At 54.4% G+C, this 56,913-nt stretch carries 54 protein-coding genes, 1 tRNA gene and 1 pseudogene (2 of these 56 running past the window's edge); 33 read left to right on the forward strand and 23 right to left on the reverse strand.

Features of this window, described 5'->3' with window-relative positions; genetic code table 11:
• Together WJU22_RS14260 and WJU22_RS14265 are read right to left on the reverse strand one after the other, a co-directional pair.
• Nucleotides 1-305, reverse strand: partial view of a FecR domain-containing protein gene (locus tag WJU22_RS14260; protein ID WP_341838856.1) — the 5' end (the start) only. It extends 859 nt beyond the left edge of the window; only the first 305 of its 1,164 coding nucleotides appear in the window; the start codon lies at nt 303-305; its stop codon lies off the left edge, out of view.
• On the reverse strand, nt 287-946 hold the full coding sequence (locus WJU22_RS14265; RefSeq protein ID WP_341838857.1) for an RNA polymerase sigma-70 factor: 660 nt from the start codon (nt 944-946) through the stop codon (nt 287-289). The genes WJU22_RS14260 and WJU22_RS14265 overlap by 19 nt, the downstream gene beginning before the upstream one ends.
• A 307-nt stretch (nt 947-1,253) precedes the next feature.
• Here WJU22_RS14265 and WJU22_RS14270 point away from each other — a divergent pair, with 307 nt between their 5' ends.
• Genes WJU22_RS14270 through WJU22_RS14285 form a run of 4 tightly spaced genes read left to right on the forward strand, consistent with a single transcriptional unit; the run spans nt 1,254 to nt 4,829 of the window.
• Complete coding sequence (locus WJU22_RS14270; protein ID WP_341838858.1) at nt 1,254-1,520, forward strand: DUF4369 domain-containing protein; 267 nt, start codon at nt 1,254-1,256, stop codon at nt 1,518-1,520.
• Between the two features lie 21 nt (nt 1,521-1,541).
• Nucleotides 1,542-2,360: a TlpA disulfide reductase family protein gene (locus tag WJU22_RS14275; RefSeq protein WP_341838859.1), complete on the forward strand. Its 819-nt coding sequence runs from the start codon at nt 1,542-1,544 to the stop codon at nt 2,358-2,360.
• 23 nt (nt 2,361-2,383) lie between these two features.
• On the forward strand, nt 2,384-4,084 hold the full coding sequence (locus tag WJU22_RS14280; protein ID WP_341838860.1) for a sensor histidine kinase: 1,701 nt from the start codon (nt 2,384-2,386) through the stop codon (nt 4,082-4,084).
• On the forward strand, nt 4,077-4,829 hold the full coding sequence (locus WJU22_RS14285; protein ID WP_341838861.1) for a LytTR family DNA-binding domain-containing protein: 753 nt from the start codon (nt 4,077-4,079) through the stop codon (nt 4,827-4,829). The genes WJU22_RS14280 and WJU22_RS14285 overlap by 8 nt, the downstream gene beginning before the upstream one ends.
• A gap of 98 nt (nt 4,830-4,927) precedes the next feature.
• Here WJU22_RS14285 and WJU22_RS14290 read toward each other — a convergent pair whose 3' ends face one another.
• On the reverse strand, nt 4,928-5,416 hold the full coding sequence (locus WJU22_RS14290; protein WP_341838862.1) for a hypothetical protein: 489 nt from the start codon (nt 5,414-5,416) through the stop codon (nt 4,928-4,930).
• Nucleotides 5,416-6,915 (reverse strand): hypothetical protein, encoded by a 1,500-nt coding sequence (locus WJU22_RS14295; protein ID WP_341838863.1) that lies wholly within the window; start codon nt 6,913-6,915, stop codon nt 5,416-5,418. The genes WJU22_RS14290 and WJU22_RS14295 overlap by 1 nt, the downstream gene beginning before the upstream one ends.
• A 230-nt stretch (nt 6,916-7,145) precedes the next feature.
• Between WJU22_RS14295 and WJU22_RS14300 the strand changes: the two genes are divergently transcribed.
• Nucleotides 7,146-7,346, forward strand: a complete 201-nt coding sequence (locus WJU22_RS14300; RefSeq protein ID WP_341838864.1) for a YqaE/Pmp3 family membrane protein — start codon at nt 7,146-7,148, stop codon at nt 7,344-7,346.
• A gap of 126 nt (nt 7,347-7,472) precedes the next feature.
• On the opposite strand, the gene WJU22_RS14305 is transcribed toward WJU22_RS14300, so the two are convergent.
• From WJU22_RS14305 to WJU22_RS14320, 4 genes are all read right to left on the reverse strand, one after another.
• The gene (locus tag WJU22_RS14305) at nt 7,473-7,988 is read right to left on the reverse strand and encodes a hypothetical protein (protein WP_341838865.1); all 516 of its coding nucleotides are present in this window, start codon (nt 7,986-7,988) and stop codon (nt 7,473-7,475) included.
• 104 nt (nt 7,989-8,092) lie between these two features.
• Nucleotides 8,093-8,698, reverse strand: coding sequence for a short chain dehydrogenase (locus tag WJU22_RS14310; RefSeq protein WP_341838866.1), 606 nt, complete (start codon nt 8,696-8,698; stop codon nt 8,093-8,095).
• 54 nt (nt 8,699-8,752) lie between these two features.
• A complete protein-coding gene (locus WJU22_RS14315) occupies nt 8,753-9,580 on the reverse strand; it encodes an AraC family transcriptional regulator (protein WP_341838867.1) in 828 nt (275 codons plus the stop codon).
• Between the two features lie 72 nt (nt 9,581-9,652).
• A complete protein-coding gene (locus tag WJU22_RS14320) occupies nt 9,653-10,264 on the reverse strand; it encodes a sterol desaturase family protein (RefSeq protein WP_341838868.1) in 612 nt (203 codons plus the stop codon).
• A 476-nt stretch (nt 10,265-10,740) separates the two neighbouring features.
• Here WJU22_RS14320 and WJU22_RS14325 point away from each other — a divergent pair, with 476 nt between their 5' ends.
• From WJU22_RS14325 to WJU22_RS14335, 3 genes are read left to right on the forward strand one after another with little or no spacing between them, the layout of a single operon-like run.
• The gene (locus WJU22_RS14325; RefSeq protein ID WP_341838869.1) at nt 10,741-11,898 is read left to right on the forward strand and encodes a hypothetical protein; all 1,158 of its coding nucleotides are present in this window, start codon (nt 10,741-10,743) and stop codon (nt 11,896-11,898) included.
• Nucleotides 11,899-11,913: 15 nt separating this feature from the next.
• Nucleotides 11,914-12,771, forward strand: coding sequence for a hypothetical protein (locus tag WJU22_RS14330; protein WP_341838870.1), 858 nt, complete (start codon nt 11,914-11,916; stop codon nt 12,769-12,771).
• The gene (locus WJU22_RS14335; protein ID WP_341838871.1) at nt 12,764-13,891 is read left to right on the forward strand and encodes a hypothetical protein; all 1,128 of its coding nucleotides are present in this window, start codon (nt 12,764-12,766) and stop codon (nt 13,889-13,891) included. The genes WJU22_RS14330 and WJU22_RS14335 overlap by 8 nt, the downstream gene beginning before the upstream one ends.
• Before the next feature lie 51 nt (nt 13,892-13,942).
• Here WJU22_RS14335 and WJU22_RS14340 read toward each other — a convergent pair whose 3' ends face one another.
• Genes WJU22_RS14340 through WJU22_RS14350 form a run of 3 tightly spaced genes read right to left on the reverse strand, consistent with a single transcriptional unit; the run spans nt 13,943 to nt 16,271 of the window.
• Nucleotides 13,943-14,404, reverse strand: a complete 462-nt coding sequence (locus tag WJU22_RS14340) for an NUDIX domain-containing protein (RefSeq protein ID WP_341838872.1) — start codon at nt 14,402-14,404, stop codon at nt 13,943-13,945.
• On the reverse strand, nt 14,401-15,372 hold the full coding sequence (locus tag WJU22_RS14345) for a hypothetical protein (RefSeq protein WP_341838873.1): 972 nt from the start codon (nt 15,370-15,372) through the stop codon (nt 14,401-14,403). Before WJU22_RS14345 ends, WJU22_RS14340 begins: the two co-directional genes overlap by 4 nt.
• A gap of 2 nt (nt 15,373-15,374) precedes the next feature.
• Nucleotides 15,375-16,271 carry a hypothetical protein gene (locus WJU22_RS14350; RefSeq protein ID WP_341838874.1) on the reverse strand — a complete coding sequence of 299 codons (897 nt, stop codon included), beginning with the start codon at nt 16,269-16,271 and terminating at the stop codon, nt 15,375-15,377.
• Nucleotides 16,272-16,465: 194 nt separating this feature from the next.
• On the opposite strand from WJU22_RS14350, the gene WJU22_RS14355 reads away from it, so the two are divergent.
• From WJU22_RS14355 to WJU22_RS14390, 8 genes are all read left to right on the forward strand, one after another.
• Nucleotides 16,466-17,551, forward strand: a complete 1,086-nt coding sequence (locus WJU22_RS14355; protein WP_341838875.1) for a hypothetical protein — start codon at nt 16,466-16,468, stop codon at nt 17,549-17,551.
• A gap of 200 nt (nt 17,552-17,751) precedes the next feature.
• Complete coding sequence (locus tag WJU22_RS14360; protein WP_341838876.1) at nt 17,752-18,069, forward strand: hypothetical protein; 318 nt, start codon at nt 17,752-17,754, stop codon at nt 18,067-18,069.
• Between the two features lie 150 nt (nt 18,070-18,219).
• Complete coding sequence (locus tag WJU22_RS14365; protein ID WP_341838877.1) at nt 18,220-18,582, forward strand: RNA polymerase sigma factor; 363 nt, start codon at nt 18,220-18,222, stop codon at nt 18,580-18,582.
• A gap of 47 nt (nt 18,583-18,629) precedes the next feature.
• Nucleotides 18,630-18,782: a sigma factor-like helix-turn-helix DNA-binding protein gene (locus WJU22_RS14370; protein WP_341838878.1), complete on the forward strand. Its 153-nt coding sequence runs from the start codon at nt 18,630-18,632 to the stop codon at nt 18,780-18,782.
• Between the two features lie 172 nt (nt 18,783-18,954).
• A complete protein-coding gene (locus WJU22_RS14375) occupies nt 18,955-20,094 on the forward strand; it encodes a FecR family protein (RefSeq protein ID WP_341838879.1) in 1,140 nt (379 codons plus the stop codon).
• A gap of 157 nt (nt 20,095-20,251) precedes the next feature.
• Nucleotides 20,252-22,789, forward strand: a complete 2,538-nt coding sequence (locus tag WJU22_RS14380; RefSeq protein ID WP_341838880.1) for a carboxypeptidase regulatory-like domain-containing protein — start codon at nt 20,252-20,254, stop codon at nt 22,787-22,789.
• The gene (locus WJU22_RS14385; RefSeq protein ID WP_341843780.1) at nt 22,701-23,588 is read left to right on the forward strand and encodes a TonB-dependent receptor domain-containing protein; all 888 of its coding nucleotides are present in this window, start codon (nt 22,701-22,703) and stop codon (nt 23,586-23,588) included. The genes WJU22_RS14380 and WJU22_RS14385 overlap by 89 nt, the downstream gene beginning before the upstream one ends.
• 156 nt (nt 23,589-23,744) lie before the next feature.
• Nucleotides 23,745-24,443 (forward strand): hypothetical protein, encoded by a 699-nt coding sequence (locus WJU22_RS14390; protein ID WP_341838881.1) that lies wholly within the window; start codon nt 23,745-23,747, stop codon nt 24,441-24,443.
• A 385-nt stretch (nt 24,444-24,828) separates the two neighbouring features.
• On the opposite strand, the gene WJU22_RS14395 is transcribed toward WJU22_RS14390, so the two are convergent.
• Nucleotides 24,829-24,912, reverse strand: a tRNA-Leu gene (locus tag WJU22_RS14395).
• Nucleotides 24,913-25,043: 131 nt separating this feature from the next.
• Nucleotides 25,044-25,856: a 2,3,4,5-tetrahydropyridine-2,6-dicarboxylate N-succinyltransferase gene (locus WJU22_RS14400; RefSeq protein WP_341838882.1), complete on the reverse strand. Its 813-nt coding sequence runs from the start codon at nt 25,854-25,856 to the stop codon at nt 25,044-25,046.
• A gap of 88 nt (nt 25,857-25,944) precedes the next feature.
• Between WJU22_RS14400 and WJU22_RS14405 the strand changes: the two genes are divergently transcribed.
• Nucleotides 25,945-26,508, forward strand: coding sequence for an RNA polymerase sigma factor (locus WJU22_RS14405; protein WP_341838883.1), 564 nt, complete (start codon nt 25,945-25,947; stop codon nt 26,506-26,508).
• Between the two features lie 60 nt (nt 26,509-26,568).
• Here WJU22_RS14405 and WJU22_RS14410 read toward each other — a convergent pair whose 3' ends face one another.
• Nucleotides 26,569-27,537, reverse strand: coding sequence for a dimethylarginine dimethylaminohydrolase family protein (locus tag WJU22_RS14410; RefSeq protein WP_341838884.1), 969 nt, complete (start codon nt 27,535-27,537; stop codon nt 26,569-26,571).
• Nucleotides 27,538-28,045: 508 nt separating this feature from the next.
• Here WJU22_RS14410 and WJU22_RS14415 point away from each other — a divergent pair.
• From WJU22_RS14415 to WJU22_RS14425, 3 genes are all read left to right on the forward strand, one after another.
• Nucleotides 28,046-29,008 (forward strand): FecR family protein, encoded by a 963-nt coding sequence (locus tag WJU22_RS14415; RefSeq protein ID WP_341838885.1) that lies wholly within the window; start codon nt 28,046-28,048, stop codon nt 29,006-29,008.
• 173 nt (nt 29,009-29,181) lie between these two features.
• Nucleotides 29,182-32,628 (forward strand): TonB-dependent receptor, encoded by a 3,447-nt coding sequence (locus WJU22_RS14420; RefSeq protein WP_341838886.1) that lies wholly within the window; start codon nt 29,182-29,184, stop codon nt 32,626-32,628.
• Between the two features lie 21 nt (nt 32,629-32,649).
• Complete coding sequence (locus WJU22_RS14425) at nt 32,650-34,032, forward strand: RagB/SusD family nutrient uptake outer membrane protein (protein WP_341838887.1); 1,383 nt, start codon at nt 32,650-32,652, stop codon at nt 34,030-34,032.
• Nucleotides 34,033-34,205: 173 nt separating this feature from the next.
• Here WJU22_RS14425 and WJU22_RS14430 read toward each other — a convergent pair whose 3' ends face one another.
• From WJU22_RS14430 to WJU22_RS14440, 3 genes are all read right to left on the reverse strand, one after another.
• Nucleotides 34,206-35,207: an MvdC/MvdD family ATP grasp protein gene (locus tag WJU22_RS14430; RefSeq protein WP_341838888.1), complete on the reverse strand. Its 1,002-nt coding sequence runs from the start codon at nt 35,205-35,207 to the stop codon at nt 34,206-34,208.
• Complete coding sequence (locus WJU22_RS14435) at nt 35,200-36,165, reverse strand: MvdC/MvdD family ATP grasp protein (protein WP_341838889.1); 966 nt, start codon at nt 36,163-36,165, stop codon at nt 35,200-35,202. Before WJU22_RS14435 ends, WJU22_RS14430 begins: the two co-directional genes overlap by 8 nt.
• Nucleotides 36,166-36,241: 76 nt before the next feature.
• Nucleotides 36,242-36,421, reverse strand: a complete 180-nt coding sequence (locus WJU22_RS14440; RefSeq protein ID WP_341838890.1) for a microviridin/marinostatin family tricyclic proteinase inhibitor — start codon at nt 36,419-36,421, stop codon at nt 36,242-36,244.
• 172 nt (nt 36,422-36,593) lie between these two features.
• Between WJU22_RS14440 and WJU22_RS14445 the strand changes: the two genes are divergently transcribed.
• The 6 genes from WJU22_RS14445 (at nt 36,594) to miaA (ending at nt 41,382) form a co-directional block, all read left to right on the forward strand.
• Nucleotides 36,594-36,755, forward strand: a complete 162-nt coding sequence (locus WJU22_RS14445; RefSeq protein WP_341838891.1) for a hypothetical protein — start codon at nt 36,594-36,596, stop codon at nt 36,753-36,755.
• Complete coding sequence (locus tag WJU22_RS14450; RefSeq protein WP_341843781.1) at nt 36,701-37,723, forward strand: glycosyltransferase family 1 protein; 1,023 nt, start codon at nt 36,701-36,703, stop codon at nt 37,721-37,723. The genes WJU22_RS14445 and WJU22_RS14450 overlap by 55 nt, the downstream gene beginning before the upstream one ends.
• Nucleotides 37,720-38,292, forward strand: coding sequence for an L-threonylcarbamoyladenylate synthase (locus WJU22_RS14455; protein WP_341838892.1), 573 nt, complete (start codon nt 37,720-37,722; stop codon nt 38,290-38,292). The genes WJU22_RS14450 and WJU22_RS14455 overlap by 4 nt, the downstream gene beginning before the upstream one ends.
• Nucleotides 38,293-38,400: 108 nt before the next feature.
• A complete protein-coding gene (locus WJU22_RS14460) occupies nt 38,401-39,822 on the forward strand; it encodes a CCA tRNA nucleotidyltransferase (protein ID WP_341838893.1) in 1,422 nt (473 codons plus the stop codon).
• A 35-nt stretch (nt 39,823-39,857) separates the two neighbouring features.
• Nucleotides 39,858-40,433, forward strand: coding sequence for an IS1096 element passenger TnpR family protein (locus WJU22_RS14465; protein ID WP_341838894.1), 576 nt, complete (start codon nt 39,858-39,860; stop codon nt 40,431-40,433).
• Nucleotides 40,434-40,473: 40 nt separating this feature from the next.
• A complete protein-coding gene (gene miaA / locus WJU22_RS14470) occupies nt 40,474-41,382 on the forward strand; it encodes a tRNA (adenosine(37)-N6)-dimethylallyltransferase MiaA (RefSeq protein ID WP_341838895.1) in 909 nt (302 codons plus the stop codon).
• 519 nt (nt 41,383-41,901) lie between these two features.
• Here the strand turns inward: miaA and WJU22_RS14475 are convergent.
• On the reverse strand, nt 41,902-43,491 hold the full coding sequence (locus WJU22_RS14475; protein WP_341838896.1) for a hypothetical protein: 1,590 nt from the start codon (nt 43,489-43,491) through the stop codon (nt 41,902-41,904).
• A gap of 104 nt (nt 43,492-43,595) precedes the next feature.
• Nucleotides 43,596-44,600 (reverse strand): hypothetical protein, encoded by a 1,005-nt coding sequence (locus WJU22_RS14480; RefSeq protein WP_341838897.1) that lies wholly within the window; start codon nt 44,598-44,600, stop codon nt 43,596-43,598.
• A 321-nt stretch (nt 44,601-44,921) separates the two neighbouring features.
• Here WJU22_RS14480 and proS point away from each other — a divergent pair.
• From proS to WJU22_RS14500, 3 genes and pseudogenes are all read left to right on the forward strand, one after another.
• Nucleotides 44,922-46,395: pseudogene (gene proS / locus WJU22_RS27270) on the forward strand (proline--tRNA ligase).
• 28 nt (nt 46,396-46,423) lie between these two features.
• Nucleotides 46,424-49,360 (forward strand): sensor histidine kinase, encoded by a 2,937-nt coding sequence (locus tag WJU22_RS14495; RefSeq protein ID WP_341838900.1) that lies wholly within the window; start codon nt 46,424-46,426, stop codon nt 49,358-49,360.
• Nucleotides 49,357-50,118 carry a LytR/AlgR family response regulator transcription factor gene (locus WJU22_RS14500; protein ID WP_074237512.1) on the forward strand — a complete coding sequence of 254 codons (762 nt, stop codon included), beginning with the start codon at nt 49,357-49,359 and terminating at the stop codon, nt 50,116-50,118. Before WJU22_RS14495 ends, WJU22_RS14500 begins: the two co-directional genes overlap by 4 nt.
• 377 nt (nt 50,119-50,495) lie before the next feature.
• Here the strand turns inward: WJU22_RS14500 and WJU22_RS14505 are convergent, their stop codons facing one another.
• On the reverse strand, nt 50,496-52,025 hold the full coding sequence (locus WJU22_RS14505) for a trypsin-like peptidase domain-containing protein (protein ID WP_341838901.1): 1,530 nt from the start codon (nt 52,023-52,025) through the stop codon (nt 50,496-50,498).
• 348 nt (nt 52,026-52,373) lie between these two features.
• On the reverse strand, nt 52,374-53,291 hold the full coding sequence (locus WJU22_RS14510; RefSeq protein WP_341838902.1) for an acyl-CoA reductase: 918 nt from the start codon (nt 53,289-53,291) through the stop codon (nt 52,374-52,376).
• Between the two features lie 91 nt (nt 53,292-53,382).
• Here WJU22_RS14510 and WJU22_RS14515 point away from each other — a divergent pair, with 91 nt between their 5' ends.
• The 4 genes from WJU22_RS14515 to WJU22_RS14530 all read left to right on the forward strand — a co-directional run bounded on the left by WJU22_RS14515 (nt 53,383) and on the right by WJU22_RS14530 (nt 56,001).
• Entirely contained in the window at nt 53,383-53,730 is a 348-nt protein-coding gene (locus WJU22_RS14515) for a 4Fe-4S dicluster domain-containing protein (RefSeq protein WP_341838903.1), read from the forward strand.
• 95 nt (nt 53,731-53,825) lie between these two features.
• Nucleotides 53,826-54,824 (forward strand): D-alanine--D-alanine ligase, encoded by a 999-nt coding sequence (locus WJU22_RS14520; RefSeq protein WP_341838904.1) that lies wholly within the window; start codon nt 53,826-53,828, stop codon nt 54,822-54,824.
• Nucleotides 54,825-54,839: 15 nt separating this feature from the next.
• Nucleotides 54,840-55,670 carry a PASTA domain-containing protein gene (locus WJU22_RS14525; protein ID WP_341838905.1) on the forward strand — a complete coding sequence of 277 codons (831 nt, stop codon included), beginning with the start codon at nt 54,840-54,842 and terminating at the stop codon, nt 55,668-55,670.
• Between the two features lie 22 nt (nt 55,671-55,692).
• Nucleotides 55,693-56,001, forward strand: coding sequence for a rhodanese-like domain-containing protein (locus WJU22_RS14530; protein WP_341838906.1), 309 nt, complete (start codon nt 55,693-55,695; stop codon nt 55,999-56,001).
• A 68-nt stretch (nt 56,002-56,069) separates the two neighbouring features.
• On the opposite strand, the gene WJU22_RS14535 is transcribed toward WJU22_RS14530, so the two are convergent.
• Complete coding sequence (locus tag WJU22_RS14535) at nt 56,070-56,459, reverse strand: RidA family protein (RefSeq protein ID WP_126246569.1); 390 nt, start codon at nt 56,457-56,459, stop codon at nt 56,070-56,072.
• Between the two features lie 10 nt (nt 56,460-56,469).
• Nucleotides 56,470-56,913 carry the 3' portion of a hypothetical protein gene (locus WJU22_RS14540; RefSeq protein WP_341838907.1) on the reverse strand. The gene runs 750 nt beyond the window's last position, so the window shows 444 of its 1,194 coding nt (coding positions 751-1,194); its start codon lies off the right edge, out of view — the gene reads right to left on this strand; its stop codon occupies nt 56,470-56,472.

The following is a 56,913-nucleotide window of genomic DNA, read 5'->3' on the forward strand; positions in this document are numbered from 1 at the left end:
GCCGCCGTTCCGATCACCAGCAGGAGCGAAGCGGCCGCCGCTATGCGGAACAGCGGGCGGATGCGGGATTTCGGTTTTTCATGTTCCTGCATCCGTTCCTGCAGCCAGGTGTGCAACGCGCGCCGTGCGGCGGGATGATCGTCGCCGAGGAACCTGTCGCTCATGAAATCTTCCTGCATGCGCATTTCCAACTCGCCGGCATGCGCTGTTTCCGCGAGCATATCCGCCAGTTGCGCTTTCCCTTCGGCGGAAATGGTGCCGGTCAGGTATTGGTCCAGTAAATCGCTCAGTGTAGGTTGATCCATTTTCGGCTGATTACAATTAAAGACGCGTGAAAAAGAAAGGGTGGGTGGTTCCTGTCAAAAAAAATGGAAAAAAGGATCATGAGGGCTACAAAATGCCCTTCGGCCTGGAGGTGTTGCCGTAAATAATTAAGGGATTTCACGATGTGCTCTTTCACCGTGTTCCGTGAAATATTCAGTTGCGCAGCGATCTCTTCATAGCTCAGCCCGTCTATCCGGCTCAGCTTGAAAACCTTTCTGCGTACGGGCGGCAGCTGTTCGATCACTTCCAGCACCTGTTGATACGCTTCCTTGTACCGCAAAGGATGGTCAGCCTGCATGACTTCTTCATACAGTTCCGATCCGTCTGGCGCAACGGTTACCTGCAGGTTCCGGCGCATGGCCGAAATGATCTGGTTTTTCCCGACGATGAAGAGGAAATTTTTGAAGCTGGCGACTTCGGCGAGATGGTCGCGCTTGTGCCAGATATGCAGAAAAATATCCTGGGTGATTTCCTGCGCCTGGGCCTGGCGTTTAGTGTAGGCCAGGGCATGACTGTAGACTTTATTCCAGTACATGTCTACCAGCCCGGCAAATGCCTGCTGATCGCCCGATGCCGTTTTGCTGAGCAAATCCTGTTCTGACTGTAAACCGTGAATAGCCAAGTACTGCTTTGGATATGTAGCTAAAATAGGGAAATAAAACCGGCTGCGGCAAGCGCAGGTGCAAATACTATCAGGATTTGCGATTCCAGGCTAAATGTGCGAATCCGCTATCGGTTCCGGCGAATATTTCGTCAGTCGAAACTTAATGGCATACTGTAAAGGCGGGCAGCCGGAAGCCGCCTGGCCGGGAAACTTTTTTCCTGAAATGCCCGTCCGATTCAGTATCAAACCCGCTGAATTCAGGAAACGGCTGCCGAAAGCTTTTCCGAATCCACATTTTTGTCGCATGAAATCAAATCCCTCCATTATGCGACGCATCATTTCCCTGATATCCCTCGCTGTTATCATGCAACTGCAGGCCTCCGCGCAGCAGTTTTCCCTGAAAGGCAAGGTAGATGAGTCTTTCAACGGACAGTACGTCCATTTTTACGGGATCGACTGGTCGGACATGAACCCCAAATTCTCGGACTCCGCACTGGTATCCAACGGGCGCTTCACCTTCAAAGGCAAGCTCGTAACGGAAGGCCTCCTGTTTTCGGTGTATGTCACGGGCGACAGGCGGTCTTTCACCTAACTCTTTTTCCAGAACGCCGACATGACGCTGACCCTCAGGGGCAAGGAGTGGTACAAGCCGGGAAATGCAATATTGACAGGCTCTCTGGCCAACGATCATTGGCTGGAGCTGCGGGCGCTCACCGGAAAGCTGGATGCGGAACGTTATCAGTTGCAGCACCGGGCAGACAGCATCGCCAGGGTTGATTCCACCCGCAACCTGGCATCCATGAAAGATTCCGCCGCGGCGCTGAAGCGGAAAGCGATAGCACTGACGCACGATTGGGTGCGCCAGCATCCCGATGCCTATATTTCACTCGTGACGATGGCCTATTCCATTTTTTACGACCTGGACACGAGGACGCTGAGCGCGGACTTCGAAGGGTTGTCGCGCCAATTGAAGCAATCCGCCGAAGGTCAGGCCCTCCGCTTCCGGATAGACCGCCGGAGCGCCATCCAACCCGGGAATCCCGCGCCGGAACTGGCTGCACGCGATACTTCCGGGAAAGCGGTGCGGTTATCGGATTTCAGAGGACGGTATGTGTTGCTGGATTTCTGGGCGTCGTGGTGCGGCCCCTGCATCGCACAGGTTCCTGAGCTGAAAAAATTCCATGAAGCCAACCAGGACAAGGCGTTAACGGTCATCGGTATTTCACTGGATGATAATGGTGAGAAATGGAAGGCGGCGATCCGGAAGTTCGGGCTGAACTGGGTACATGCGTCCGATCTGCGTGGCTGGAAAGGGGAGACGGGCAAAAACTATAATATCAGCGCCATTCCGCAGAATGTGCTGGTAGGGCCGGATGGCCGGATCGTGGCCGTCGATATCGATCTCAAAAAGTATACTTTGTCGCCTCAATAGGAATTTCCTTAATTTTCAAGCTGATGCAGTTATTTCGCCGTTTATATATTGCCGTGTTGCTGGTTTCGGTAACGGTTGTTGCCGCCTTCGGTCAAAAGACGCCGCGGGCCCATAATTTCGTGTACAACGATTCCACCGTTATCCAGATCGCCAATAACTATACCCTCAATCTCGACGTCAATTATCAGCCATACGATATCCGGCTGCCCTTCAACGACCAGCATTACCGGGTGTATGGGAAGCGACTGGCCATTTCGGTATTCCGGATGAAGGAATTGCTGGACAATGGCGGTTATTCCATCGGCGGCTCCTTCCGCGACACACTGCCCGAAGATGCTCATGTCTTCGAAACGGCCACTATGTACTATCAGGCCTCCCGGAACGGAAAAGACGAGACCGGATGGATGCCGGTGGCAAACGCCGGCTGGTACACGGATACATTCATTTCCAATCTCAACAGGAACATAGAATTCTGGCCCCAGCGCGGCCGGAAATTATTCGACAGCGAACTGGAAAACGGCGACAGCATATCGGTCCGCTTCCGCCAACGCGAAGACGCCCCGTTCCTGACGCTTCATTTCCGCAAGGAAGACGCGCTGGAAACGCCGCCTTTTCTCATGCTGGTGATAGATAATCAGCGATCCAACGCCACGCTGACCGAATTCATCCATGAAGTTTACCAGAAACAATTAGCGTTGGGCGGGAAGTTGAGTGAATTCAGCCGGTTTTATGAAGATTGGCCTGGTGGCAGGGATAAACTGATGACAGGCCAGAAAAAGATCCCTTCAGATGCAAAATTCGCTTTGGTTTTCCGTCCGCGGAATGACATTCCGCATGATTCCGCGTTCGAATATCGCCTCATGGAAAGCGGTGATAATAATACAGCCTGGCGGAAAACAGGGAACGTTGTTATTGTAGCCGGCCTGAAACCCGGAACAAACTACCAGTTGGAGGTGCGCTATGCCGACAGGCGGCAACATGTTTTCAGGAAACAGTTTGCCGTAGCCCGCAACTGGTACCAGGCGCCGTGGTTCATCATCAGCATGGCGGTGGTACTGACGTTGCTGGCGGTGATGACGTTCCTGTGGACGCGCAACCGCCGCCGCAAGCGCCTGCAGGAAGCGCAGCGCGTGAAAGTGAAGGCACTGTACACCCAGCTCAATCCGCACTTCCTGTTCAACGCGCTGGGCTCCATACAAGGCCTGCTCAACGAAGGCGAAGTGGAAAAAGCGAACCATTATTTGTCGGGTTTCGGGGGATTGCTGCGCAACACTCTGCAAAACGGGGAGCGCGACAGCATTTCGCTGGACCAGGAGTTGAAACACCTGCAAAGCTACATCCGCCTGGAGCAGCTCCGCCAGCCATTCGATTTTACGTTGGAAGTGGCGCCGGGCGTGAATCTGGCGGCCATAGACATGCTGCCCCTGCTGTTCCAGCCCATCGTGGAAAATGCGGTAAAGCATGGTTTCCGGGGGAAAGGGGAACCGCTGGCCCTGCGGATATCCGTGCGGGCAGAAGGTGCCGATCTGCTGGTGGAAATCGCCGACAACGGGAAAGGGTTCGACGCCAGCCGATCCGCGGAAGGCAAAGGCCTGCGGCTCACGGCCGACCGGATCGCGCTGTTCAACCAGGCGGAGCGGCGCAAGAAAGTCCGCTTGCAGCTGGAAAGCGGCCAATCCGGCACAACGGCGTATTTTACATTCAAAAACTGGCTGGATGATTAAAGCCCTGATCATAGAAGACGAACCGCACAACCGCAACAACCTTCGCGCGTTGCTGGAGAAGTATTGCGCACAGGTGGAAGTGGTGGGCCTGGCAGCGGATGCGTTCGAAGCGCGGGAATTGATCGGCCGGCTGCAACCGAAACTCGTGTTCCTGGACGTGCAATTGCCGGGAAAAGACGGGTTCGAAATGTTGCAGGAGCTCGGTACCTACGATTTCGAAGTGATCTTCGTGACCGCTTTCAGCGAATACGGCATCCGCGCGATCCGGTTTTCCGCCATCGATTACCTGATGAAACCGCTCGACATCCCGGAGCTCGTGGCCGCTGTGGCCCGCGCGGCAGAAAGGATCGCGCAGAAACAGGAAAACCATAATCTCCGGAACCTCCTCTTCAACCTGCAGAATACCCAAAACCGGAACGATCATCGCATCGCCATCTCATCCCTCAAGGAAATGCGGATGGTAGCCGTGCAGGATATTGTGCGTTGCCAGAGCGAGAACTCCTATACATTTTTCTACCTGTCCAACGGGGAAAAAATCCTTTCCACCACTCCTATCGCCGACTATGAAGAGCTGCTGGCAGGCTACGGGTTCATCCGGTGCCACCAGTCGCACCTCGTCAACCGCAAATACGTCCGCAGTTTGCTGCGCAGCGACGGCCTCGCGCTGCAAATGGAAGATAACAGCACCGTGCCCGTTTCCCGGCAGAAAAAAGACTGGGTGAAAACGGAACTGCTGCGGAATTGAAGGCCTGTCGCCGTAATAAACAAAGCCTGCCCCATTTCGGGCAGGCTTTGTTATGTTGATGAAATTTGAATACCGGGATTTACGTCCTGACGATATCGTCAAAAATTCAGTTCCACCACATGTTCATCCGGCGGCAGGCATTGTTTGATATCGCAACACTGGAAATACAGTCCCGCCTTGATCTTTCCGCCCGACGGCTCTTTCCTCGCGAACTTCCGGATGAAAACGGCGGTGTTATTGTAGATCAGCACGCCGGGATCGTGAACGGAAGCGGTTGGAGGCGTTTGCGACCATCCGCCCGCAGGTTGCAGGGAAGCCGGCGTTTCCAGGATCGGGTCTAACTGAATGTAGGGTTGGTTTTCCGGGACATACGCGTAGATGTGCCAACCCCGCAGAATCTCTGATTTTACGATCACGGCGAGGCTGTCTGCTGTGGCCACCACCGCCGCGTTCACGGTAACGGGCTTCGATCCGTCTGGCGGCGGGCATTGCAGGGCCGCGGCCTCTTTTTCGATCCTGTCGCTGAACTTGCTTTGGGAAAGCGCCTGCAACGGGAGCAGCAGGCCAATCAGTAATATGTGCTTCATCAGTTGTAAGTGTTGATGACGAAACGGTAACCGTTGGTTTCGCTGAAGAAGAGTTTTTTCCGGTGGGCCGACAGCCAGGCGCCCCATTCTTTGGCGGTGGTGAAATTCTCTGCGGTATAGCGTTTCAGCACTTTCAGCGCCAGGTCTTCCCGGTCTTTGCGGCGAAGCATGTCGATGCAGGTATCCAGTAATTTGATGCTGTGGTTGGAAACGCCGATCTGTGCCACGTCTTCGTCTACCGTCCAGGTAAAGAACGCGGTGGGGTCGCAGTACAGGTAATCGAAATTTTTGGAGATGTAAGCCTGGAAGGCGGATGCATCGCTCCCGAATTTTCCGTGGTATTTCCCGGTGAGCGATTTCAGGTAATCTTCCCAGCTCGGGATTTCTTCGTCATGGCCGTAGTAGGGGTACATGGTTTCTTCCTGCGAAGTGAAGGCCTGGCCGGCGGCTTTCTTGGCGTCCAGCCGCGCTTTTTCCTTTCTGTTCTGTTCGTTGAACTGCTGGATTTCCACTTTGGAAGATTCGTAAGCTTCGCGGGTAGCGGCGGCGGCGATTTCGCGGACATTGTCGGTGGTGGCCATCCGGTCGTTGTATTTCCGGGCGATGGGCGTTTTGCCGGCGAACTGCTGCATATAGGCGACGGTGTTGACGAACACTTTTTTGGCTTCGTCCGTCATTTTAGCGGGTGAGGAGCCGAATCCCCAGAGGAAGAAATTGCCATGCCGGCCGAGGGCCACGGCCTGCACGTCTTTGGTGCAAACGCCGCTGGAGATCATTTCCGCATCCGGCCCTTCATCGAAACGGTTGCCCCGCGCCACGAGGCCCACGCGGGCATCTTTGCTCGTCAGGTACCCTTCGTTCTGGACTTTCCACATAGGGATCTGCTTCGGTACGTTTTTGCCGGTGGTATAGTGGAAAATGCCTTCCGGCGTTTCTTTCAGCTGCAGCGTCGGTTTCACTTTGGCGACGGGGCCGTTGAAAATCGGGTGTTTTACATTGAGGTGGTGCGCGTCGGCATCGAGGCATAGGCAGAGCCAGTCGAGCTTCAGGCCGATGGCTTCGCCCATTTCAGGCGCGGTGTTGGCGATGAACACGACGGGCCGGGAGAAATCGTCGGGCAGGAAAGCAGGGCGCAGCCTGCGTTTCAGGCGCGCGGAATCCTGCTGGGGCAATGGATTGGGCCGGAAATCGAAGATGGTCACATCGTAGGGGTTGGAATCGGCCGGTTTCCAGTCGCGGCAATCCATCGTTGCCACTTCCGAAAAATACTGGCTCAGGAGGGCTTTGAAGGCGGGCATCCGCACGGGGTATTCCGCGATGAACCCCTCTTTCGACATACCGCCCGGGGCCGACCGGGTCATTTCCGGAAGGGGGCGGGCCGGGTCGTAGCCGACGAATAATACTTTTAATGGTCGTAACGGGGGCCTGGATTGCGCTGTGGCGGATGAGGCGAACAGGGCACCGGCAAGCATGAACAGGCATATGAGTCTGGAGATCATGACATTGGATTTGACTGGTTTTTGATAAAATGGTATCCTTCTATATAAGTAGAGACCTGCCGGAAAAATCTGTACGTGGAAAAATTGAAAATTCAGGACTGGAAAGGTTGACGGGGCACCGGGAGCGGCCATTTTTCAGTTTCTTATAGTATATTGCATTTGCATATGAACCGGGGATCTCCCGGGCATATATAACACGCAGCCATTCCAAAACACTGAATTAAACAGATATGATACTTATTGCAATCCTCCTCCCGGCATTATCCTTTCTCCTCAGGGGCATGATCCTTCATGCGATCCTGTGCCTGGTGCTGCAGATCACCCTGATCGGGTGGCTCCCCGCCGCTATCTGGGCCGTTGTGTCGCTGAACAACGCAAGGGCGGAAAGGCGGACAGACCGTATCGTAAGAGCGATGCGGAATTCCAGATAACAAAAGCCCGCTTCGATATCCGGATGGACCTGGTCGGTACCAGGTTGATATAAAACTTTGTAAAATAGAAAAGGCCTCCCGAAGGAGGCCTTTTCTTATGGCAAATAATCGAATATTGCACCCGGGTCACGGTGCCTGTTCCATCAATTTTTTCAGGCCGGCCTCATAATTGGCGATTTCCGCGACGAGGGTGTCTGTCAGGGCTTTCCTGGCGGATTTGTCGCCTTCCATGATGATGGACCAGCGAACGACCGAAGTATCCTTGCTGTCCGGCAGTGATTCTACGAGCGCGGTAACGATCGCTTTGGAAACGCCCGTCGGCAGCGGATCGGCAACATGGAACACGAAGAATTTGTAAGTATCGTGGATCTGTTCGATTTCATCCGTGCGCTTGCGGCCGTCTGCGAACACGAGGTCACGGAATTGCGTTCCGCCGACGGTACGGATATTTACTTCCGTGATCGCGCCGTTGGAGTAATCCTTAACTTTCGGCAGGTCGCGGATGGTTTGCCAGATGGCGGGAGGATCGCTTTTGATCCGGGTTTCGTGGAGATATTCCGGGACGATTTTTTGTGCGGCTCCCATCTGCGCCATGGCGGTTCCGCTCCAGCAAACCAGGAACATCAGCAGGTACTTTTTCATACTTCCAGTTGGTTTTCTGAAAAAATAGGGGATATGTCCGGAAACGCTGTGGTTTTCTGTGCAAACCGGTTAAATGCAGGTACGAACAGGGGGACGGCGATACTTTAACTATACACCTTCAGGATTTTGCCGTTCACCGCACCTTCCACGCTCAGGATATACGCATTGACCAATTTGCCCATGGGTACGAGATTGTAGCCGGGAAAAGCGGAGCCGTACCGCTCGAAGCTATTCTCCACCAGGCCGGGGCTCACTGCATTGATCCTTCTTTCTTCCGTCATTTCCTGCGCCGCTCCTAACACGAAGCTGTTAACGGCCCCATTGATCATGGATACACAGGTGCCGTTGCGGGCGGGGTGTTCGGCGGCAATGCCGGTGGTGAGGGTGAAGGAGCCGCCTTTGGCGAGATAGTCCTGGCCGATCAGCACCAGGTTGATCTGTCCCATTAGCTTGCCCTGGATACCGGGCATCATCATGTCGGTGGTCATCGTGCGGAACGGGCCGTAATATCCCGTGCCGGCGGTGCAAATTACGGCATTCACGGTGCCGGTCTGGCGATACATGCGCTCGATCATCGCGGGTTGGGAAATGTCTGCCTGAACATCCCCGCTGTTCCTGCCTGCGGTGATCACTTCCATGCCGCGGAGCCGGAATGCGGCGGCTACTGCCTTTCCGATGGTACCTTCACCACCGATCAATAAGATCTTCATACTTTTTTTAGCAAAGGTCCGCCGGAAATGGGGATGGCAGGTAACCGGGATGGCTCATCCGGTAACTCTTTTGGCTCTTCCTTCGCTGGGGGTATGGCCGTATTTTTCCTTGTACAGCCGGATGAACCAGGATGTGTTTTCGTACCCGCAATCCATGGCGATCGCGGCGACCTGTAAATCCGTGTTCTGCAGCAGGAGGTGCGCATGCGCCAACCTTTGATCGTTGATCCAGGTGCGGGGAGAACACTGGTAGCGTTGCCGGAAATCACGCTTGAATTTGGCAAGGCTGCAATTACAGAGACTCGCCAGTTCTTCGATGGTAACGGGCTGTAGGAGGTATTGCGACAGGATATGGTCCATGGTGGCCGGTTCGCTGTCGATCGCCGAACGGATGAACGACTGGACGATTCCCCGTTGGGGGCCCGAGAGGAGCAGCAGCAATGCCTCCTGCTGCTTCAAATGCATAAGCTGTTCGAGCTGTGCCGGCGGCTGACCGAAGTATTGCCGGAAGCTTTCCGTAAACCCCTTCAGCAGCGGCGTTGCAGGAAACACCAGGTAGGGCCGGGAATGGCGATGTTGCAAAGGGCTGCCGTGCATCGACATGGATTGCAGGAGCTTCAAGGGGAGAAACAACATGATCGCCTCGAATCCGGCGCTTTCCCCGATGTATTCAGCCATGACGTAAATGCCTTTGCGCAGCAGGAAAACTTCCCCCGGCGAAACCCTGACCGTTTCATCAGGAAAATGCAGGAGCTTGACGCCCCGCTGCACGAATATCAAAGTATGCTCGGTCATAAGCACAGTCCGCTTCCCCGGCTGCGATTCTATTTTCAGCTTTGCGAGCGTTTCTGCCGGATGCGCGAGGAACGAGGGATCCGGCATAGCCTGGGCCGGTGATGGAGGAAAACGGTGCAGCATATCCGGCAAAGATACGAACTGTGCTTTCTGAACGGCCTAGCCTTTGAAGAACGTCCCGAAAACGCGGTCCCACAGCGAAGTGCTGACCCCGAACCCTCTTTCCTCGCTCTTGTAGTGATGCAGGTGGTGGTTCCGCCACAGGGGCTTGGCCCAGGGGAACGGCGGGCGCCAGGCATGGATCGCATAATGGATGGTGCCGTACAGCAGGTAGCCGAGCATAAACCCGGGAAAGAAGGGGAACGCCGCCACGCCCAGCACCAGCCGCATCACGCCGAAAATGGCCGAGGCGATGATCAGGCTTGGAACGGGCGGCATGAAGAGGCGCTGCTTGTCGCGCGGGTATTCATGATGATTGCCGTGCAGGGTGTAAATGATGCGCCGCAGCCGGGGGCGCTCCGTCACGAAGTGAAAAACGAAACGGTGCATGATGTACTCGAAAAGCGTCCACCCCGAAACCCCCAGGAAGAAAATCCCCGCCGCCTGCGCTATGCCCCAGCCCGCCTGCGCCACGCTGTAATACAGCAAATACCCGATCACCGGCAGGTACATCCCCCAGATCACCAGCGGATGCGTTTTGGTAAGCATTTCAAGATACTGGTTCTCGAATAGCCGCGCCTGTCCCTTATTCTTGATTTTATCTGGTTGCATACCCGCAAAATGCCCCCGCCCGCCCGCGATCCCTGCGATTTTTCCATCAACCGCGGAATCGGGCCCACGAACCGCCGGATAAACCCCTCGATCCGGGTATGCGACCGGTCCGAAAATTGGCAGATCAAAATAAATATCTTACTTTGGTATTAGATGTATGTCCGGCCCCAATAAGCACTAAGCAGACAATTACAGCTATACCTGCCGGCATCTTCTCTTGTAGTTATCGCCAGGATGTACCCCAGATTCATCGCGTCGGTTGAACGGCCTTCCAGTCAAATCAATACTTATTTCGGATAACAGTGAAAGCGCATTGCGTTGCTGATAAACCCCGGTTCTTTCATATACCTGATGCAAATGCTTGAGCGAATGGATTCGCGCCCCATGATGTCAGGATACACATGCCATCCGTCCTGGCCGGAAATGTGCATGCCGTCCCCATCCATTCATGCCTTCGGTCGATAAATTCTTGTACCATGATCAAATATTACAGCCTGTTGCTATTGCTGCTCCCCATTTCCCTGTTTGCGCAATCCACCGGCAATACGGATTCGCTGCTGAAGGCTTTCCAGGAACGGATCGATAGCCTCGCCAAAGTGGTGAATGAAATCAATCATACCAACGCAAAATCTTACGCGGAACCTTATAATACCTCTTACCGGAATGCCCTGTTGACGATGGAATTGATGTCTACCCTCCAAATCACGGTGAAAGATATTATCGCAGACCGGAACGAGGCATTGGCCAACACGCTCATGAGCCAGGTGGGCAACCCCACGAACGACCAGCTGGGGTTCGTTTTCACGGAGCGGGTCATCACGGTGGCCGAGCAGGTCATCTCCACGGCCAACATCGCGCCGGAATATAAAAACAGGTTGAAAACGACGATCTCCGACATCGTCGGCGGCATCGCCAAATCGTTCCCCGCCGTGAATATCGTGACGTCCGTGATATCGACGCTCGCTTCCTTCAATATTCCGTTCATCGAAAAGCTGACCAAAAAACTGAAAGAAGGCGATACGTTGCCGGTCAAGATCGATGCGCCCATCCGGAAGGAAATGCTGGAACAGTTTTCGACTTCCATGATGCCGTATGTCAACTTCTATCAACAACTCAATAACCAGGCGCAGGAATTCTCGGGCGACCTGCGTTTCCACAAAGCGAAGTACGACGATTATTTCCCCGCGATCAACGCACTGGTGGAGCGGTTCCGGTCGGAATTGAGTATAGACGTGCATGGCATTACGCGGCCCGTCAAGGACCAGGCAGACGATCTGTTCGATATGAACAATACCAGCAGGAACAGCAATTTCTACAAGAACGGATTGCAGCGGCCCGAGATCCGGAAGGTGCGGGATTTTACCGCGCAGGCGGTGCAGCTGGCGCGGGATTTCAAGCCGTTTTACAACGATTATTACCGCATTCTCCTGAAAAATTTCGATGATAATGTGACGTTGCTGCAAGACGCGAAAAAACTGCCGGGAAGCGATGCCGGAAAGATAGATAACCTCGTTGCCCAGTTGCGGTACCTCCGGAAAGGGGATGATAAAAACGATTACGGGTTCGAGGGTAAGTTTAAGGGCGGATTGGAGAAAGTGCTTTCCCGGATCGTTCAGATCGGTGCATCAGACTAATTAAATCAATAGGATATGGTTAACATGAAACGTTTCGGGCACCTGCTGTGCCTGCTCGCGGTGTTGTTGGGGGCCGCGGCGCCGTTAAATGCCCAGGACAGAAAGTTCAACAGCTACCTGCTGCGGGCCGTAGACACGATAGAGAAAAACTACGCTTTGCGGGGGTACGATATCAAAGGGGTTTTTACCCACGATCTCCCTTTCGGGAAAAACAAGCTGAAAGCCTCCCGGCCGGCGGTGACCATGTGCGTGGCCGCGCAACTGGAGCTCATCGTGACCGCATTGAACATCTACGCGGCGGAAACCGGTGATTCCTCGGTGTTCGACTATCTCCCCATCCGGCATTGGGTGTCGACCCAATCCAAAACCTTCAAGGATTTTATGTGGGTGAATTCCGGTTCCTACGGTTCGGCCTATGCGCTGAACGCCTACGGAATGGGAGGCATGTGCACATACAGGGAACTGACGCCGGGCTCGTTCGTCAACCTGAACCGGACCACCCGCACGGGGCACGCCGTGCTGTTCATCTGTTACATCGACAGCCTGGGCCATGAACTGACCGGCTATTCGAAACGGGCGAAAGGTTTCAAGTACTATTCCTCACAGGGGAAAGGCCCGGGCGTGGGGGGATACTCTTACCGGTACGCTTTCTTCGGAACGGATTGCCCTTTTATCGGCAACATCGGGAAACGGGATTGCAACGTCATCTGGTCGGATAAGCAGAAGATGCTGAACTGCGGGTTCATGCTGCATCCCAAATACTGGAACAAAAAGGCGCGCGACCTCGCCATTGTGGCCATGAAAAAAGTGAGCTCGCTGGGCGAGAACGACGTGAATCCCGCTTACCTCAACCAGGAAATGACAGATGACTGACCTGCGAAACATCATACTACAGGTTGCCCTGCTGCTTTCGGTTTTCCTGCTGCCAGGCGTTGCATCCGCACAGCAATATTACGGCCGGGTGTGTTTCCTGGGCGATGATACGGCAGCTGTGGAGTATCCCTGCATGGCGCTGCCGCCCACGGTGCAGGACAGTTTGGCCGAAAATACCATGCAGCAGCTGCTGCGGCCGCTGGGTTTGCGCGGCAAGATTTTGCTCCGGGGCTGCGACGAAGTCCGCAATTTCGCCTCGCTCATTTCGGCGCGCGATAATACGCGGTATGTCCTCTACAGCAAAACCGCGTTCGATTCGGCGGTGGACGTCCGGCACAAGAACTGGGATAAAATGGCGGTATACCTCCATGAACTGGGTCATCACCTGAACGGCAATACCAGTGGGGCAGACGACGGTCAGAAGCTCCAGAACGAACTGGACGCCGATTACTTTTCCGGGTACAACATGGCGCGGCTAAAGGCCCCTTTGCCGGAGTCGCAAAAATACCTGACGATGGTGCCCAACCCGCCTTGTGAAGATGAGGAATTGTACTCGCATCCCTGTCTGGAAGCGCGGACGCTCGCCGTGACCAGGGGCTGGTACGGAGGGAAAGACCTGGCCGATTTTTATGTGGAATCGGGATATGGGGAGCTGTCGGGCACGGGCAGGATGGATGACCTGGAACGGGGTATACAAAAACCTTTTTTCACCTACAGCCATTGCGTCCGCTCCGGCGATCCATGTAAATGCATCGTGCTGTTGAATGGCGTGCGGATGCTGATCGACTATTCGCACCAACAATGTTTCCTGGATGCGGATTTCAGCGACAGCGGCTGCGGAACCTGTGGACATGGCGCTATGGATACCACGCTGACTGCCCGCGGGACTTTCCGGGGGCCATGGGAGCTGATGCCGGATGAGAAGTTATGGATCGATTTCGGGTTTTGGCCGTTGTCGGAGACATTGATTTTTACGGGTAAGATCGATCGTGGCGGTTCCATAACGGGTTACCTCGTAATCCCGGGGAATCAGCGGGGTTGGGGGCTTCCGCCGGAAGATGATACCAATGTGGCATCGTTTGTACTGAAGGGGAAGCCGGTGGTTATTGTGGTGAAATAGCATTCCGGATTTGAAACACGAAGGAAGCCAGGGATGGTCCCTGGCTTCCCTTCACCAATTGAAATCAATGGTTTTTTCGCCGAGGTATTCCTGGATCCTTTTCCGCGTTCCGGGAGACAGGCCCTCCGGCAGCGCCGACAGCGGGAAGAACGCGTACTGCGCTATTTCAACGCTTTTCGGATCGCTGGATAGGGTGGCGTGATGGATGACGAAGACCGCAATATAGTCGCTTTTGGATTCGAAGAAATTTGAATAGCACCCTAATAACGCCAACTTATCATACCGTTCGATCCCCACTTCTTCCGAAAGTTCCCTATGGATGGCCTTTGCAAAGCTTTCTCCTTTTTGTACGCCGCCACCGGGTAAGAACCAGTTTTTCGCGTAGCGATGTTTCACCAGTAATATTTCCCGGTCGGCGTTGACGATGATCGCGCGAACGCCCACCGTGGTAGGCCGGATAACCGCCCAGTAGCACCGCCGGAAGAATGATATGATTTTTATGATCGTGTTCATGGTTTTTGGTATGTTTTTCCCAGGAGTGAAAGTGTTTTTATTGAAAATCCGATGCGGCTGATCTCTTCGGTCCAGGAGCGGGGCGTGGCCAGCTGGAAGTGCCACCATTCCGTCAGGTAGTAATTTTTTGTCCAGCCTTCCTTTCTTCTTATCGGCGTCAGGCCTACCGATTTGAAAATAGCGGTGAGGTCGAGGAATCTGCCGGATATTTCGCACTCGTAATAGGTTTTACTGTCTGCCCGGAAGAACATGAACGTGTGCGTGGTTTCCGGTATTTCGGCGTCGGCGCACGGGATATGAACGTTCCAATGTTCATTGTCTTCGGATGAAGATATGAAAAACCGGTCGAGGTGCGGGTTTTGCATGCCGCGCCACTCGTCCAGGTCAATGGCAAGGGCGAGATGGTGCAACGAGTTTTTGATCATGCCGGAACTGATGGTCACGTTGGCCGGACTTCTGAAACATGCGAATGCATTTTCCGGGAAGTAGCCCTTATGCCGCCGCGTAATTTTTATCACCTCGCGCATGGCGGCTGCGATCGGTTGCTGTACCCAGGTGCGGCCGAACCGGGTGAGCGGCGAAGGGCAGCTGTTCGCGAAATTGTGGAGCAGCCAGATATTGAGCTCCCGGAAAGTGGCTTCGTCGAGAATGCCGTTGACGTGCCCGTTGTAGGTTGGCGTCAGCAGGAGGGTAGACGCTTCGCCGTCGAAGGTGTTGACAAATCTCCTGAATGCGCCGGTCGCCTGTTCCTGGAACGCGCAAACCGCGGAAGCCAGTTTGGAATTGTAGCAGCCGTTGATATTGCCCACCATGTATTCGAACCCCAATTCGCAGAATTTCTCCTGGATTTTGTGGATGCAGTTACTGTCCAGGTAATTCGCCTGGGCGCCACCAATGAAGTGGCGCTCAGGCGAGGTGGGATCAACGTCGCCGGGGTAGAACGTTTGTGTGAAAGGTAAGATGCTCATAACTACATTTTAAAGATGAGTTCCCATGAATTATCGACGTGTGTACGTTCGTTGAAGAACGATTGCAGGCGTTGCAGGTCGCCCGTCAGCATACCGTCCAGGAGGAGGGGGACGAGCGTATTGTCTTTATCCCAGAATTCCAGGAATCTCCGCGTGGGGGTGAGCACGGTTTGATGGAAATCCCTCGCCCGCTCGTAGTGATCGAAATTGACCGTGGCGCCGGTGATGTCGTGGAAAACCTCCTGCGCTAAGCCCGGTTGCAATACAAACGAGTTGGAGTTCGACAATTCTTTCACCATCGCCGAGGCGATAAGGTCGGTGACGCCATCCATCAGCAGGTTGAGGTTGATGCTGAGCGGGGCCCTCCGCGTGGCGGATACGGTGGAGTACGCCGTGCCGTCGGGGTTTTTGAAATTGATGCCGTATTGCTGCCGGTATACGGGGAAAGGCACGTCCATGGCCGGCGGAACGGCAGAGATGCGCCGGAACGTTGAGTAGTGGATACTGTCATGAATATAGCTTTTCTGCAGCTCCAGCTGGCGGAGGAGCGGGTTGTCGATGAACCGGGAATTGAGCATGATAGCCATCGCCCGGTTTTCGATGAAGAAAAACCCGCCCGCGATCTTGCCGTGAAAGCCGCCCATATCGCCTTCGCGCGAATCTACGCCGACGAAGTACCTGTCGCCGGGGATGCCCGTCAGTTCCGGGTGCATCTGTGCGAATTTCGCCCGGGCCCAATCGATCCACGCTTGGAAAGATTTGTTCTTAATGAGGTAGTCATCAAGCGTGTACAGGTTAGGAATATTCTTAAATTTTTGCGGCAGTTGCGCGCGTTTTTCGTTAAAGTACGCCGAGATCCTTTCGCATTGCTCAGCAGTTCCTTCGATTAGCTCTTTCATTGCTTCGCGTTTTAAGTGTTATTTGCTATATTCAAATCCCCAACTTCACCAGGCCTTGTTTTTACCGTCGATAGCAAATTTGGGAAGGAACGCCTGTACCGTTATTATAACTGTTCGAACATTCCGGACATTCGGCAGCGTTATGAGCTGTCAGGATATTTGTCAACCACAAAAAATTATATACCTATTACGTTATGGATTTCAAACCAGAATCATTTGTTGTACTGTATGAAAAATTGTACGATCACTGTTTAGAAAAGTATTTCGGGAACAAGGAGTTTGAAGGGGCGAAGAAGCATTATTCGGCCAAGCTCTGGAATGAGATCGACAAGGAAACGAAGAAGCCGTTTTTCTTCAGGTTTGCGGGAGACAAGAGCAGGAAAAATCCCAACTATTTTCACCGGCTTTACACGAAGTCATGGAACACCATTACTTCTTTTGAAGTGGACGACCGGAGCCTTTTTCTCGCTTTCCGGGAGCTGAAAATTTCCATCTTCAAAGTGAAGGGTTCCGAAGGCATAGCATTCAGTCATCGCGTGGTAAACGATGTCAATGTCGAATTCCATAAGGAGTTCAAGGAACGGATTCAGGAAGTTGGGAACGATATCCGGAGCCAGTTGGGGCTATCTCCGATGAAGAAGAAAGACACCGGCGCCGCGTTGCCTCCACTCTCCGAGCAGGAGCTAAAGGATGTGGCGGTGACCAAAGATGAAAAGTCGGTGGAGAAAACGATCAAGGATTTCCTGGGCAGCATTTCAGCAAAGGATTACAAAACGGCCTGGGCGCAGTTGACGCCGACGTTTCAGCAAAGGGTCTGGGGCGGGGAATTTCCGAAGTTTGAAAGGGGATATGTGAATACAGCGGGCATACGGAAAGTGCATGTTTTCCACATCAATCCGGATACCAATAATTCTATCGATTGCCAGGTCCATTATGAAGACGAGATCGTGGTGTATTCCTGCAATGAACTCAATGCGATCGCATTGAGCACCGTGAGCGATATTGCAGAGTTTGTGCGCAATGTAAAAAAACTAAGGAACCGTGTTCTGAAATACGGTGGCAAGAATTTCGATAAGCTGGAGATTTACAAATTGCTGGAGCCGACGGCCGCCGAATACATTTGGTATAAGGCGGGGCTCGATATATCCAAGATCGGGGAGGTGTTCCATATCGACAGGGTTAAGTTCATGAAGCGGCTGATGTTTTTTACCGCCACGAAGGTGAAGGGCAAATGGCGGATAGAAAGTATCCGGGAAATGAAGACCTATTCTTTGCGATAGGATAGTGGCAGCCGCCTGACGCGATACCCTGGAAAAAGGGGCAATTCCCGCCAGCATAGCGAATAGGCAAGGTGGGCGTTGCGGATTTTTCGCCAAAGGGAACGAATATCAGGCCGATGCAGGCAAATATGGATCTGTTGAGGAAGTAGCGTTTGAACTGTCGGATTTTTACATATCGTTAATGCTTAAATCCGACAATCATGAAGAAAGTAGTATTTGCTTTTGCCTGCCTGATGATAGGCTCCGGTGCCATTGCCGCCGACTCCAAAACCACGCTGCCCGCTGAAAAGAAAGTGGTAGTTGCGGTGAAAACAAATAAGTCTGACATCAAGGTGTCCGCCAGCAAGCAGGAAGTAGGTAATTTCCGTATCCAGAAAGCTTTCCAGATGTGGGATGCCTGCGGCCAGATGATCACGGTTTGGGTTTCTGCCCCGAACGGCACCGCCTGGAACGAAATGTACAGCGTAGCGATCGATCACGTGATAGGCTGCCTGAATTCCAACGGTTGCTACCAGTAATCGGGAAATGTAAGTAAACGCTTGAAGGGCAATCCGGCGGATTGCCCTTTTTTGTTGTATAGCGCGATAAATTAATAGTAACGTAACACGTTATACGGCCCTGTCCTGAAATCTATCCGATATTTTTGCCCGGACAAATGGCATTCACCGGTGGAATCAAATAGCAACGGACCATCACTACCAGGAACCACGCTCCCGCAGGAGTGCGCCATTACGTTCGACGAGGTCTACGCGCAATACTGGAAGCCCTTGCTGCGTACCGCTTACAGGATCCTGCAAGATGAACCGGCTGCCGAAGACGTTGTGCAGGATACATTCATCAAACTCTGGGAGCATTGGGATATGCCCCATATCAATATCAAAGGCTGGCTATTCACCACATCCTATCACCTCGTCCTCAAAAAACTGAAACAGCTGCAATCCGTTGAACGGATGGAGCTGGCCAGTTTTTCCGAGCCCTTGCCCGCGGGGCCGACGAATCCATCGAGGCAAATCAGCTGCAGCTGGCCGTAGAAGCCTGTGTCGACGATCTTCCCGAACAATGCCGCCGGGTTTACACCATGAGCCGGCACGATAAACTATCCATCAAGCACATCGCCCTGGAGCTGGGCATTTCCCCGAAAACCGTGGAATACCACATTTCCACCGCGCTCAGGCGCATCCGCCAGCGTATCAGCGGCGCAATGCTGCTGCTGATTTATCTTTTTCTGTAATCGTTTCCCAGTCATTTCAGAACTACCGGTTGCTTGCCTGTAGCTGGTTTTAGCTGCGCGCGGTTGATTCCCGTCCCATTTATTTCAAAAAAATCTCCCACCGGCCCAGGGATACCACCTCTTTCCGGATTGTATATATAGCGGGCGTCCCATTGCCTGAAAAAATGGAAAGATGGACAACGATATATTTAAGAAACTAATACAGAAACAAAAGGACGGGCTGCCGTTAAGCCCGGAAGAAGATGCATTGCTGCGGCAATGGTACGATCAGTTGCTCGAAGAGGCGTTGCTGGAAACGGACGATCATATCCCGGAGGAACAAGGCCGCGAACTGCGCCGCCGGATCGATCTGGCCATCGCGGAACGGACAACAAAGCGCTTCCAAATAAGGGATCTCCGTCGCATCGCTGCCATCCTTTTGGTGGGAGTAACCCTGTTGGCTGGCGCTTTTTGGTTCTGGCCGCGTAAAGTGGTAAATGATGTGCAGGCCGATATCATGGCCGGCGTCAACAAGGCGAGCCTCACGCTGGCAGACGGGTCCGTCATTGCGCTGGACGATATGCACGACGGCCCGGTTGCCGTTCAGCATGGCGTTCGTGTCGAGAAGGAATCGGATGGAAATATCCGGTATCATGACAAAGGAACGCAGGAAGCAGCGCTTCCTGCCACCAATACCATCACAACCCCCAAGGGCGGTCAGTACCGCATCACCCTGCCCGATGGGTCGGTGGCCAGGCTCAACGCAGCATCTTCCCTCAGTTACCCTGTTCGCTTCTCCGGCAGGGAACGCCGCGTGAAAATGACGGGCGAAGTGTATTTCGAGATCAGCAAGCAACCGATGCCCGGCGGCGCCGGTAACATGCCGTTTTTCGTGGAATCTCCCGGCCAGGAAGTGCAGGTATTGGGCACGCATTTCAACATCAACGCTTATAGCGATGAGCCCGCCGTCAAAACAACACTGGTGGAGGGAAGCGTAAAAGTCACAACCGGCGATGGCACGTCCGCATTGCTGAAACCCGGCCAGCAAACCGTGTTGACGAATCATCTGATCGTACAACCAGCCGATATTGCCCAGCAACTGGCCTGGACAAACGGCGATTTCGTATTCCGCGGAGAAACCCTGGAAGGTGTGCTCCGGCAGGTGGGGCGCTGGTACGATGTATCGGTGGAGTATCCGCCGCATATCGGCCAGCTGCGCTTCAGCGGGATGATATCCCGGTCGCAGCCGCTTTCCGCCATCGTTAAAATGATCCAATCCACGAAAAAAGCAACGGTAACTATAAAAGAAAGGAGGTTGATCGTGACTGATTAATACACAACTACAAACCGTCAAGCCAAAATAATAGCCAAAGGTGGTGGAACACCTCTGGCCGGATCGTTAAAGCTTATCGGAGACATTGCGACAACAATAATCATCAACAGCGTTTAACATTAACAAAAGTATGAATTTTTATCAATGCATGCGTGTTATGAAAATCACCATGTTCCTCTTCACTTGCCTGTTATTGCAGGTACATGCGAGCTCCTATGCCCAGCGCGTCAGCATCAACCGGCAGCATGCCCCGATACACACGGTACTGGAGGATATCAGGAAACAGGCACAATATGATTTTTTCTATGATACCGACCTGTTCAGCCACGCGAAACCGGTCAGCATCCGGATTTCCGATGCAACCGTGGCACAGGTGCTCGATGTTGTATTCAAAAACCTGCCCTATACCTATACGATCGATAATAAATGGGTGGTCATATCCGCTGCAGCAACTAAAATGAACGTTGCTCCGGAAACGCCCCGCCAGCAACCCGGCCGCATCGCCGGGAAAATCCTCGACGACCGCGGCGCACCGCTTCCCGGCGCCAGCGTCAGGATCATACAAACGGGCCAGGCCGCGCTGAGCGGCGTAGACGGCAGTTACAATTTTAACGTCGTTCCGGGAAGTTACACCGTAGAAGTCCGCTACATTTCTTTCCAGACGCGGCAAATCACCCAGGTAGACGTAAAGGCCGGGCAACTGACGGGCCTCAACATCGCCCTGAAAACAGCCAGCAGCACGCTGTCGCAGGTAGTGGTGACCGGCACCTTCAAAAAAGAAAGCGTGGCCGGTCTGTACGCCGCGCAGAAAAATGCAGCTTCGGTAACGGACGGCATCTCCGCGGAGCAGATCTCCCGTTCGCCAGACAATGACATGGGCCAGGTGCTGAAGCGCGTGACGGGTTTAACGACCGTCAATAATCGAAATGTGATCGTACGCGGCATGTCTGACCGCTACAACCAGGCGATGCTCGATGGCGTGGTAGTGCCAAGCACTTCCCAGAACCGGCGCGACTTTTCCTTCGACATCATCCCGACGGAAATGGTCAGCGCCGTCGTGGTCAACAAAACCGCAACACCGGACGTTTCCGCTGAATTTTCCGGCGGACAGGTTTCCGTGAACACCATCGACATCCCCGAAAAGAATTTCACTTCCATTCAATACGGCACCGGAGGTAACTCGCAAACGATCGGGAAGGACTTTCACCGGTTGGGCAAACGGAACACCGGCGAGTACTTCGGTATTAATAACAGTTCCGCGAAAATGCCGGACGGGATGAAAACCTGGATCTGGGACAACCGCGCCATGCAGCTCGACGCGCCTCCGGGCTACAACCTGACAGATCCGGAATTGAACAACGTACCGCTCAACACCATCGAATACGGGAAAGACGTCAAATACAATGACCTGGACGCCATCGCCCAATCCAGGAAGCTGAACAACGATGCGCTGAAACCTTATACTTACAAGGGGCAACCCAATCAGAACATGCGTTTGTCGCTCGGGCGGGTATACGAACTGGGGAAGGAAAGCCGCTTCGGTTTCGCCGTTTCCGCAAACGTGCGGAACGAACAGCAGATCGTGATTTTCAATAACACACGGTTATCGACAAAGGGCAATTACATGGACAGCACCGGGCTGGGCGACAATGGCGCCGGTACATCTTACCGGTTCAACAGCAACATGGGATTGGCTGCGAACATGGGCTGGCAGGGCAAGGCGTTCAAGATCGCCCTGAAGAATATCTACGCCCGCACCTACAGCGATAACTTCAATGAATCCATCCGCAAGGCCCACGACGATTCTCACCCCGTCGCCAACAAGCTGCTTTATCAGTTGCCGGAAACCATGTCGCTGCAGCAACATCAGTTAACGGGCAGCTGGCAATTGCCCTGGAAGATCAGGGCGGAAGGGATGTTTACCGTCAACCGGATCCGGCAACAGATAATGGACGAACGGAAGCTGTCTTACCAGTTAACGACCGTCTTCGCCGGCAAACCGTATTTCCAAAACCCGTCCCTGATGACCAACAGCATGGCTTCGGTGGGCGGGAGCATCAAGGATTGGCGGATGTGGACGTCGATTAACGAAACGGATTATAACTGGAGCGCCGCCATTTCCCGCAAATTCGGCGCAGACAAAAAGGTGTCTACCCTCATGAAATTCGGATACCAGGCCTGGTCGAAAAAGCGGTCGCTGGATGTGTTCAAATTCATCCCCTGGACGCGTTCCTGGGCCGAAGGTACCACCAACCAGCTGCCGCCCGCCATTGAAATCAGCTACGATCAGCTATTCTCGCCCGGGAATATCGGGAACGGGAACGGACAGGCCTACTATTACGCGGATGCCTTGGGTGGACGGTTCTACGACGGTAAGATGGGCGCGCATGCGCTTTACCTGATGGCCGACCAAAAGCTTTGGGACCGGCTGCGGTTGGTGTATGGCGTGCGTGCGGAGTATTTCGATCTCAATTCCAGTGCAGGAAGCGCTGTATCAAAGGGCTTACCGGAAACAGGAAATCGACCCGGATGCGGAATTGCGGCACCGGTTCGGGGTGAAGGAAAACAGCTGGCGCTTTCTTCCGTCCATCAACGCCACCTACAGCCTGACGCCCGATCTGAACCTCCGGGGAAGCTATTCGAAAACCGTCATCCGGCCGGATTTCAGGGAGATTGGCATGTTCGGGATGTATGATTTCGAGATCGATGGATATGTGTACGGGGAGCACGTGCAATCTACCCTTATCGATAACATGGACGTGAGGGTGGAATGGTATCCGTCGCCCGGGGAGATCGTTTCCATCACCGGATTCTATAAAAAACTCGACAAGCCCATCGAACTGATCCATTCGGAAGCGTCCAACTACACTTTCGCCAATATGGAAAATGCGAAGAATTATGGGCTGGAAATGGAAATCCGGAAGAACTTCTCCTTTCTGTCTGGCAAAGATTGGTTGAAGCAGCTGTTTGTGTATGTGAATGGCACTGTGCTCAAATCCGAGGTGAATGTGCTGAGCCACTGGCAATGGATCAACAACCCGGTAACGCAAAAGGCGGAACGGGTACAGGTCCGCTATCCTAACCAGGACAGGCCTTTGATCGGGCAGTCGCCATGGTTGCTGAACCTGGGTGCCGGCTATTGGGGGGATGATTTCGGGGCCACCGTCAACTACAATCACCGCGGGTACCGGACCAACCTGGCCAACGTGAACATGGCGCGGGTGGAATATGAACTGGCGCCCAGGCTGCTGGATGCGCAGCTGTATGCACGTTTTTTCAAACGGAAACTGGAAGTCAAACTTAACCTGTCGAACCTACTGGACGATTATACACGGTTCTATATGAACATTCACGACTACACGCAAGACGATACAAAGTTTTCCGTGTTGAAGGAAGGCCGCAGTATCAGGTATCGCAAGGAAGACGGGGACATTATCACGTATAAAAGAAAGGACGGGCGCAGGTTCAGCCTGAGTTTTTCCTACAGTTTTTAATTCAAGACTATAAAAAGGATCAACAATGAAATGCCAGATAAACACAATAATAGTCGCAATCCTGTTTTCTGCCGGATTGTTTGCCTGCGGGAAGGGGAGCCGGCGGCGCCATTCACGGAGTTTACGGAAGTGTATTTTGATGCGGATAAAACGGCCTTGAGGATATTATTGGCGGCCCGGTACAATGGGCATCCGGTGGAGTGGGATATTCTCGCAAAAAAGATAAAGGTCGTAACCGGCGAGGGGAAATTCGAGTTTTACGATACCCGCAACGGGAAGGTGGTAGCGGAAAAGGTAGTGGATGTGAAAGCCGGCGCCAAACAAAAGTTTACATTGTTCCAGCCAACGATGGACGCGCCCGTCAGTTTTATTGATCCCGATGCGCAGAAAAACGAGCCGCCCGCGCCCGCCGGTCAGATCAAGGTGAAAGTGGCGAACTACGCGCAAGACCTTGTTCCCTTTAAGAAGTTGGATCTGCGGGTTTACATCAGTTATTTCGACGCTGATTTTAACGAAGTGATGACGGAGGTCGGGATGATCAAAGATGTGCAGGATGCGGTTGATAAAGCGGCATATCAACTGTTGCCGAATGGTTTGCCAAATCCCGCGCCTGAATACGGCTACCAGTATGTGTTCGCGTTCCTGGACGGGGAAACCGGCGAGCCTTTGCGCAATCATGGCGGTACGGGGTATTCCAACCTGGCATTTTCGCCGCAGGGGATCGATCCTTTGCCCCTCAATAATGTGTTCACGCTTTATATGGTTTCCAATAAGACCTGGGGCGAGGCGCCTCCGTTCATTAAGAAAGGGGAAGATTTTTATGAAGTCTTGACGACGGTGCTTTTTGCGAATTAGGATAGGAGAGTTGTGCGGTTAAGCCACCGGCCGGTGATTTTTTGGGGATTGCCGGCTGGTGGTTTTGCCATTGCCTTCATGTAGCTGGAGCGGAATTATGCATGAGGAACGGAGGTTTTTCTTCAGGCATCTTGATGTCTGCTTTGGCCATCTTTTCGATATTGCCTTTTAAAATTCTACAAGCGATAATATATAAGTTTTAGACATGCAAACCTGTTGCTCATGCTAACTATGCACTTATAGATGGGGAAGCAATTTTGCTCCAATTGTCAGGGATGGATAAGAGAGGGATTTCAGTTCTAAAAGTTGAAGCGTTCACTTCATTCATTTCCCAGAAAAGAAAAAAGACAAACCAGTATTAAACCGATTTGTCTTTTTCTTCAGGTGCCCAGAACTGGATTCGAACCAGCACACCGTTGCCGGCGCTGCGACCTGAACACAGTGCGTCTACCAATTTCGCCATCTGGGCATCGTTAGTCCGTGTTAGGGAGTGCAAATGTACGCACTTTCTAATTATTTCCAAATTCTGGCAAGAAAAAATTTGATAGAAAATGAAAAAGCCGCGACCAGCGCGGCTTTTCAAATGGTATTATACTGTCGTTACACCGCAACGTTGAATTCGCGCAGGGTATCGTTCAGGCTCGTTTTGAGGTCGGTGCTCGCTTTACGCTGACCGATGATCAGTGCACAGGGCACCTGGAACTCGCCGGCAGGGAACTTCTTGGTGTAGCTGCCGGGGATCACCACGCTACGGGCCGGAACGCGGCCTTTGTATTCAACAGGCTCGGCACCGGTTACGTCGATGATCTTGGTAGACTGCGTCAGCACCACGTTTGCGCCCAGTACCGCTTCTTTTTCCACACGAACGCCTTCCACCACGATGCAGCGGCTGCCCACGAAAACGCCGTCTTCAATGATAACGGGGCTGGCCTGCAAAGGCTCCAGCACACCGCCGATGCCCACGCCGCCGCTCAAATGCACATGCTTGCCGATCTGCGCGCAAGAACCCACCGTAGCCCAGGTATCCACCATCGTGCCTTCGTCTACATATGCGCCGATATTTACATACGAAGGCATGAGGATAGCACCTTTGGCGATGAACGCACCGTAACGCGCCACCGCATGCGGCACCACGCGAACGCCGAGCTCCTTATAGTTCGTTTTCAGCTTCATTTTGTCGTAGAACTCGAACGGAGGCAGCGTCATCGTTTCCATCGGCTGGATCGAGAAATACATCAGGATCGCCTGTTTTACCCACTCGTTCACCTTCCAGCCATCTTCCACCGGCTCCGCCACGCGAAGCTTACCCTTGTCCACGGCTTCGATCACCGAACGTACCGCGTCAGAATATTGCGTTTGCTGCAAAAGACTGCGGTCGTTCCATGCAGCCTGGATTTGTTGCTGTATATCCATTGGTTTATACTTGTTTTCCGCAAAAATAATATAATCATGCACAGTTGGGTGATAAAACGTATTTTTATCCGACTGGCTAACATTATTCATGGGGGATACGGGCGCATATAAGGACCAGGGCGACGCGGAACTGCTGCGATCGCTGAAAGACGGCAGCATAGAAGCTTTTAACGCGATCTATCAGCGCTACTGGCAAACCGTTTACAATGCCGCCTTCAAACGCCTGAACGACGGCGCCGCCGCGCAGGACATTACCCAGGATTTCTTCCTCCAACTCTGGAACCGCCGCGCAGACCTCCACATCCTCCACCTCCCCGCATACATCCATACCGCTGTCCGCAACCGTGTGCTGAACCTGCTGGAAGTGCAGCAACGCTTCCTGCCCATGGCCGACCTCCTGGCGGAACAAACCGCCAACGGAGACAGCGCCGACGCCCTGGCCCGGCGCAACGAATGGCTGAAATCTTACCACGCGCTGGTAGCCGCGTTGCCTCCCGGCCGGCAGGAAATTTTCCGGATGCGGTATAACGAAGGCGCCAGTCCCGAAGAGATCGCCCGGCAGCTGAACATCTCCCGCAAAACCGTCCAGAACCAGCTGGGGAAGGCGCTCGCCAGGCTCCGGGCTACGCTCGGGGCGTTGTTTTGCTGGTAATTCATCTTTGAAGGCCTTCATTGGTTCCATTCCGACAATAATAGATCGGTTACAGACGCATCAATCCCTCCGCAACAGCGGCTGCGTGCTGCACCGGAACGATCCCCCGAAACTCCGGCTGATCCTGAAATCGATGTACTCCACCGTTACGCCGTGCGCCGCCACCTGCTCGCCGATGCGGGCAAATGCGGGGTCGGTAATGTAGACGGAGGAGGAGAGGGGCAAGCCGTTGGTGATGAGGAGCCCGGTTTCTGAAAGGTCTACGGGAATCGACGTCCAGTTTCGGAGGATAGACGGCACCCCGTCCAGGAAAGCATCCTCGCAAATAACCATCAGTCCCTCGCGGATAAGGCCCAATGCACAATCCAGGTGAAGGATGTCTGGATGGAGCCGCGTCATCTCCACATCGTACCCCCAGTGCCCGAGGTACTTCTGCAGCCAGCGGGCGCCCAACGCGTTGGAGGCCAGTCCGGAGTTGCCGACCAATACCTTTTTACCCAAAACGAGCACATCGCCGCCTTCCAGGAAAGGGCCGGGGCCCAGCGTGGCATCGCCCGGCGCAGCGATGGCAGGGCGGGGAACGGCCACATAATGACAATCTTCCGGCATCACTTCCTGCTCCATGATGGCCCGGATGGGCAACACTTCGTTCCTGCGATGAAGAAACCGCATCGACCCCTCCACCACGCTATTCCCCACGGTAAAAAACGGGTCGCGGGCAAAGAAATTGGAATACCCGTCCACACCCGCAGCCTGTTTCTCTTCAGGCAGGAGTTTGCGGGGATGGAGCACCTTCACGCCGTATTTTTCCAGCGTCCGTTTCAGTGCTTCCCTTTCCAGCTCCCAGGCATGATGAACGTCGGGCAGGGCTTCGGCATGGTCGCGGCCACGAAACTGCTGCACTTCCTCCCGGGCTTCCGGGGTGAGAAAACGAAGGTCTTCCGGACGGGGCACCTCCGGGAACCCGAACTCCGATTCAGCCAGTACAACCGTTTGCAGGCGCGCGAATTCACTTTCTACATATATCATATTTTCAATTCGTTTTATCAGTTAATAACAGTCGCCGGCCCGGGAAGTTCCCTTCCACCGGAAAGCATGAGAAAATCGTTTTTTATTTCGATTGATGAGTTATTGCCAAGCGTCGGCCCGGGAAGTTCCCTTCCACCGGAAAACAAGAATAAATCATTTTTCATTTCGATTGATGAGTTAAAGCAGGGCAACTGTCCGGGAAGTTCCCATCCGCCGAGAAACAGGAATACATCATTTTTTTATCTCGATTGATGAGTTTTTGCCAGGCGTCGGCCCGGGAAGTTCCCATCCACCGGAAAACAGGATTAAATCATTTTTCATTTCGATTGATGCATTATTCAGCGTCGCCAGCCCGGGAAGTTCCCATCCAACGGAAAACAGGAATACTTCATTTTCTTATTTCGATCGATAAGTTACAAAAGGCTGCCGATCGCGTGGCTCCCATCCCCAAACTGAAAAATATTTTAACCCCGGATGGGGCAATTGCTTTTTCGGCTGTCTTAAGGATATGGACCACTCGTATTTCCTCGAAATACTGCAAAAATACCGGGAAGGCAATGCCTCGCCCGAAGAGGAGCGTTTCTTGCTTGCCAGCTACGACGCTTTCGCCTCGCAGCCCGATGTAACGGATTTGCTCACCCCCGAAGAGCGCGAACGCCTCGGCAGCCGCATGCACGCCGGCATCCTGCAGCAGATCACCGCGCAGGCTGTACCCACACCCAGGAAAACGATGTTCGCCGTCTGGAAAGTAGCCGCCGCCGTATTGATACTCGCCGGAGCCGCCACCGTGGCGTTCCTCGTGATGCAACCCGGCCCGAAGGCGCCCGCTGTGGCGGCCACCGATCAATCCGTTCAGCCCGTCCAGGAAAACAACCTCATCGCCCTGCCAGACGGGAGCACCGTACTGGTAAGCGCCGGCAGCAAATTGCGATACGCCTCCGGTTTTAACAAAAGGGAAGTTTTCCTGGAAGGAAAAGCCCTCTTCACCGTGGAACAACAGGCCAAACAGCCGTTCGTCGTCTACGCCGGCGGATTGCAGACCACCGTACTGGGCACCACTTTCGAAGTAGCGGCCCCGCAGGATGGGGAGGTAACGGTAACGGTTTTCAAAGGAAAAGTGCGCGTAGACCGGGAAGCGACGCCGCTCGGGGAATTGTCTGCCAACCAGCAGATCGTCTATAACGCGGGCGACGGCCAATCGCGCCAGCAAGCCGCATCGCAGCCCGCCGCATGGCAGCAGGGCGATCTGCTGTTCGACGACGTTACGCTCCAGCAAGCCGCCACTCTGCTCGAAGACCGATTCGGCTTCAGGATTTCCATCCCCGACGAAGCCCTGCGCAGCCAGCGCTTCTCCACCACATTCGGCAGCAACGAGCCGCTGGAACAGGCGCTGAAAAGCATCTGCGCCTTCCTGCAGGCCGCATACACCATAGACAAAGAGAAAAAGACCGTTATTATTTACATGCCGTAATTACCCGGCACAACCAGAATCATGCGTATGAACGTCAACATCCAACCGCCGTAAACGGAAAAACCTCTGCCGAAGCAGAGGCTCGCGGCCTTGCACAACGGGAATTGTGCAACGGCCCCAGATTTTAAAAGCCCGCGTCAACGGGCGTTTTATTCACCTGCAATCACTAAAGTATGAATTTTTCCGCACTCGCAGCGGGAAGCGCCCGCGCCTTCCCGAAACTGCCCAGCGCGATTTTCCTGTATCGATGTATGCGAATTTCGTTATTGTCTTTTATGCTGATCGCCGTAACCGCACAGGTTATCGTAGCCGCCTCCGCCAAAGCGCAGCGGCTCAACGGGCAGATCGTGCGCATGGCGTTGAAAGACGCCTCGCTCATGGAGGCTTTCAAACAGATCGAAAGCCAGACGGATTTCCGTTTCATGTACCGCAAGTCGGACGTGGGCCACATCCGCCACCTCAGCCTTCCCGAAGGCCGGCGCGACCTTGCCGCCCTGCTCGATCAGCTCCTGCAGCCGCATTCACTTTCCTTCCGCCAGATGGACAACAAAATCCTCATCCAGCCCCGCCTTGCGGAATCGCCGTTGGCCGACACCGCTTTCACCGTTTCCGGCAGGGTGACGGGGGATGACGGGAATCCGGTGATCGGCGCCACCGTGATCGTCAAAGGCACGGGCAAAGGCGCCATCTCCAATGAAGACGGGCAGTTCAGCGTTTCTGTGACCGAGGGCGCCGTGCTGGTCGTAACCTCGCTGGGCTACCGGCAGATGGAATTCCCCGTGAAAGACCGTGGCCCGCTGGCCCTCCAGCTGCCGCTGCAAACCGGCGGCTCGCGGTTGAATGAAGTGATCGTGGTAGGGTACGGCACCCAGCAGAAACGCGAGCTTTCCGGCTCCATCGGGAAAGTTGGGGCACTGAAACCGGAAGAGAACATGGTCAACAATCCCATCTCCGCCCTGCAAGGGCGCGTGGCCGGCCTGTCTGTTTCGAACACCGGCGCGACGCCGGGCTCCATGCCCAACTTTACCATCCGTGGTGTACAAACCATTCAGAATAATGTGACCGGCTCCGGTTCCAACCCGCTGATCGTCGTGGACGGACTGGTGATCGACGCCGCTCCCTCGGGCGCCAACGCCAACTTCAGCATGTTCAACCTCAACCCGCAGGATATCGCGTCTATCGAAGTACTGAAAGACGCCGCTTCCTCGGCGATGTACGGTGCACGGGGCGCGCAGGGCGTGATCCTCATCACCACCAAAAAAGGTTCCTTCGGCGCCAAACCCGTCGTTAACATCAATGCCTACACGGGCTTCAACATGTCGTCGTTCTCTTACCGCCCGCTCAACAGCGGCGAATACGCGATGATGTTCAGGGAAGCGCGCCAGAACCGGATCGGGGATATCGACAGGCGGCTCGCCGGCGGCGTAACGCCCGGGGAAGAAGCCAATCTCCGCGAGGAAAAAGACATCCTCAACCTGCAGATGAACGAGCTGAAAATGGGGCCGGACGATTTTAACTGGCTCGATAAAGTAAAGCCCTCCAGCGCACCGCTCTCCAACATCCAGCTGAGCGTTGCCGGCGGCAGCAACCAGACCAGCTATTATTTTTCTTTCGGGAAATACGGCGAAGCCAATGCCGTAGGCGATGGCCGCCTCGACCGATACTCCGGTAAACTGGCCCTCACCCAAAAGGTGAACCGCTGGCTCAAGGCAGGCATGGACGTAAGCATTTCGAAAGTCCGTTACGACGGTCTGGCCGAAGCCATCAACTCCGCCATCGCCGCAAGGCCGGACACGCCCGATTCCATCAAAACCAATCCCGACGGCACCTGGGACTACTGGAACGGTTTCCAGGAGCACCCTTACGGCATCCTCCGCTATTTCTACGACAACAAAAAGGATAACTGGAACTATACCGGCAACTTCTTCGCGGAAGCCACGCTGAGCAAGAATTTCAGCTTCCGCTCCATGATCGCCGGATCGCGGAGCGAAAGCAACCTGGTAGAGTTTATGTCGCCCCACAGCTACGGCGGCCTCGGCACTAAGGGCGACTACCAGGAAACGGAGAACAAAGGGATGCGATATACGCTCAACAACGTATTGACCTACCGTTTCAGCTACAGCAAACTGAAAGGCGACGCCTTGCTGGGACAGGAGTTCACGGGCAACCAATACCGGATCAACAAGAAGAACCTGCAGGGTTTCCCCATGATCGAGGGCCTCTGGAAACCAGCGAACGCCTCCATCTCCACGAACTACTACAATAGCGAAAACCGCCTCTACGAAGAATATTCCGAATCGTATTTCGTTCGGTCCAATATGAGCTGGGACGGCAAATACCTCCTCAGCCTCAGCCTTCGCCGCGATGGCACCAGCAAGCTGAAGAAATACCGCCAGGCCTGGTTCCCGGCTATTTCCGGCGGCTGGATCGTGTCTGACGAAAACTTCCTCCGCGGCAACAAAACCCTCAGCTACCTGAAGGTGAGAAGCAGCTTCGGCATCACGGGGAACATCCGGCCGGTGGGGCATTACGATACGCAGGACCTCGTCAACAGCCTGCTCTATCTCAACGAGCCCGCCCTTCGCCTCAACACCCTGCTCGGCAATCCGAATCTTAAATGGGAACGCACGCGCCAGCACGACATCGGCCTGGAAACGCGCTTCTTCAACAACCGCCTTTCCATCACCGCAGAATATTACGTGAAGAAAACCGACGGCTTGCTCACCAGTCGCCAGATTCCCTGGTCGAGCGGCGGGTTTACCTCCCAGCGCGTGAACCTCGGGGCCATGACCAATCGCGGGCTCGACCTCGCCGTGTCCGTAAACGGGAAACCCGGCGCATTCCATTGGGAAGTGAGCGCCGTGGCCAATATCAACCGCAATCGCGTCACCGAATTGCGCGACAGCACCATGGCGTTCGGCGTGTATTTCCCGGGAAGCCCCACGGGCTCCGTGCGCATCGGCCAGCCGCTCGGGTTGCTGCAATTGTACCAGTCGGAAGGTGTAGACCCGCAAACGGGCGACCTCATCTATACCGATATGAACAAGGACGGGAAGATCAACCAGCAGGATATGGTGTATATACCCGTTGCCTTGCCGAAAGTGAACGGCGGCTTAACGGTAGACCTGGGCTGGAAGGGCTTCAGCCTGAACACCCAGCTGGCATTCAACTTCGGGAACAAGATCTACAACTTCAGCGAACAGTTCTACCGCAACTATGATTTCGATATCTGGACGGGCGTGGTGAACAACAAGCCGACCTGGGTGCTCGACCGCTGGCAGCAACCCGGCGATCAGGCCCGCTACCCCCGCGCGATCGTGGGCGAGCATGGCGCCGGAAGGACCAACGACTGGAACCTCATGCCTTCCACGCATTACATCTACAGCGGCTCGTTCGTGCGCTGCCGCAACGTAACGCTGGCCTACAATCTGCCCAATACCCTCATTCAGAAAGCGGGATTCCAACAGGTGCGGGTGTACGCGGCCACGCAGAACCTGTTCACGATAAAGGATAAACGACTGAACGCGGATGATCCCGAACAGGGCCTGGAATCCGGGTTGCAGCGAGACGTAGCGCCGCTGCCGCGCGCTGTTTCCTTCGGTATCGATCTTCGTTTCTGACATCATTAAAACAGACTCATCATGTTGCTCAACTATAAAAAATATTTATTCGTAGCCTGTGTGGCAGCACTCGCTTCCTGCGGCAAATACCTCGACAGGCCAACGCCAGACCAGGCGATCGGGAAAGATCAGCTCACCGACAACGACATCGCGCTCCTGCTGAAAGGCACTTACATGAGCATGTCGGGCAGCTGGCCTCCGCAGTCGTACCCCATGACGGACATTTACAGCGACGACATTATTTCCCTGCAGGGCGGCAATCCCGCGCAATTCAACCCGCAGGCCTACGAAGCCTGTAACCCCAGTTCCGCCGATGGTTTCGGGATCGGGCGGTTGTACATCGCCGCGTATACCGCCATCGGGAACGCGAATTTCGTGATCGGGAAAATCGGGGCCCCGGCTACGCCGGCGATGCGCCAACTGCTGGGCGAAGCCCTCGTCATCCGCGCACATTCCTACAACCAGCTGGCAGAAGTGTTCGGCGGCGTGGTGCTCATCGCTTCCGTGGAAACGGATATCGACCAGATCCGCAAACCGAAAAGCACCGAAACCGAAGTGCTCGACCAGGTGGAGAAAGACCTCGAAGCCGCCATTCCCTTGCTGGGCGATTTCAAATCCCCCAAAGCCGCGTCGAAGCAAGCCGCACAGCTGCTCCTGGCGCGGGTGAGCCTGCAGCGCGGCAAACACGCGCGGGCGAAAGAATTGGCGGAAGCCGTGATCGGCTCGGGGAAGAGAAGCCTGTCTGCCGGCACGTTCTCGCCGATTTTCCGGTACAACAGCCCGGCCAGCGAAATGGTCTGGCAGATGTCTGACGGCCCGATGCCCAGCGCCTACGAGCGCTACGGCCTGTTCAGCTTCTACAGCCCCGCGCCGCCGTTCCTCGGCAATGGCACGGGCCTCACGTCGATGGACGATGTGCTGGCGGATTCCTACGAGCCCGGAGATACCCGCCGCGAAATCATCCGCAAAGCAAAACAGAACGCTACGGGAAGAGATGTGAATTACATGCTGAAATATTCTACCGATACGCTGCAATCCGCCGCAGCTGTGTATGTCATCTATCCGCTCATGCGTATCAGCGAGGCGTATTTGATTTCGGCGGAAGCAGGCGCTCGGCAAAACGTGGTCGATGTAACGCGCTACAACCAGCTGCGCACGGCACGGAACGCCAGCCCGAAAAACGCCGGCGATTTCGCGAACGCCACCGCATTCCTCGCCGAACTGGAAAAGGAACGCCGCCGCGAACTGGTGGGCGAAGGCCGCCGCTGGATGGATATGAAGCGTTTCGGAAAAGCGGAAGCTTTCCTCACTTCGAAAGGCCGCAACGCCACGCGCCTCTGGTTCCCGTTCACCGACGCGGAACTGCTGCGCAACCCGAAGCTGAAACAGAACGAAGGTTACTAGTGCAAATTGATGGATATATCGAAGGCAGCCCTGCATTTGCGGGGCTGTTCCTTTTTGCGGAAACCCCGGGTTATAGCCAGGGCGTGGCGCATGTTTCGCCGTTTATGGCAGGGAGTGCGGCGATGCGCTGAAGATGCGGATTCTGGTGAGGATTTTCGAATTTGATGAGTGGCTCAGGGGATGAGGGGCTTCCTCCTTTCCGCCGTTCCGGCCAGCACCGCCGCCAGTTGCCGGGAAATGGCGCCGTCGCAGAGCTTGTCCAGCCAGAAAAACTCGCCGGCCGCATTGAGCTCCAGGAAGTAGTATTTCCCTTCGGGCGTGAGGATGAGATCGATGGCGCCGTAGTTGAGGCCGTAGCGCTCCATCAACCGCGATAATCCTTCTGCAACGGAAGCCGGCAATGCATAAGGCCGCCATTGCACGGCGAGCGTAGCGCCTTCCTTCCGCCAGTCAGTTTCCGCGCCGGGCTGTTGCGCTGAATCGATGCTGAACGCGAAGATTTCCTTTCCTACCATATTTACCCGCAATTCCAGCGCCTTCGGCAGTTTTTCCTGGAAAGTCATGGGGCAGAAGCGCAGTTGCGGCAGTTGTTCGAGATGGTTTGCCCGGATCTCGCTCGTAAACACCACTTGTTCCTGCCCGTCTTGCTGGATGGCGAACGCGCTCTGCATTTTCGCCACGATGGGGCCGTTCACTTCCTTCATGAACTGCTCCAGCCGTTCCGGGCTGTTCGTGATGCAGGTGGCGGGTGTCAGCAGTCCGCATTCGGTGGCGAGGCGCAGCTGTTCTTCCTTACTGTCCAGCCGCCGGTACACGCTGTATCGTTCCAGCTGGAAGCAGGGGAGCGATTCGAGCATCCCGAAGAGCGTGCGCCTGATTTCACCGGCAGCGGGGGAGAGGAAGGGTTTTTCCAGCACCTGGTCGAGCCCGTCGGCGATATGATAGCTTCGGCGGTACCAAACGGCGTCGAGGTCTTCGAGCTGTTGGGTGCGCTGCCCGTCGTCCAGCCAAAGCCGGCGGCCATGGCCATTGTATTCGGAAGTAAGTCGGGTAACGAGGGGGTAGCGGTCTACATTGAACCTGACTGGCGTGGCGCCGGCGGCTTCGAGGTGTCCCATAACGGATGTAACGGCTTCATTGTCTGCTGAATGCGTGATAATCAGAATTTTACCCATACTGTTCGATTCGGTTGACTAATTTTTCGGCGATGGTGGCGGCAATGGGGAAACCGAGGTATTTCTCCAGCATGCCCCATTCGCCCTGGGGGTTCACTTCGAGGAAAACGTGCTCGCCGTCTGGCCGCACGATCATGTCTATGGCGCCGAAAGGCAAGCCCAGTAAAGTCATCATGTCATGTATCTTCTCTTCCACGGCGGCCGGCAGCTCCCAGGTTTCCCAGGAAACAAGGGTGGTATTGCCCGTCCGCCAGTCGGTGAGTTCCGGGGCGCGGAGGCTCCCGGTATAAAAATCCCCGTCGATATAAATTACGCGTAATTCCCGGTCTTTTGGGACATATTCCTGTAAAATCATGGGACAGGCAGACAGGGATTCCAGCATGGGGACATCCTCCTTGCGAAGGCGGGTGGTGGGGAAGAAGTCGCTTTTGCCGTCCATGGATTTGGACAGCGCGCCGTGCAGTTTAACGACCACATTGCCGCCATGGTCGTCGAAAAAGCGGATGGCGTCTTCGGCGTGGTTGCTGAAAAGGGTCTGTGGAACGTGGAGCCCTACAGACCGGGCGGCGGTGAGCTGCATGAGTTTGTTGGCGCCCACGGCATGGTCGAGGTCCATCCGGTTGATCCAGGGCACGTCCAGCGAATCGAGGAATATATGGAGCGAAGTGCGGTATTCTTTGAGGAACGCCGGAACATAGGCGGGGTCGAGGGAAGGAGGGACCTGGAGGTCCCACATCTTGCGGTACCACACGCCGCGGATCTCCCGGGCATCGATCACCCGGTTGCCGCACCGGAGCTCATATTGCGGGCCGGTGGCATGTAAGCGGTAGCGAAGGCGGTATTTGGTGCCGAACTCATCGGAGTTGAACCGGAAACCCTCATAACCGAGTGCCTCCAGCCGTTGCTGAACGAGGTCTATCGTAAATGTGTCCTGGGAATGCGTAAGGCAGAGTATCATGGAGAAGTTGGCGAATAACAAAAGGGCAACAGCCGCCGGGCCATTGCCTATGAAAATGTTCGTTGAAAATCAGGGATTACAGCAACCACCATTCCTCATCACCGTCTGACGGGTATTTCTGGGTCTGGTCAGGCACATCGGCCAGTTTGCTGGTCCAGTGAGAATTTTCTGTAGTTTGATGGCTCGTGTTTAGCTGTTGCTGCGACTCCAGCAGCTGCGCGAAAAACGGCTTCATGAGTTTTTCATTGGGCTTCATGTCAGGAAAAAAATTGGGTGGTGAACAATGACTTTTGCTTTCCGTTCCTTTTTTATATGGTTCTGCGGAACATGTCCGTTCCGATCTTTGAAATAGGACATTCAAGTTAAAATTTTTGCGGGAAAGAAAAAAATCAAATTCAGTATTTTGCCGACTGATCAAATTAAAAGCATTGAGAATCGGTTTCGACGCCAAAAGGGCCTTTCAGAACCGCACGGGATTGGGTAATTACAGCCGGACGCTGGTTACCTCCCTGGCGGAATATCACCCCGAACACGAATATGTGCTCTTCGCCCCCAAGGTGAAGCCGCTGTACCGCCCCCCGGGGCCGTAACCACCGTTGTTCCCCGGCAATTCCTCCACCGCCTCCTCAAACCGGTCTGGAGAAGCCGCTGGGTATCCGGCGAGCTGAAAAGCAATGGGATCGACGTTTTCCACGGCCTCAGCGCCGAACTGCCCTTCGGGATCCACCGCACCGGGGTGCGCAGCACCGTCACCATGCACGATCTCATTTTTGAACGGTATCCCCGGCAATACAATCCCATCGACGTCAACACGTACCGCAAAAAAGCGAAGTACGCCTGCCAGGCGGCCGACCAGGTGATCGCTATCAGCCTCCAGACGAAAGCCGACCTCATCGAATTCTACGGCGTTCCTGAAGAGAAAATCCCCGTCTGCTACCAGGCCTGCGACCCCTCGTTCCAGGTGCCGCCAGATCCGCAAAAAGTCCGCGAAATGCTGGTACGGTACAACCTTCCCTCGGAATACTTCCTCTACGTCGGCTCCGTCATCGAACGGAAAAACCTCGCCCGCATCGCCGAAGCCATGTTCCGGCTGAAAGACCGCCTCAACGTGCCGCTGATCGTTTTGGGCGACGGCGGTGCCTACAAAAAGAAAGTGGAAGCCTACCTCGCAGAAAAAGGCCTCACCAGCCGGGTGATCTTCCTCAACGACGTCACCAAATTCGCCTTCCGCGACCTGCCCGCGCTCTACCAGGGCGCCCTGGCGCTGCTGTACCCTTCCACTTTCGAAGGCTTCGGCATCCCCATCCTCGAAGCCCTCTGGAGCCATACGCCCGTGGTAACGGCTTCCGGCTCCTGCTTCGCGGAAACCGGTGGCAACGCTGCGTTGTACGTAGACCCCTTCAGCATAGACAGCATCGCCGACGGCATGCTCCGCGTAGCCGGCGAGCCCGCGCTGCGACAAGACATGGTGGAAAAAGGCATACTCCACGCCCAGCACTTCACGCCGGAAAAATGCGCCGACGCCGTGATGAACGTGTATCAAAACATCCTGAAATGACCGATTTCGAAAACGATATCCTCCGCTCGCTCGAAGCCCTCCGCAACGGAGGTACCATTCTCTATCCCACAGACACCATCTGGGGATTGGGCTGCGACGCTACCGACGAAGCCGCCGTACGTAAAATCTACGCCCTCAAACAGCGCGACGAAGCCAAAAGCCTCGTGGTGCTCATGGCCGACGTCAAAGACCTCATGAAATACCTCGCCTCGCCCCCGCCCGATATCGCCGAAGTGCTGGCCGGGTTCGACCGCCCCACGACCGTTATTTACGAAGGCGCCCTTCATCTCGCGCCCAACGTTATCAATCAGGACGGTTCTATCGCCATCCGCCTGGTGCAGGACCCCTTCTGCCGCCATTTAGTGAAAAGACTGCGCAAACCCCTGGTTTCCACGTCTGCCAACATCTCCGGAGCACCGTCGCCCGCGAATTTCAAGGACGTTTCCCCCGAAATCCGGAACGGTGTGGATTATGTGGTGGAACACCGGCAGCAGGACGAAACGCCGGCCCGGCCCTCGCGGATCGTGCGCATCGGGAAAGACGGAAGGCTGGAGGTTATCCGGGATTAAAGGAGCTTCCGGGCGCGGCCGCTCACGCGCATTCCCCGTACCCGGAACGCCGGAAGGCTGGAAATCATCCGGGATTAAATTACTTTTGCGCCTTAAAACGATAGATACATGATGGAAATTCCCTGTACGAAACGGGAAATGGATTTGTTTGAAAGCGTCGCGAAAGCGGCCCGGCAGATCGGCGTACCCGCTTATCTGATCGGCGGGTTCGTGCGCGATAAACTGCTGGACAGGCCTACGAAAGACATGGATATCGTTTGCGTGGGAGACGGCATCGCACTGGCGCACCAGGTGGCCCGGTTGCTCGATCCGTCCCTGAAAGTCAATTTCTTCAAAACATACGGTACCGCCCAGATCAAGTTCGACGATACGGAGATCGAATTCGTGGGCGCCCGCCGCGAAAGCTACCGCGACCATTCCCGCAATCCCGAAGTGGAGCCCGGGACGTTGGAAGACGATCAGCTGCGCCGCGATTTTACCATCAACGCATTGGCGATCAGCCTCAACGAAGCCGATTACGGCAAACTGATCGATCCGTTCAACGGGTTGAAAGACCTGGCAGACAAACTCATCCGCACACCGCTGGAACCGGGGCAGACCTTCAGCGACGATCCGCTGCGCATGATGCGCGCCATCCGCTTCGCGTCGCAACTCAACTTCACCATCCTCCCCGAAACGTTCCAGGCCATCATCGACAACGCCAGCCGGATAAAAATCATCTCCCAGGAAAGGATCACCGACGAGCTGAACAAGATCATGCTCAGTGCCAAACCTTCCGTGGGCCTCGATCTGCTGTATAGATCGGGCATCCTGAAAATCATTTTCCCGCAGATGGTAGACCTCGTTGGCGTGGAAATGCTGGAAGGAAAGGGACATAAAGACAATTTTTACCACACCCTCCAGGTGATCGATAATATTTCCCGCCATACCCGCGACCTCTGGCTGCGCTGGGCGGCATTGCTGCACGACATCGGGAAGCCCGCTACCAAACGCTTTGAAGCCGGCCATGGTTGGACGTTCCACGGTCATGATGCCGTGGGCGGGAAAATGGTGCCGAGGATTTTTACGCGGCTGAAACTGCCGTTGAACGAAAAGATGCGGCTGGTGAAAAAGCTCGTGGAGCTGCATTTGCGGCCCATCAGCCTCACAAAGGAGAATATCACCGATTCGGCTATACGCAGACTGCTGTTCGACGCCGGCGAAGACCTGGAAGCGCTCATGATGCTTTGTGAAGCCGATATTACCTCCAAGAACCGCGCGAAAGTGCGCCGCTACCTCGAAAATTTCGAGCTGGTGCGCGAGCGGTTGAAGGAAGTGGAGGAAAGCGACCGCATCCGCAACTGGCAGCCGCCGGTAACGGGCGAGCTCATCATGGAAACGTTCGGACTCAAGCCCGGAAAGCTCGTGGGCGACCTGAAAAGCGCCATCCGCGAAGCCATTCTCGACGGTGAGATCAGCAATAATTATGACGCTGCATATGCGTTCATGCTGAAAAAGGCGGCGGAACTAAACTTGACCCCTGTTAAATAATTTGGTATTTTTGTTCATACAACATTGTAAATCATATGCCGGTATTAAAATTCAGAGTTTATTGGGAAGAAGACGAAAGTGTCTACAGGGATATCGTTGTAAAGCCCAGTCAGAATTTTGTGCAGTTTCATCAGGCCATCTTGACAGCATATGAGTTTGACTCCAAGCACAAGGCGACCTTTTACCGCAGTAACGACAACTGGCAGCGTGGCCGGGAGATTTTGCTGGAAAAGGATGGCGCGGCCCGGAAAGCGGAACCGCTGTTGATGGTAGACACGCCGATCGGCGCAATGGTCAGGGACCCGAACCAGAAATTCATTTACCTCTACGATTTCGCTAAAAACTGGACGTTTTTGGTGGAATTGATCGGTGTTGCCAAAGATGAGAACGCCAAACTGAGCTATCCCGCCATCGTCCGCAAGGAAGGATTGGCCCCCAGCCAGTATGGCACTAAAGGCCTCATCGGCGATAAACTGGTAGAAATGGAAGAGAAGTACGACCTCAACCGCGAAGGCATGTCTGAAGACGGTTTCGGGGAAGAAGGAGAGGAGACGGAAAGTGAGGATGATGGCATGGAGGAAAGCGGTTCCGAAGACGAAAACATGTTTTAGCAAGTTCCGTCCGGCGCGTCCTGCGCCGGGCATTCACCATATGAATAAGACGGTTATCCTGGTTGCCGGCCCTACCGCGGTAGGTAAAACGGTCACCGCCATTCGCATCGCGCAGATGCTGGGCACCGAGATCATTTCGGCGGATTCACGGCAATGTTACCGGGAGATTTCCGTAGGAACGGCCAAGCCTTCCGCGGAAGAACTGGCGGCTGTCCGTCATTATTTCATTGATTCCCATTCGATTACGGAAGAAGTTAATGCTGCAGCGTACGAGTCCCTGGCGATGGGGTACGCGCAGGATATCTTTTCCCGGCACGATACGCTCGTGTTGACCGGTGGTACGGGGTTGTATATCAAGGCATTCCTGGAAGGGATGGACGATATGCCGCCCGTTCCCGCGGCTATCCGTGACGCCGTGCGCGCGGGGTACGCGGCGAAAGGGATTTCCTGGCTGCAGGAAGAATTACGTTCCAAAGACCCGGAGTTCTACGCAACGGCCGAAATCCAGAATCCGCACCGCCTGGTCCGTGCGCTGGAAATATTCGAAGCCACGGGCAGGTCGATCAATACATTCCGCACGCAAACCGCCCGCCAGCGGAGTTTCAAAGTCATCAAAACAGGGCTCGAGCTGCCGAAGGAGCTCCTGCATGCCAATATCCACCAGCGGGTAGATCAGATGATGGCCCTGGGGCTCGTGGAAGAAGTGCGCAGCGTGCTGCCGTACCGCCGTCACAACGCGCTCCAAACCGTTGGCTACACCGAAATCTTCGATTATCTCGACGGCAATTCAACCCTTGCGACTGCCGTAGAAGGCATTAAAACCCATACCCGCCAATACGCAAAGCGCCAGATGACCTGGTTCCGCCGTGATCCCGACCTGAACTGGTTCGACGCGCGGTCTCCGGAGGCAGTGGAAGCTTTCGTTCTCGCGCGATTGGGGATTTCCTGAATTACTTCTGGTAATGGTAAGTTTACGCAATTCAATTCCAGGTCTGCTTTACTGTAGCGGGAAAAATGTCTTGCTATGGTATTGCTTTTTAATGAATTGAAAGACAATCTGATACGCATACTGGGTGGTAAGTTGATGTCATCCTGACAATGTGAAAGCAGTAAAGTATAGAATGATCTCTTTGTAACAATCTGCATCGCCAATCCAGTACTTTAAACATCGTAACGTTTCGTCATTCAGTCTCCCCATTCCCTAAGTATGATGAAAGTTGGATTACTTGTAAAGAAATGGTAGTCAAATTGTTATGATCGTCTGGGGCGATGTAACTATCCCGCATTTTTCCAGCGTCATAACCCGCGGATCTTTCCTGCGATCTTTCAATAATCGACTGCATCTGCAATCTATCTTTTGAACAAGTTCCTCGACAAAGACTATCATCAAATCCACACGCAGAATTCCCTGCATAACAAAAGGAAGCGCTTTCACGCTTCCCCTTTTTGTATCCGGAATTTATGTTATCTAAAACTTGAGGCCCACCGTCAAAACGATATTTCCGCCGGTCAGGCTGTGCTCGGCTGTGGGAGCCGCCGGCAGGCCGGGGGAGTCGTTCAGGACATAAGGGTTGTAGGCGGATTTGGAATTCAGTGTATGCACGTACGTGAGGTCGGTGAAGAATCCTTTGTTACGATAACCGAGGCCGCCGCTCACGCGCTTTACGCTCGCGTCAATGTCGGAGAAATCGCTGTTGTAGGGGTTGCCATAATAGGAAAACCCTGCGCGAACGGCCAGCACATTGAATTTCAGCTCGCCACCCACCCGTACGTTCATGGCACCGGTGTAAGAATCCTCGATCGTGCGGTTGAGGGCTTTGGCCCTGTCACGGTCTTGCGGAGCGCCTTTGTTGAACTTGTACTTGGTAGCGGAGTAATCTACATATTCCACATCGGCGGTAATGAAGCCGTGTTGCTGTTTGGTATCCGCATTGGTGCCGAAAATGTAGGAAACGCTACCGCCGGCGCGCCAGGGGGTGCGCAGCGTATAGTCGTATTCGATGGGGAAACCATCGTACAGGTCTTCAGTGCTGGAGAAGTGATTGCCAAGTTCCTCCATCCAGGAATCCACCCTTGCCGAATAGGTGTCGTGCATGCTGAACCAGGTAGGGGTGTGGAAGCTGGCGCCGATGCGGAGTGCCGGCATGGGAGCGTAAATGATACCCAGCTTGGTATTAAAACCGGTGGCATCGGTATTCAGCACTTCATTGAACTGGTATTGGTCAAAGTCGTTGGTGACGTTGTTCTCGTTGGGATCGGTTTCGGTGAACGTACGGTTGCGCTCGTAATCGATCCGGGGGAAGTTGAGGGAAAGGCCGAAGTACAGTTGCTCGCTGTAATTGCCGCCGAAGCCCACGGAAAATTCATTGATCCCGCCGCGTTCCCGGATATCGTCGCTCTGAAGGATGCCGCCAGCCGCGGTGGGGTTGATCACGGAGAAATATTTTTCAACGCCGCCGTTATTGTCGGGGTCGTACCCGATGACATACGTCCTGAAACCCAGGCTGGGGCCTTCGGCGTACACGTCGTTCGCGTCATTGAAGGGTACCGGATTCCCGTTGGGCATGAGTTTTTCCACCCAGGTATCGGAGAAGCTGGTGAGGGTGTTTTTGCCGCCGAGGTAGCTGCGGTTATTGAAATCGGCCGTACGGGCATAGTCGATAGACACGGCGAAGTTGCGGAATTTGCTGTTGGCGTTGCGGTTGGGGATGCCGAACACTACGCCTACGTTGCCCAGCATCATATTGCTTTTGCTGTCAGACGTGGTGGGGTTCGTGTTGCTGCCGGTACCGCTGGTGAACCGCATGTCGTTATTCTTGAAATAGAACCCGGGCGTGATGTTGACTTCACTTGTTTTGAAGAAGCCGAGACCGGCCGGGTTGATATGGGTGGCGGAAATATCGCCGCCGAGGGAGCCGGCTGCACCGCCGATGGCTTGTGTGCGGGCGGTTCCGCCGAACATCAGGCGGCTGTATCGTAATGCATCGTGCTCGTCTTGTGCCAGGGCCGTGGAGGATACACCAAGGGCTATCAAAAGAAATGCTGTTCTTTTATTCATCGTGTAAGTGCTGGTGAACAAATCTGTTGTGGGATAAAAACACGAATTACCAGCCGGACGCCCTTTTATGAGCTTCTCCTTACTGGTAATTCGCATTTATCATATTAGCGGCCGCGGGGACGGTAAGATCTCGTCGGCGCGGGTGAGCTGCTGCCCGGGTTGCTGTTGCTGGGCGGAGTGTAGCTCCGCTGCGGTGCACTGCTGCGTTCGGGCGTATACGAAGGCTGAGACTGCTGACGGGGAGGAGCGGAGTTGCTCCGGTCATAGTTACGTTCGTACGTTCTGCTGGAACGCTCGCGCTGCGGTGCCGGCTGGTTGGCCGGCCGTTCGCCGGGCGCCCTGTCAAACGTTCTGCGGTTGCCGGGCTGTGTCACCGGGCGGCCGTTATTGCTGTCATATACCCTGCGCGTCGCGGAACCATTCGGGTTTACGGGACGGTAGTTGTTATTGCGGTTGCCGTCATAAACGCGGCTGTTGCTGGACCCGCGCGGCCTGTAGGAATCCGAGGGCCTGGGCTTTACGTAATAGCCGCCATGGCCGCCGTACCAGGGATACCCCCCGCCACCGTACCATCCATGACCACCGCCGTACCAGCCGCCGCCACCATACCAACCATGGCCCCAGCCACCGCCGTACCAGTTATTATACCAGGGGTTGTACCAGTTGTTGTAATAACCACCCCAGGGGCGGCCAAAACCAAAACCGATACTCAGCGAAGGGCCGTACCAGGAATTCCACCCGAAACGGTTCCAGCTGTTGTAGCCGTAGTAATTGTTAATGTACATGTTACTGCCGAAGTCGTCGAAATAATAACCATCCCAATAGCTGCCGGTGTAGGGGCGGCTGAACCGGTCGATCCGGCGGGCATAGTCATAACGGTCTTCGTCATCGTCCGCATAAGTAACGTAATCGCCTTCGTCCTCATCGAAAGTTTCTTCGGTTTCCTGGGATCTGGCCTGACTGGCACGCTGATTGCCGGAAGCATAGCCTCGCTGGTCGCGGACGGGTGAGTGGTACACGTCATCCGGCGTCTGGGCGGTCTGATAAGTGGTAGAACAGCTGCCGAAAACAAGCAGGGCCGCTACCGCACTATATATCATAGGTCTCATTCTGCTGTGATTTTATGAACAATGTAAATTTACTCAATTTAAACGAATTTTATCGTTGATGGGTTACACGCACCGGCCGTTTTATTATCTTCGCACACCCGGGAACCGGTTTGACATTTCCTGCGAGGTCTGTGGCGTTTCCGTATTAATATTAGAACAAATATTACGCCAGTTTATTGTGTAGGGAAGCCCTTTTCAAACCCTTTTGGGGCGAATGGCAACCCGGCAGGACGAGCGGCGGTGAGCTTAAGGCAAACGTCTGACTATCAAGGTTTTCCATCAAAATCTTTCCGGGGGAAACGGAAAAAGAAAAAATATAATATGAGTAAAGAGATTACTGCCCGATCACAGGATTACGCGCAATGGTACAACGACCTGGTGCTGAAAGGCGGACTGGCGGATTACTCCGCCGTTCGTGGCTGCATGGTCATCAAGCCCTACGGCTTCGCGCTTTGGGAAAACATGCGGGACGAGCTGGACCGTATGTTCAAGGAAACCGGCCATCAGAACGCGTATTTCCCGCTTTTCATCCCCAAATCCTTCCTCAGCAAGGAGGCCGCCCACGTGGAAGGCTTCGCCAAGGAATGCGCCGTGGTCACCCATTACCGCCTGAAAAACGACCCCGTGAACGGCGGCGTGATCGTTGACCCGGATGCCAAACTGGAAGAAGAACTGATCGTGCGCCCCACTTCCGAAACTATCATCTGGAACACATATAAAGACTGGATCCAGTCGTACCGCGACCTCCCCATCCTCGTCAACCAATGGGCCAACGTAGTCCGCTGGGAAATGCGCACCCGCCTGTTCCTCCGCACCGCCGAATTCCTCTGGCAGGAAGGGCACACCGCCCACGCCACCGCCGAAGAAGCCGTGGCAGAAACCCGCCAGATGCTCGAAGTTTATGCCGATTTCGTGGAGAATTACATGGCCGTTCCCGTTATCAAAGGCGTGAAATCCCCCTCGGAACGCTTCGCCGGCGCAGTAGACACCTATTGCATCGAAGCCCTCATGCAGGATGGTAAAGCCCTCCAGGCCGGTACATCCCACTTCCTCGGACAAAACTTCGCCAAAGCGTTCGACGTGCAGTTCTCCAACAAGGAAAACAAACTGGAATACGTTTGGGCAACGTCCTGGGGCGTGTCTACCCGCCTCGTAGGCGCGCTCGTAATGGCGCACAGCGACGACGATGGCCTCATCCTTCCCCCGCATCGCCCCCCTCCAGGTCGTGATCGTGCCCATTTATAAAGGCGCCGACCAGAAAGCCGGGATCGACGCCAAGGTGGAAGGCATCGTAAAAGAGCTCAAAGCCCTCGGCATCCGTGTGAAATACGACGATTCCGACAACAACCGCCCCGGATGGAAATTCGCCGAGTACGAAATGAAAGGCGTACCCGTGCGCATCGCCATCGGCGCCCGCGATATCGAAAACAACGTAGCCGAAGTGGCCCGCCGCGATACGAAGACCAAATCCTCCGAATCCCTCGACGGCCTCGCACAGCACATCTCCGCCCTCCTCACCGAGATCCAGGACGGCATGTTCAAAAAGGCGCTGGAATACCGCGAATCCCATATCACCAAAGCGGACACCTGGGAAGAATTCGAGCAACTGCTCGATGAAAAAACCGGGTTCATTTCCGCCCACTGGGACGGCACCGCCGAAACGGAAGCCGCCATCAAGGAGCGCACCAAAGCCACGATCCGTTGTATTCCGCTGAACAACCCCCAGGAAGCAGGCACCTGCATCCTCACCGGAAAACCCTCCAAAGAAAGGGTGTTGTTCGCTAGAGCATATTAATCAAGTAAAAAGCCGTTAATTGCCGTTGATGCAAGCCATCCGTTACATAATATTGCTGCTGGCCTGCCTGGCCGGCCCCCTCATGGGGTCCGCGCAGGGCCTGGTCATCCGCAATTATAATGTGAAGGATGGGCTTGCCAACGCTACGGTCTACAGCGCCGTCCAGGACCTTGAAGGGTTCATCTGGTTTGCCACGCCCACCGGCGTCAGCAAATTCGACGGCAAACGCTTCCGGAACTATACCAAAAAGGACGGCCTGACAGATAACGACGTCGTGAAACTCGCGGCAGACAGCCGCGGCCGCATCTGGTTCTTCACCAGCAACGGCAAACTCTCGTTCTTCCAAAACCACGCCGTCCACAACGAAGACACCGATTCCACCCTCAGCTACAACAGCCGCAGCCATTACGTCCAGTACGCGTTCGAAGACCGCGCCCGCACCATCTGGTTCCTCAACTCCGCCGGCCGCATCATTCAGTATAACGGCCGCAAAACGGTGTACGACAAGCTCGGCGCCAGCTCCATGGACGTCATGAGCATTCTCAGCAAAGACAGCGTTTTCCACCCCCTGCAACGGTATTTCAACCTGGGCGGTGTGAAAGACAGCAACAACGTCCAACAAAAAATCTTCATCGCCCCGCCCTTTTCCCTTGGCAATCAGCGATTTGCGGAGCGGATTCAAAACAATCCGGTCATCATCACCGGTAACACCCTTTATTCCTACACCCCACAAGACATTATGCCCTTCTTTTCCGGTTCGGAATGGGGCATCCGCGAAGAGATCAGCAGCATGAGCATCGACGGCGACAACCTCTGGATCGGCACGCCGCGCGCTTTGTACCTCATCCGCGACTTTTTCAAGGGCGAACGCAAGCTCAGCAAACTGCTGAACAATCACTTCATCACGTCTATCCTCCACGACCGCGACGGCAATACCTGGATCACCACTTTCGGCGACGGCGTGTATCATATCCCGTTCAAGCATTTCTATTTCGCTTACCTCGACAATACCAACGGTTTATATTCCCATTCCGTGTACAGTGTGTTCAAAGACAAGCGGAACGGGCTGTTGTATATCGGCGAAAACGCGGGCATGCTGAACGTGATGACGCCAGACGGGAACATTCGCAGGTTCGAGCTGGATTCTACCGGCGGCCGCAATTCCGTGCTGGGCATTATGGCGCAGCCGGGGTCGAACGAACTGGTGATCGCGACAGACAATATCGTCTTTAATTACGCGCCCGGCGGCTCCGCACCGAAACCGGCGCTGCGGATGCGTAATATCAAAGACATGGATTTCACGCCGGACGGGAAACTCCGCGTGGTGAGCCGCAACCGGCTCGCTTTCGGGACAGACGGGCGGAGCCTCGACCTTTCGCCGCTGGAAACCCAGGTCAACTCCATCGCTTCCGTGAGCGACAGCAGTTATTACCTGGGAACGAGCTCCGGGCTGTTTTTCGGCAGGAACACGGCATTTCCTGTGCCGGTGCAGGACGATCCGCGGCTCAGTCAGAGCATAAAAGACCTGCAATGGATCAACGGTTATTTGTGGGTGGGAACGAGCGACCAGGGGATTTTTGTGCTGAAGGATAATGAAGTGGTCCGTCATTTCCGGACTTCCGATCATTTGGTAAGCGATATCTGCCAGCAGCTGTATTATGACGGGAACGGAAGGCTGTATGTGGCTACCAATAAGGGTTTGTCGATCATCGATACCCGCACCCGCACGCTGCTGCGCAATCTGACGTCGAACGACGGGCTCATGAGCGACGACATCCGCGGGATCAGTCATGCCGGCGATACGCTGTACGTGGCCACGTCTAACGGGCTTTGTTATTTCTCGCGGGACCATATCCCGGTAGATACCGTTCCGCCGACGGTGTACCTCAATTCGATCCGGTATGGCGACAGCGCATGGATCCCCGGGCCGTATTTCCAGCATTTGTACGAATGGAGCAGCACTTTTGAAGTGGAATTCGGCGCAATCGCGTATGATTTGCCCGATCTGGTGGAATATCAATATAATTTTTCGAACGATACGGCTTCCGGATGGGTGACGACGATGAGCAACATCGTGCCTTATCCCAAGCTGCAGCCGGGTGACTACACGCTGTTGATCCGTGCGCGGAAATACAAGAGTGGCTGGAGCAAGCCCGTGGTGCTGCGCATTTCCATTTTGCCGCGGTGGTACCAGGAATGGTGGGCGAGGGGCGTGCTCGTATTATTGGGCATCATGGCCATTTTGCTCGTGCTGCGGTACATTGTGGCGCGGATCAAGGGGGGCGAGCGGCGGAAGACGGAGTACAACCGGCGTATAGCCGAGCTCGAGGCCAAGGCGCTTACCAACCAGATGAACCCGCATTTCATCTTCAATTCGCTGAATTCCGTGCAGCATCTCATCCTGGAGAAGGAAGAAAAGCAGGCGCTGAACTTCCTGGCCGATTTCGCGACGCTCATGCGGCAAATGCTGAATAATTCCCGCAAATCCTATATTTCGCTGGAAGACGAGATCGCTTTCCTGACGCGCTACATCGAGCTGGAGAAAATCCGCTTCGCCAATTCTTTCGAATATAAGTTCGACATGAGCCAGGAGCTGAAGGAATATACGATCTACATCCCGCCCATGCTCATACAGCCGATCCTGGAGAATGCCATCAAGCACGGGCTGGCGCCGAAGAACGGGAGCGGGCACCTGCTGGTGCGGCTGGAGCTGCAGGGAGATCTGCTGTATTGCGCGGTGGACGACGATGGTATCGGTTGGGAACATGCCAACAGCATTAAGACCGGTAAGCTCACCAAACACGAATCCACGGCGTTGAGCGTGATCCGTGAAAGGCTGCAGATTATCAAATCTTTTAATGGAAGCGTTGGAAAGTTGGAAATAATTGATAAATTTAACTCTGGATTCGGCAACAAGGCAGGTACCTTGGTCGAAATCCTCATTCCCATTGTAAAGATGTTATGAGTATAATAAAAGCTGCCATTGTAGACGACGAGGTCCGCAACATTCATATCCTGCGTAATATTTTGGAAAACTATTGCAAGGATGTAAAAGTTATTGGCGAAGCACAAAATATCCATGAAGCCGCGGAGATGATCAAGAACAACCCCATCGACGTTCTCTTTCTGGATATTGAAATGCCCCCTCATAACGGTTTTCAGCTGCTGGAAATGTTCCCTGTACTCAATTTTGAAGTGATATTTATCACGGCATTCCAGGAGTACGCACTGCAAGCCATCAAGTTCGCCGCCCTCGACTATCTCCTCAAACCGATCAAGGTGAGTGAGGTGGAAGACGCATTGGAAAAAGTGAAGCGCAGCAAAAAGGGACGGCTGAACGAACTGGCGTCTATCCTCAAAGATTACGTCAAGAATAACGATAACGCCTTCTCGAAGATCGTGATCCCCGTGAACGACGGGTATAACGTCATCGATCTGAAAGACATTATTTACTGCGAAGCGTTCGACAGCTATACGAAGATCCAGCTGATCAACAACGTCAGCCATCTCATTTCCAAATCCCTCAAGGAGTATGAAGAGATGTTGTCTGACAAGGGGTTCTATCGCGTCCATAAATCCTTCCTGATCAACATCCACCACATCGTGAAGATCATCAAGGGCCTGGGTACCGCCGTTATTATGAGCGATCAGAAGAACATCCCGATCTCTTCCCGCAAAAAAGACGAGTTTTTCACCCAGCTCAAAGGAGTGATCAACCTCTGAAACGCCGCCCCTGCAAAGGGGCTTCTTTTTTCACCGATACTTTATGGCCGTTGCCGAACCCGTTTCCAGCGTTTACCAAACGTAACGGGGCCTGTATGATTTATAATCCTACATTCGGTGTAGGGTTTTCATAGGATATATGGTCATGTTTGTAAGCTCTTTACCAGCACGGCCATCAAAAAGCCCTCCGTTTCCGGAGGGCTTTTTCTATTATATTAACTGATAATCAGATGATAAAGAATGTAATATAATAATACATTAAAAAATACTTATTCGTAACAAATTAGTAAACAAAATGTATGAAAAAGGCCTCCCGAAAACGGGAAGCCTTTAATCCTAACCTATAAAACCTATATGAAAACACGTAAAATATCCTCCTAGAACGAGGTACCTCCGGAAAGGTCCAGGTCGTAATAATATATGTTCGAATAGCGGTCGCGGATGTAAAATCCTTCCAGCCGCACCGATTTCTTGCCATCCAGCGCACGCTTAAGATCGTCGGTAGACTTGATCGCTGTACTGCCTGCCTTCAGAATAACGAATTCAGGCTTCATATTCGTCTGTTTCTTGATAAGTCCGCTTCCGATATTTGTTACCACGAGTCCGCCGTCGATCCCTAATTTGGTGGCCGCGTCTCTGGTCAGCGGCGCTACGTCTGCCCCCAAATGATCAATTACGCTCAGTTTCACGATGTCGGTATTGCCGTCCAGGTTTTTTAGGAGGGCGTTGGCCATTAATTCTTTATCTGCGCGCTGATAGTTGACCGTCACTTTGTCGCCCGGCTTGTAACGGCTCAGCTGTTCCATCAGCTCGGGGATGGAGGCCGTAGAAACGCCGTTGATCTTCGTAACTATGTCGCCGACTTTGAGCCCTGCTGCTGCAGCGGCACCGCCTTGTGCGACGCCCAGCACCTTGATGCCGGCCATGTCGCGCGTCATCCCATTTTCTTTCAATTCCTGATCGGTCATCGTGTTGGGATCTTTGTACTCGATGCCCAGGTAGGCGCGTTGCACGTTCCCGAACTTCATGATATCGTTCACCACTTTCTTCACCAGGTTCACTGGGATGGCGTAGGAGTACCCTGCGTAAGCCCCGGTAGGCGAAGCGATGGCCGAGTTGATCCCGATCAGTTCGCCGGCCGTATTGATCAGCGCGCCGCCGGAGTTGCCCTGGTTCACGGGCGCATCCGTCTGGATGAACGACTCGATGGCGTTGCGGCTGTTCCGCCGGTTGATCCCGATGCTGCGGCTTTTCGCGCTCACGATGCCCGCCGTTACGGTGGTTTCGAGGTTGAGCGGATAGCCTACGGCCAGCACCCAGTGGCCCACCTGCACGTCGTCAGAATTGCCGTAGAGCAGGTAGGGAAGGCCCGTCGCACTTATTTTTATCACGGCCAGGTCGGTACTGGGGTCCGTCCCCACCACCTTGGCGGTAAATGTCTTGTTATTGCTCAGCGTCACGGAGATTTCGTCTGCATCGTCTACCACGTGATTATTGGTCACGATGTAGCCGTCGTCCGAGATGAGCACGCCGGAACCGGAAGCCATTTGCGGTGGCGAATAGTATTGGCGGCTATTGTCTTCGAATTGTTCGCCGAAGAATTCTTCCAGCAGGCTGCGCCTTTTTTGCAGATTGTTGCCCAGCTGCCGGGGATTGATCTTCGTTTTAATATGTACTACGCCGGGTGTCCCGATACGCGCCGCCTGCGTAAAGTCCGTCGGCGGTGTGAGGGCATTGCTGCCCGCGGAGCCCGGTCTGTAATCGACGTAATTGGCCGGCACGGTGTCCGACCCGTTTTGGTACAGTCCCATGCTTTTCGGCTGGAAATATTTGCTGTACACATATATACTGGCAATTGCAGTAGCCGCGCTGATAAGAACGGTCCCTGCGACATGCGAAAATTTCATACAGGTACTGGTTTTAAGGGTTAAAATGTTGGTATTTCCTACGGCTGTACCTCATCAATTTACATGCCCTGTTCTACAAATGTAACGGCAGATGGCCGTTGAATGTTATAACACGGAAGTATTTAACAGTTTTTTAGGTCAAACGTTAAAACCGCCGGCGGGAATGAAAACAGGCACTGCCATAGGTGGAACAGTGCCTGTCAAATTAACAATAAGATGTGACAATTTGTTAACCGCTCATGTAAGCGCGGGCTTACAATGCGGTGAAGAAAGCGGCGGTGTCTACACCGTCTGCATAATCGGTGAGGCGGGGCGCCTGGGCTTGCCCGAACGCGATGCGGTCTGCTGCTACAATGCACTGCAGGTCAGCATTTTCGGCCAGTTGGGCTTCGAGTTCCCCGCGGTTGCGGTACATGCCGTAATGGAGCACGCTGAGGGGGAGAAAACGGATTCGTTCTCGTGCAGCAACAGGTTGTCGTTCGTTTTGAACGGCGCGTTGTTGAGCAGCAGCAGCGCGAGGTTATAATCGTAATTGTTCTTGTATTTATGATTGTCCATGAGCCAGTCGTATTTTTTGAAGGCGATCATGAGCGGCTCGAAATCGTACCCTTCCGGCACGAGCACTTTGGTGACGTTGCGGCATCCCAGCCCGAAATAGAGGAGGGCATCGTCTGCCAGGGATTCCAGCTGGGCGGGCGTTTCGGCGCCGGTAAGCACGGCTACGGACGTGCGGTTGCGGCGGATGATGTGGGGGTATTTGGAGAAATAAAATTCGAAATAACGGGCGGAATTGTTGCTGCCGGTGGCGATGTAGGCGTCGCAGTCTTTGAGGACGTCCTGGATGGAAGTAAGTTCACCGGCTTCGGGGGACCATTCCGCGATCTTGCCGATGAGGTGGGGGAGCAGCACGGCGTCTTTGGAAGACAGTTTCAGTTTGATGCGATGGCCGGAAAGGAAGCCCGTGAGCCAGTCGTGGAACCCTACGAGCGGGATGTTCCCCGCGGCCACGATGCCCACGGTTTTGGGGGCTTTCGGCTCCCCGAAGCCCGGATATTGCGCCACCCAGGCTTCCAGCAGGGGGCGGCGGAGGAAATTGTCCGCGATCTGGCCAACAGCCAGGTCCACGAATTCCGGGATGAACCACCCGTTTTGGCGAAACGCTTTTTCCTTGACCAAACGGAGTTCCTCGCGCTCTTCGTCCGTCCCCTGTCCGTTCAGATAAGCACCGAGGCGCTCCAATAGGGTGATTTTATTTGTTACATTCATCTCCGGGAAAATAAATTGAGTATTTGATTTGAAGATATTTTATTTTTGGAGCAAAATTAATGGCTTACATCCTAAACAAAAAGTTTACAATATGGCAATTAAGATAACGGATGAATGTATCAACTGCGGAGCTTGTGAACCCGAATGCCCGAATAACGCTATTTACGAAGGCGGCGTGGAATGGGCGCTTGCTGACGGTACCACGGTAAAAGGAAGCTATACTTTGATGGACGGCTCCGAAATGGACGCCGACCAGCGGAATGCACCGATTTCGGTAGACACGTATTTTATCGTTCCCAATAAATGCACCGAGTGCCAGGGCTTCCACGAAGAGCCCCAGTGCGCTGCCGTTTGCCCGGTAGATTGCTGCGTGCCCGACGAAATGTACCAGGAAACGGTAGACGAGCTCATGGCCAAGAAAGCCAAGCTGCACCTGTAGTTTCCCCGTCAAACCGATATATTTCATTGAAATAATCTTGAAAAAGGAAGGATCAGCGTACGTTGGGCCTTCCTTTTTTGTTATTTTGCCGAACTATGAAGAAAAACATCGCCCTCGTTGCGGGCGGCTATTCCGGGGAATATGTGATCTCCGTCCAAAGCGCCGCCGTGATCGAACGCAACATCGATCCCGCCCTTTACAACGTTTATAAAATCATCATCACCCGCGACGGGTGGACATATACCGCGCCCGACAACACCATCGTGGAAGTGGACAAGAACGATTTTTCGCTCCATACCGCCGAAGGCCACATCCGGTTCGACGCCGTGTTTATCGGCATCCACGGTACGCCCGGTGAAGACGGCCGCCTCCAGGGCTACTTCGAAATGCTTGGCATTCCCTTCACCAGCTGCGGAATGGTCACTTCCGCGCTCACCTTCAATAAAAGCTACTGCAACAAGGTGGTGGCCGCGCTCGGCGTGGTAAAAGTGAGCAAGTCTTACCATATTTTCCGCGATCAGCCCTATTTCCCCGCCGCCATCCTCAGCTACCTGCGCCTGCCCGTGTTCGTGAAACCGGCAGAAGGGGGCAGCAGCATCGGCATGAGCAAGGTGAACCATGCGGAAGATCTGGACGAAGCCATCCAGAAAGCATTTAAGGAAGATAGCCAGGTGCTCATCGAAGAATTCATCAAAGGCACGGAAGTGACCTGCGGCGTATTCCGGAAAAACGGCCAACTGCAGGTGCTCCCGCTCACGGAAATCCGCTCCAGCAAAGAGTTTTTCGACTACGAAGCCAAATATACGCCCGGGGTGACGAATGAAGTGACGCCGGCCGAAATCCCCGAAGAAGCCGCGGCCCACATCCGCCAGGTAGCCCAGGAGCTGTACAACCGCCTCAACTGCAAAGGCATCGCGCGGGCAGATTTCATCCTCGAAGAAGGGACGAACGACGTCTATTTCCTGGAAGTGAATACCATGCCCGGCCAGAGCGAAAACAGCCTCGTGCCTCAGCAGGTTCGCGCCGCAGGCATGACTTTGCGCGAGTTTTACGGCATACTTATTGAAGAGTGCCTTGCTGCTGTTAATAAATAAGCATACTTTGCTAATATGAAAATGTTCGATAATATAACGAAACGCTCGTTCTGGTTCAATCTGCTGGTAATCGGCGGCCTGATCATCGTACTGGGCGTGATTTTCTTCCTATCCCTCGGTTTCCTCACCCGCCACGGCGAAGAAGTGACCGTTCCCGACGTTCGGGGCAAAAGCATCGAAGATGCCACCAAGTCGCTGGAAGCGCTCGGCTTCGACGTAGAGGTGCGCGACTCCATATATATCGATACCATGCGGGCGTTGCTCGTGTATGAGCAGACCCCCGAGCGGGGAGACGTCGTGAAAAGCCACCGCACCATTTACCTCACGGTGAATAAAGTGGTGCCGCCCATGGTGCCCATGCCCGATCTCGAAGGTTTGACCTACCGCAGTGCCGAAATGACGCTCCGCGCCCGCAGGCTCAATATCGGCGATACCATCTATCGCCCCGACTTCGCTACCAACACCGTACTGGAACAACTCCTGCACGGCAAGCCCATCAAGCCGGGCACCGAAATCCCCGAGGGCAGCAATATCACCCTCGTGCTTTCCAGTGGTACCGGCAGCATGGAGAACCCCGTGCCTGAAACCGTGGGCATGACGTATATGGAAGCCCGCGAAGTGCTCGCCGCCAGCAACCTCATTATCGGCACCGTGCTTATAGATGGCGCCGTGACAGACACCCTCGGCGCATTCGTGTACCGGCAGTCGCCCGCGCGGCGCAATGGACTGGGCGAGCTGAACCTCATCCGTGCCGGCGAAAGCGTGGACCTGTGGCTGTCTGCCACCAAACCCGTGACGGATTCAACGGCCGTACCGCCGCCGGCACAGCCTGCATCCGAAGATTAATTAACTTTGTAAAAAACCAACAATGGAAAATATTACTGCAGAAGACCTGAAAAAACGTATCGACAGCGGCGAAAAGCTGAACCTGGTAGACGTGCGCGAACCGCATGAGAACGCCGAGTTCAACATCGGCGGCACCCTCGTTCCCCTCGGCGATATCCGCGCGATGCAGGTAGACGAGATCGAACCGCTGAAAGACGAAGAAGTGATCGTGTATTGCCGCAGCGGCAACCGCAGCGGGCAGGCAGCCATGATCCTCGAAACCATGGGCTTCTCCAACGTAAAAAACCTGGTAGGTGGAATGCTGAAATGGCAGGAAACTTTCGGGGCCTAAGAGATTTCGGGCACACATGCCCCCGGCCGGATGCATCGCGCATCCGGCTTTTTTTATGCCCGGATGCGTCATTTCACGGGAACGATGGCCGTAGCCTCGATTTCGACGAGGAGGTCGGGGTGGATGAGGGCTTTCACCTCCACCATGGTCGTAACCGGCCGGATGCCGCCAAAAAACTCCCCGTGCGCACGGCCGATCTCTTCCCATTTCGATATATCTGTCACGAACATACGCGTACGCACCACATCGTGCAGCGAAGCGCCTGCTTTCACGAGCGCGGCTTCGATCTTGGCCAGCGCGTGTTTTGCCTGTTCGTAAGGATCGCCCAGGCCAATGACTTTGTCCCCGTCCTGCGAAACCGTCCCTGAAACCTCCACCACATTACCGATCCGGACGGCACGGGAATAGCCTACTTTGGCCTCCCATGGAGCGCCGGAACTAATGTTGAGTCGTTGCATATCGTAGTTTTTAGTATTCGAAGAAAGCACTGCTTCCGCCCACCCAATCCTGCGAATCGTTGAAGCTCACACCGATCATTTTGCCCTTGCTCAGCCTGGCCAGGTTATGGGCGAGGATGGGAGCCGGCGCGTCTTCCGGCCAGCAATACATGAGCCTGATCTCGCATTTGGCCGGGCCGGTCGGCGTTTCTACCGCCGGTGCGTACGTCACTTTTTCCTGCAAAATCCAGTTGCCGGGATCGGCGATCTTTTCCAGGTCTTCGGGTGTGGGGTCGATGATGACGCCCTGACCGGCGAAGGAAAACAGGGGTTTCAGCACAAACTGGTCCAACTGCTGCGGCAACACGGGGATTTCGTCCAAAAACCAGGCCCGCGGGGCAAATGGGCCGCTGATGTGCGGCAACAGGTATTTACTGATGCGGTAATACCAGTTGGGGTGCGGCGCCCATTCCAC

Origin of the sequence: Chitinophaga caseinilytica (assembly GCF_038396765.1) — a bacterium.
GTDB classification, from domain to species: domain Bacteria; phylum Bacteroidota; class Bacteroidia; order Chitinophagales; family Chitinophagaceae; genus Chitinophaga; species Chitinophaga caseinilytica.

Bases quoted from the DNA above. Each gene is read 5' to 3' on its own strand.
- WJU22_RS14460 (WP_341838893.1), top strand. From the start codon at position 38,401: ATGATGGAAATTCCCTGTACGAAACGGGAAATGGATTTGTTTGAAAGC.
- WJU22_RS14375 (WP_341838879.1), top strand. From the start codon at position 18,955: ATGGACAACGATATATTTAAGAAACTAATACAGAAACAAAAGGACGGG.
- WJU22_RS14475 (WP_341838896.1), bottom strand. From the start codon at position 43,491: ATGAATAAAAGAACAGCATTTCTTTTGATAGCCCTTGGTGTATCCTCC.
- WJU22_RS14500 (WP_074237512.1), top strand. From the start codon at position 49,357: ATGAGTATAATAAAAGCTGCCATTGTAGACGACGAGGTCCGCAACATT.
- WJU22_RS14270 (WP_341838858.1), top strand. From the start codon at position 1,254: ATGCGACGCATCATTTCCCTGATATCCCTCGCTGTTATCATGCAACTG.
- WJU22_RS14510 (WP_341838902.1), bottom strand. From the start codon at position 53,291: ATGAATGTAACAAATAAAATCACCCTATTGGAGCGCCTCGGTGCTTAT.
- WJU22_RS14355 (WP_341838875.1), top strand. From the start codon at position 16,466: ATGGATTTCAAACCAGAATCATTTGTTGTACTGTATGAAAAATTGTAC.
- WJU22_RS14320 (WP_341838868.1), bottom strand. From the start codon at position 10,264: ATGCAACCAGATAAAATCAAGAATAAGGGACAGGCGCGGCTATTCGAG.
- WJU22_RS14505 (WP_341838901.1), bottom strand. From the start codon at position 52,025: ATGAAATTTTCGCATGTCGCAGGGACCGTTCTTATCAGCGCGGCTACT.
- WJU22_RS14525 (WP_341838905.1), top strand. From the start codon at position 54,840: ATGAAAATGTTCGATAATATAACGAAACGCTCGTTCTGGTTCAATCTG.
- WJU22_RS14345 (WP_341838873.1), bottom strand. From the start codon at position 15,372: ATGAGCATCTTACCTTTCACACAAACGTTCTACCCCGGCGACGTTGAT.
- WJU22_RS14300 (WP_341838864.1), top strand. From the start codon at position 7,146: ATGATACTTATTGCAATCCTCCTCCCGGCATTATCCTTTCTCCTCAGG.
- WJU22_RS14420 (WP_341838886.1), top strand. From the start codon at position 29,182: ATGAATTTTTCCGCACTCGCAGCGGGAAGCGCCCGCGCCTTCCCGAAA.
- WJU22_RS14440 (WP_341838890.1), bottom strand. From the start codon at position 36,421: ATGAAGCCCAATGAAAAACTCATGAAGCCGTTTTTCGCGCAGCTGCTG.
- WJU22_RS14495 (WP_341838900.1), top strand. From the start codon at position 46,424: ATGCAAGCCATCCGTTACATAATATTGCTGCTGGCCTGCCTGGCCGGC.
- WJU22_RS14520 (WP_341838904.1), top strand. From the start codon at position 53,826: ATGAAGAAAAACATCGCCCTCGTTGCGGGCGGCTATTCCGGGGAATAT.
- WJU22_RS14280 (WP_341838860.1), top strand. From the start codon at position 2,384: ATGCAGTTATTTCGCCGTTTATATATTGCCGTGTTGCTGGTTTCGGTA.
- WJU22_RS14410 (WP_341838884.1), bottom strand. From the start codon at position 27,537: ATGATATATGTAGAAAGTGAATTCGCGCGCCTGCAAACGGTTGTACTG.
- WJU22_RS14285 (WP_341838861.1), top strand. From the start codon at position 4,077: ATGATTAAAGCCCTGATCATAGAAGACGAACCGCACAACCGCAACAAC.
- WJU22_RS14535 (WP_126246569.1), bottom strand. From the start codon at position 56,459: ATGCAACGACTCAACATTAGTTCCGGCGCTCCATGGGAGGCCAAAGTA.
- WJU22_RS14515 (WP_341838903.1), top strand. From the start codon at position 53,383: ATGGCAATTAAGATAACGGATGAATGTATCAACTGCGGAGCTTGTGAA.
- WJU22_RS14435 (WP_341838889.1), bottom strand. From the start codon at position 36,165: ATGATACTCTGCCTTACGCATTCCCAGGACACATTTACGATAGACCTC.
- WJU22_RS14325 (WP_341838869.1), top strand. From the start codon at position 10,741: ATGATCAAATATTACAGCCTGTTGCTATTGCTGCTCCCCATTTCCCTG.
- WJU22_RS14415 (WP_341838885.1), top strand. From the start codon at position 28,046: ATGGACCACTCGTATTTCCTCGAAATACTGCAAAAATACCGGGAAGGC.
- WJU22_RS14400 (WP_341838882.1), bottom strand. From the start codon at position 25,856: ATGGATATACAGCAACAAATCCAGGCTGCATGGAACGACCGCAGTCTT.
- WJU22_RS14530 (WP_341838906.1), top strand. From the start codon at position 55,693: ATGGAAAATATTACTGCAGAAGACCTGAAAAAACGTATCGACAGCGGC.
- WJU22_RS14465 (WP_341838894.1), top strand. From the start codon at position 39,858: ATGCCGGTATTAAAATTCAGAGTTTATTGGGAAGAAGACGAAAGTGTC.
- WJU22_RS14275 (WP_341838859.1), top strand. From the start codon at position 1,542: ATGACGCTGACCCTCAGGGGCAAGGAGTGGTACAAGCCGGGAAATGCA.
- WJU22_RS14370 (WP_341838878.1), top strand. From the start codon at position 18,630: ATGAGCCGGCACGATAAACTATCCATCAAGCACATCGCCCTGGAGCTG.
- WJU22_RS14335 (WP_341838871.1), top strand. From the start codon at position 12,764: ATGACTGACCTGCGAAACATCATACTACAGGTTGCCCTGCTGCTTTCG.
- WJU22_RS14480 (WP_341838897.1), bottom strand. From the start codon at position 44,600: ATGAGACCTATGATATATAGTGCGGTAGCGGCCCTGCTTGTTTTCGGC.
- miaA (WP_341838895.1), top strand. From the start codon at position 40,474: ATGAATAAGACGGTTATCCTGGTTGCCGGCCCTACCGCGGTAGGTAAA.
- WJU22_RS14310 (WP_341838866.1), bottom strand. From the start codon at position 8,698: ATGAAGATCTTATTGATCGGTGGTGAAGGTACCATCGGAAAGGCAGTA.
- WJU22_RS14290 (WP_341838862.1), bottom strand. From the start codon at position 5,416: ATGAAGCACATATTACTGATTGGCCTGCTGCTCCCGTTGCAGGCGCTT.
- WJU22_RS14455 (WP_341838892.1), top strand. From the start codon at position 37,720: ATGACCGATTTCGAAAACGATATCCTCCGCTCGCTCGAAGCCCTCCGC.
- WJU22_RS14360 (WP_341838876.1), top strand. From the start codon at position 17,752: ATGAAGAAAGTAGTATTTGCTTTTGCCTGCCTGATGATAGGCTCCGGT.
- WJU22_RS14380 (WP_341838880.1), top strand. From the start codon at position 20,252: ATGAAAATCACCATGTTCCTCTTCACTTGCCTGTTATTGCAGGTACAT.
- WJU22_RS14315 (WP_341838867.1), bottom strand. From the start codon at position 9,580: ATGCCGGATCCCTCGTTCCTCGCGCATCCGGCAGAAACGCTCGCAAAG.
- WJU22_RS14430 (WP_341838888.1), bottom strand. From the start codon at position 35,207: ATGGGTAAAATTCTGATTATCACGCATTCAGCAGACAATGAAGCCGTT.
- WJU22_RS14330 (WP_341838870.1), top strand. From the start codon at position 11,914: ATGGTTAACATGAAACGTTTCGGGCACCTGCTGTGCCTGCTCGCGGTG.
- WJU22_RS14405 (WP_341838883.1), top strand. From the start codon at position 25,945: ATGGGGGATACGGGCGCATATAAGGACCAGGGCGACGCGGAACTGCTG.
- WJU22_RS14305 (WP_341838865.1), bottom strand. From the start codon at position 7,988: ATGAAAAAGTACCTGCTGATGTTCCTGGTTTGCTGGAGCGGAACCGCC.
- WJU22_RS14425 (WP_341838887.1), top strand. From the start codon at position 32,650: ATGTTGCTCAACTATAAAAAATATTTATTCGTAGCCTGTGTGGCAGCA.
- WJU22_RS14340 (WP_341838872.1), bottom strand. From the start codon at position 14,404: ATGAACACGATCATAAAAATCATATCATTCTTCCGGCGGTGCTACTGG.
- WJU22_RS14295 (WP_341838863.1), bottom strand. From the start codon at position 6,915: ATGATCTCCAGACTCATATGCCTGTTCATGCTTGCCGGTGCCCTGTTC.
- WJU22_RS14350 (WP_341838874.1), bottom strand. From the start codon at position 16,271: ATGAAAGAGCTAATCGAAGGAACTGCTGAGCAATGCGAAAGGATCTCG.